The sequence below is a fragment of the Nitrosomonas sp. genome (assembly GCF_022842015.1).
Lineage (GTDB): Bacteria > Pseudomonadota > Gammaproteobacteria > Burkholderiales > Nitrosomonadaceae > Nitrosomonas.
Genome location: NZ_JALHQJ010000001.1, coordinates 57,672 through 115,342, shown reverse-complemented (window position 1 = coordinate 115,342; position 57,671 = coordinate 57,672). Strand labels below are relative to the sequence as shown.

The 57,671-nt window shown below is 44.5% G+C and carries 51 protein-coding genes and 1 pseudogene (2 of these 52 cut by a window edge); 38 read left to right on the top strand and 14 right to left on the bottom strand.

Going from position 1 to position 57,671, the window contains the following annotated elements; genetic code table 11:
• The 9 genes from rlmB to Q0C11_RS00505 form a co-directional block, all read left to right on the top strand.
• A protein-coding gene (gene rlmB / locus Q0C11_RS00545; RefSeq protein WP_293004796.1) for a 23S rRNA (guanosine(2251)-2'-O)-methyltransferase RlmB crosses the window boundary here: on the top strand, window positions 1-361 show its 3' end. The gene continues 380 nt to the left of window position 1, outside the view; the window shows 361 of its 741 coding nt (coding positions 381-741); its start codon lies off the left edge, out of view; its stop codon occupies window positions 359-361.
• Between the two features lie 105 nt (window positions 362-466).
• Entirely contained in the window at window positions 467-2,227 is a 1,761-nt protein-coding gene (gene argS / locus Q0C11_RS00540) for an arginine--tRNA ligase (protein ID WP_293004795.1), read from the top strand.
• Between the two features lie 24 nt (window positions 2,228-2,251).
• The gene (locus Q0C11_RS00535) at window positions 2,252-3,040 is read left to right on the top strand and encodes an SPOR domain-containing protein (RefSeq protein WP_293004793.1); all 789 of its coding nucleotides are present in this window, start codon (window positions 2,252-2,254) and stop codon (window positions 3,038-3,040) included.
• A gap of 96 nt (window positions 3,041-3,136) precedes the next feature.
• The gene (locus Q0C11_RS00530; RefSeq protein WP_293004792.1) at window positions 3,137-3,781 is read left to right on the top strand and encodes a thiol:disulfide interchange protein DsbA/DsbL; all 645 of its coding nucleotides are present in this window, start codon (window positions 3,137-3,139) and stop codon (window positions 3,779-3,781) included.
• Between the two features lie 10 nt (window positions 3,782-3,791).
• Entirely contained in the window at window positions 3,792-4,256 is a 465-nt protein-coding gene (gene msrA, locus Q0C11_RS00525; RefSeq protein WP_293004791.1) for a peptide-methionine (S)-S-oxide reductase MsrA, read from the top strand.
• Between the two features lie 152 nt (window positions 4,257-4,408).
• Window positions 4,409-6,031: an HDOD domain-containing protein gene (locus tag Q0C11_RS00520; protein WP_293004789.1), complete on the top strand. Its 1,623-nt coding sequence runs from the start codon at window positions 4,409-4,411 to the stop codon at window positions 6,029-6,031.
• A gap of 38 nt (window positions 6,032-6,069) precedes the next feature.
• Complete coding sequence (gene gmk, locus Q0C11_RS00515) at window positions 6,070-6,687, top strand: guanylate kinase (RefSeq protein WP_293004787.1); 618 nt, start codon at window positions 6,070-6,072, stop codon at window positions 6,685-6,687.
• Between the two features lie 83 nt (window positions 6,688-6,770).
• The gene (rpoZ, locus tag Q0C11_RS00510) at window positions 6,771-6,977 is read left to right on the top strand and encodes a DNA-directed RNA polymerase subunit omega (RefSeq protein ID WP_293004785.1); all 207 of its coding nucleotides are present in this window, start codon (window positions 6,771-6,773) and stop codon (window positions 6,975-6,977) included.
• Between the two features lie 187 nt (window positions 6,978-7,164).
• On the top strand, window positions 7,165-9,270 hold the full coding sequence (locus Q0C11_RS00505; RefSeq protein ID WP_293004783.1) for a bifunctional (p)ppGpp synthetase/guanosine-3',5'-bis(diphosphate) 3'-pyrophosphohydrolase: 2,106 nt from the start codon (window positions 7,165-7,167) through the stop codon (window positions 9,268-9,270).
• Window positions 9,271-9,376: 106 nt separating this feature from the next.
• Here the strand turns inward: Q0C11_RS00505 and Q0C11_RS00500 are convergent, their stop codons facing one another.
• The gene (locus Q0C11_RS00500) at window positions 9,377-10,876 is read right to left on the bottom strand and encodes a helicase HerA-like domain-containing protein (protein WP_293004800.1); all 1,500 of its coding nucleotides are present in this window, start codon (window positions 10,874-10,876) and stop codon (window positions 9,377-9,379) included.
• Between the two features lie 173 nt (window positions 10,877-11,049).
• Here Q0C11_RS00500 and glk point away from each other — a divergent pair, with 173 nt between their 5' ends.
• From glk to Q0C11_RS00485, 3 genes are all read left to right on the top strand, one after another.
• Window positions 11,050-12,042, top strand: coding sequence for a glucokinase (gene glk, locus Q0C11_RS00495; RefSeq protein WP_293004781.1), 993 nt, complete (start codon window positions 11,050-11,052; stop codon window positions 12,040-12,042).
• Between the two features lie 88 nt (window positions 12,043-12,130).
• Window positions 12,131-14,683: an alpha-glucan family phosphorylase gene (gene glgP, locus Q0C11_RS00490; RefSeq protein ID WP_293004779.1), complete on the top strand. Its 2,553-nt coding sequence runs from the start codon at window positions 12,131-12,133 to the stop codon at window positions 14,681-14,683.
• A 57-nt stretch (window positions 14,684-14,740) separates the two neighbouring features.
• A complete protein-coding gene (locus tag Q0C11_RS00485; RefSeq protein WP_293004777.1) occupies window positions 14,741-15,121 on the top strand; it encodes a VOC family protein in 381 nt (126 codons plus the stop codon).
• Window positions 15,122-15,256: 135 nt separating this feature from the next.
• Here the strand turns inward: Q0C11_RS00485 and Q0C11_RS00480 are convergent, their stop codons facing one another.
• Entirely contained in the window at window positions 15,257-15,787 is a 531-nt protein-coding gene (locus Q0C11_RS00480; protein WP_293004775.1) for an FxDxF family PEP-CTERM protein, read from the bottom strand.
• A 682-nt stretch (window positions 15,788-16,469) separates the two neighbouring features.
• Here Q0C11_RS00480 and Q0C11_RS00475 point away from each other — a divergent pair.
• Window positions 16,470-18,497, top strand: a complete 2,028-nt coding sequence (locus tag Q0C11_RS00475; protein ID WP_293004774.1) for a multicopper oxidase family protein — start codon at window positions 16,470-16,472, stop codon at window positions 18,495-18,497.
• A gap of 205 nt (window positions 18,498-18,702) precedes the next feature.
• Here the strand turns inward: Q0C11_RS00475 and Q0C11_RS00470 are convergent, their stop codons facing one another.
• Window positions 18,703-19,563, bottom strand: coding sequence for an HDOD domain-containing protein (locus tag Q0C11_RS00470; RefSeq protein WP_293004772.1), 861 nt, complete (start codon window positions 19,561-19,563; stop codon window positions 18,703-18,705).
• A gap of 251 nt (window positions 19,564-19,814) precedes the next feature.
• Between Q0C11_RS00470 and Q0C11_RS00465 the strand changes: the two genes are divergently transcribed.
• The 6 genes from Q0C11_RS00465 to Q0C11_RS00440 all read left to right on the top strand — a co-directional run bounded on the left by Q0C11_RS00465 (window position 19,815) and on the right by Q0C11_RS00440 (window position 26,751).
• Complete coding sequence (locus Q0C11_RS00465; protein WP_293004770.1) at window positions 19,815-21,080, top strand: glutamate-5-semialdehyde dehydrogenase; 1,266 nt, start codon at window positions 19,815-19,817, stop codon at window positions 21,078-21,080.
• A 20-nt stretch (window positions 21,081-21,100) separates the two neighbouring features.
• Entirely contained in the window at window positions 21,101-22,867 is a 1,767-nt protein-coding gene (gene lpdA / locus Q0C11_RS00460) for a dihydrolipoyl dehydrogenase (RefSeq protein ID WP_293004768.1), read from the top strand.
• 152 nt (window positions 22,868-23,019) lie between these two features.
• Entirely contained in the window at window positions 23,020-23,325 is a 306-nt protein-coding gene (locus Q0C11_RS00455; protein WP_293004766.1) for a hypothetical protein, read from the top strand.
• 324 nt (window positions 23,326-23,649) lie between these two features.
• On the top strand, window positions 23,650-24,225 hold the full coding sequence (locus Q0C11_RS00450) for a RimK/LysX family protein (protein ID WP_293004764.1): 576 nt from the start codon (window positions 23,650-23,652) through the stop codon (window positions 24,223-24,225).
• A complete protein-coding gene (locus Q0C11_RS00445) occupies window positions 24,225-25,775 on the top strand; it encodes an inactive transglutaminase family protein (RefSeq protein WP_293004762.1) in 1,551 nt (516 codons plus the stop codon). Before Q0C11_RS00450 ends, Q0C11_RS00445 begins: the two co-directional genes overlap by 1 nt.
• Before the next feature lie 28 nt (window positions 25,776-25,803).
• The gene (locus Q0C11_RS00440; RefSeq protein WP_293004760.1) at window positions 25,804-26,751 is read left to right on the top strand and encodes an alpha-L-glutamate ligase-like protein; all 948 of its coding nucleotides are present in this window, start codon (window positions 25,804-25,806) and stop codon (window positions 26,749-26,751) included.
• A gap of 45 nt (window positions 26,752-26,796) precedes the next feature.
• Here Q0C11_RS00440 and Q0C11_RS00435 read toward each other — a convergent pair whose 3' ends face one another.
• Window positions 26,797-28,461 carry a diguanylate cyclase gene (locus Q0C11_RS00435; protein WP_293004758.1) on the bottom strand — a complete coding sequence of 555 codons (1,665 nt, stop codon included), beginning with the start codon at window positions 28,459-28,461 and terminating at the stop codon, window positions 26,797-26,799.
• 492 nt (window positions 28,462-28,953) lie between these two features.
• The gene (locus tag Q0C11_RS00430; protein WP_293004756.1) at window positions 28,954-29,682 is read right to left on the bottom strand and encodes a hypothetical protein; all 729 of its coding nucleotides are present in this window, start codon (window positions 29,680-29,682) and stop codon (window positions 28,954-28,956) included.
• A gap of 194 nt (window positions 29,683-29,876) precedes the next feature.
• On the opposite strand from Q0C11_RS00430, the gene Q0C11_RS00425 reads away from it, so the two are divergent.
• Window positions 29,877-30,566, top strand: a complete 690-nt coding sequence (locus Q0C11_RS00425; protein ID WP_293004754.1) for a VIT family protein — start codon at window positions 29,877-29,879, stop codon at window positions 30,564-30,566.
• Window positions 30,567-30,603: 37 nt separating this feature from the next.
• On the opposite strand, the gene Q0C11_RS00420 is transcribed toward Q0C11_RS00425, so the two are convergent.
• From Q0C11_RS00420 to Q0C11_RS00410, 3 genes are all read right to left on the bottom strand, one after another.
• The gene (locus Q0C11_RS00420) at window positions 30,604-30,969 is read right to left on the bottom strand and encodes a hypothetical protein (RefSeq protein WP_293004753.1); all 366 of its coding nucleotides are present in this window, start codon (window positions 30,967-30,969) and stop codon (window positions 30,604-30,606) included.
• Window positions 30,970-31,022: 53 nt separating this feature from the next.
• Window positions 31,023-31,535 (bottom strand): DUF1993 family protein, encoded by a 513-nt coding sequence (locus Q0C11_RS00415; RefSeq protein WP_293004752.1) that lies wholly within the window; start codon window positions 31,533-31,535, stop codon window positions 31,023-31,025.
• A 402-nt stretch (window positions 31,536-31,937) separates the two neighbouring features.
• The gene (locus Q0C11_RS00410) at window positions 31,938-32,375 is read right to left on the bottom strand and encodes a CBS domain-containing protein (RefSeq protein WP_293004750.1); all 438 of its coding nucleotides are present in this window, start codon (window positions 32,373-32,375) and stop codon (window positions 31,938-31,940) included.
• 236 nt (window positions 32,376-32,611) lie between these two features.
• On the opposite strand from Q0C11_RS00410, the gene Q0C11_RS00405 reads away from it, so the two are divergent.
• The 13 genes and pseudogenes from Q0C11_RS00405 to Q0C11_RS00345 all read left to right on the top strand — a co-directional run bounded on the left by Q0C11_RS00405 (window position 32,612) and on the right by Q0C11_RS00345 (window position 46,567).
• Window positions 32,612-33,055: an NADH-quinone oxidoreductase subunit A gene (locus Q0C11_RS00405; protein ID WP_293004748.1), complete on the top strand. Its 444-nt coding sequence runs from the start codon at window positions 32,612-32,614 to the stop codon at window positions 33,053-33,055.
• A gap of 14 nt (window positions 33,056-33,069) precedes the next feature.
• A pseudogene (locus Q0C11_RS00400) lies at window positions 33,070-33,498 on the top strand (NADH-quinone oxidoreductase subunit B); the annotation flags it as partial.
• A gap of 24 nt (window positions 33,499-33,522) precedes the next feature.
• A complete protein-coding gene (gene nuoD / locus Q0C11_RS00395; protein WP_293004746.1) occupies window positions 33,523-35,235 on the top strand; it encodes an NADH dehydrogenase (quinone) subunit D in 1,713 nt (570 codons plus the stop codon).
• Window positions 35,236-35,248: 13 nt separating this feature from the next.
• On the top strand, window positions 35,249-35,728 hold the full coding sequence (gene nuoE, locus Q0C11_RS00390) for an NADH-quinone oxidoreductase subunit NuoE (protein ID WP_293004744.1): 480 nt from the start codon (window positions 35,249-35,251) through the stop codon (window positions 35,726-35,728).
• Between the two features lie 6 nt (window positions 35,729-35,734).
• Window positions 35,735-37,015 carry an NADH-ubiquinone oxidoreductase-F iron-sulfur binding region domain-containing protein gene (locus Q0C11_RS00385; protein WP_293004742.1) on the top strand — a complete coding sequence of 427 codons (1,281 nt, stop codon included), beginning with the start codon at window positions 35,735-35,737 and terminating at the stop codon, window positions 37,013-37,015.
• A 2-nt stretch (window positions 37,016-37,017) separates the two neighbouring features.
• Window positions 37,018-39,327, top strand: coding sequence for an NADH-quinone oxidoreductase subunit NuoG (nuoG, locus tag Q0C11_RS00380; RefSeq protein ID WP_293004740.1), 2,310 nt, complete (start codon window positions 37,018-37,020; stop codon window positions 39,325-39,327).
• A complete protein-coding gene (gene nuoH / locus Q0C11_RS00375; protein ID WP_293004738.1) occupies window positions 39,324-40,286 on the top strand; it encodes an NADH-quinone oxidoreductase subunit NuoH in 963 nt (320 codons plus the stop codon). The genes nuoG and nuoH overlap by 4 nt, the downstream gene beginning before the upstream one ends.
• Window positions 40,287-40,291: 5 nt before the next feature.
• A complete protein-coding gene (gene nuoI, locus Q0C11_RS00370; RefSeq protein WP_293004737.1) occupies window positions 40,292-40,846 on the top strand; it encodes an NADH-quinone oxidoreductase subunit NuoI in 555 nt (184 codons plus the stop codon).
• A gap of 87 nt (window positions 40,847-40,933) precedes the next feature.
• Window positions 40,934-41,416 carry an NADH-quinone oxidoreductase subunit J gene (locus Q0C11_RS00365; RefSeq protein WP_293004735.1) on the top strand — a complete coding sequence of 161 codons (483 nt, stop codon included), beginning with the start codon at window positions 40,934-40,936 and terminating at the stop codon, window positions 41,414-41,416.
• Window positions 41,413-41,736: an NADH-quinone oxidoreductase subunit NuoK gene (gene nuoK, locus Q0C11_RS00360; RefSeq protein ID WP_293004733.1), complete on the top strand. Its 324-nt coding sequence runs from the start codon at window positions 41,413-41,415 to the stop codon at window positions 41,734-41,736. The genes Q0C11_RS00365 and nuoK overlap by 4 nt, the downstream gene beginning before the upstream one ends.
• Window positions 41,733-43,670, top strand: coding sequence for an NADH-quinone oxidoreductase subunit L (gene nuoL / locus Q0C11_RS00355; RefSeq protein WP_293004731.1), 1,938 nt, complete (start codon window positions 41,733-41,735; stop codon window positions 43,668-43,670). Before nuoK ends, nuoL begins: the two co-directional genes overlap by 4 nt.
• Window positions 43,671-43,677: 7 nt before the next feature.
• On the top strand, window positions 43,678-45,186 hold the full coding sequence (locus Q0C11_RS00350; RefSeq protein ID WP_293004729.1) for a NuoM family protein: 1,509 nt from the start codon (window positions 43,678-43,680) through the stop codon (window positions 45,184-45,186).
• A complete protein-coding gene (locus tag Q0C11_RS00345; RefSeq protein WP_293004727.1) occupies window positions 45,164-46,567 on the top strand; it encodes an NADH-quinone oxidoreductase subunit N in 1,404 nt (467 codons plus the stop codon). Before Q0C11_RS00350 ends, Q0C11_RS00345 begins: the two co-directional genes overlap by 23 nt.
• Before the next feature lie 16 nt (window positions 46,568-46,583).
• On the opposite strand, the gene Q0C11_RS00340 is transcribed toward Q0C11_RS00345, so the two are convergent.
• Both Q0C11_RS00340 and Q0C11_RS00335 read right to left on the bottom strand, forming a co-directional pair.
• Window positions 46,584-46,961, bottom strand: a complete 378-nt coding sequence (locus Q0C11_RS00340; protein ID WP_293004725.1) for a hypothetical protein — start codon at window positions 46,959-46,961, stop codon at window positions 46,584-46,586.
• A gap of 99 nt (window positions 46,962-47,060) precedes the next feature.
• Entirely contained in the window at window positions 47,061-48,311 is a 1,251-nt protein-coding gene (locus tag Q0C11_RS00335; RefSeq protein WP_293004724.1) for a hypothetical protein, read from the bottom strand.
• Between the two features lie 256 nt (window positions 48,312-48,567).
• Here Q0C11_RS00335 and sucC point away from each other — a divergent pair, with 256 nt between their 5' ends.
• The 5 genes from sucC (at window position 48,568) to Q0C11_RS00310 (ending at window position 53,185) form a co-directional block, all read left to right on the top strand.
• Window positions 48,568-49,728 carry an ADP-forming succinate--CoA ligase subunit beta gene (sucC, locus tag Q0C11_RS00330; RefSeq protein ID WP_293004722.1) on the top strand — a complete coding sequence of 387 codons (1,161 nt, stop codon included), beginning with the start codon at window positions 48,568-48,570 and terminating at the stop codon, window positions 49,726-49,728.
• A gap of 50 nt (window positions 49,729-49,778) precedes the next feature.
• Window positions 49,779-50,654 (top strand): succinate--CoA ligase subunit alpha, encoded by an 876-nt coding sequence (gene sucD / locus Q0C11_RS00325; RefSeq protein WP_293004720.1) that lies wholly within the window; start codon window positions 49,779-49,781, stop codon window positions 50,652-50,654.
• Window positions 50,655-50,687: 33 nt separating this feature from the next.
• On the top strand, window positions 50,688-50,996 hold the full coding sequence (locus tag Q0C11_RS00320) for a hypothetical protein (RefSeq protein ID WP_293004718.1): 309 nt from the start codon (window positions 50,688-50,690) through the stop codon (window positions 50,994-50,996).
• A 63-nt stretch (window positions 50,997-51,059) separates the two neighbouring features.
• Window positions 51,060-52,466: a D-alanyl-D-alanine carboxypeptidase/D-alanyl-D-alanine-endopeptidase gene (dacB, locus tag Q0C11_RS00315; RefSeq protein ID WP_293004716.1), complete on the top strand. Its 1,407-nt coding sequence runs from the start codon at window positions 51,060-51,062 to the stop codon at window positions 52,464-52,466.
• Between the two features lie 128 nt (window positions 52,467-52,594).
• Window positions 52,595-53,185: a CBS domain-containing protein gene (locus Q0C11_RS00310; RefSeq protein WP_293004714.1), complete on the top strand. Its 591-nt coding sequence runs from the start codon at window positions 52,595-52,597 to the stop codon at window positions 53,183-53,185.
• Window positions 53,186-53,245: 60 nt separating this feature from the next.
• Here the strand turns inward: Q0C11_RS00310 and Q0C11_RS00305 are convergent, their stop codons facing one another.
• The 4 genes from Q0C11_RS00305 to Q0C11_RS00290 form a co-directional block, all read right to left on the bottom strand.
• Window positions 53,246-54,166 (bottom strand): sulfotransferase domain-containing protein, encoded by a 921-nt coding sequence (locus tag Q0C11_RS00305; protein WP_293004712.1) that lies wholly within the window; start codon window positions 54,164-54,166, stop codon window positions 53,246-53,248.
• 60 nt (window positions 54,167-54,226) lie between these two features.
• Window positions 54,227-55,006, bottom strand: a complete 780-nt coding sequence (locus Q0C11_RS00300; RefSeq protein ID WP_293004710.1) for a WecB/TagA/CpsF family glycosyltransferase — start codon at window positions 55,004-55,006, stop codon at window positions 54,227-54,229.
• A gap of 36 nt (window positions 55,007-55,042) precedes the next feature.
• Window positions 55,043-56,167: a glycosyltransferase gene (locus Q0C11_RS00295; protein WP_293004708.1), complete on the bottom strand. Its 1,125-nt coding sequence runs from the start codon at window positions 56,165-56,167 to the stop codon at window positions 55,043-55,045.
• Window positions 56,168-56,283: 116 nt separating this feature from the next.
• On the bottom strand, window positions 56,284-57,671 hold the 3' portion of the coding sequence (locus Q0C11_RS00290) for an oligosaccharide flippase family protein (protein WP_293004706.1). 136 nt of this gene lie beyond the right edge of the window; only the last 1,388 of its 1,524 coding nucleotides appear in the window; the start codon falls outside the window, past its right edge; its stop codon occupies window positions 56,284-56,286.

Sequence of the window (57,671 nt, the reverse complement as noted above, 5' to 3'; positions counted from 1 at the left end):
GCCGAAAGACCGGGCTGTTGGATTAACTCCCACTGTGTACAAGGTTTCTAGTGGTGCGGCTGATACCGTGCCTTTTATATCGGTCACCAATCTAGCACGCACGCTGAAACAACTGAAAGAACAAGGTATTTGGATTTTTGGTACTGCCGAAGACGCTGAACATGATTTAACCAATTTCAAAATTAGCGGTGCTGTTGCCTGGGTATTCGGTTCTGAGGAAAAAGGGATGCGGCGCTTAACACGCGAGAATTGCGATCAGTTAATTCGAATTCCAATGCAAGGCAATATCGAAAGTTTGAACGTTGCCGTCAGTGCAGGAATTTGTCTTTTTGAAACCCATCGTCAACAATCTTTGGTCTGAGTCACGCTCCTGATAAAATGTAATTCATGTAGAAACAACGCAACTGTGTATGCTATGCGCTTTAATTTAGTGCAATAAACTAATAATATCGCTTGCCCTTAAACTATGACATCATCTGATTTCCCCAACTTCAAAACTCACTTTATCGGACTTCTCCAGCAAGCAAGTAACGCTGTTACATCTCTTGAAGCTGCAGTTTCTGACATTGAATTGACCCGTACCAAGCAAGCCAGTCATGGCGATTATTCATGTAATCTGGCCATGCAATTAGCCAAACCATTACATAAAAGTCCACGAGAAATTGCACAATTATTGGTTAATGCACTACCACCTTCAACTTATTTGGAAAAAGTGGAAGTGGCCGGCGCTGGATTTATCAATCTGTTTTTAAAAAATTCTGCTAAGCAACAATTCCTGCATTACATATTGCATAGCAAAAATACATTCGGAAATGGCACCCTTGGACAAGGAAAAAGAATCCAGGTGGAATTTGTCTCGGCCAATCCAACTGGACCATTGCATGTTGGCCATGGCCGTGGCGCAGCGATTGGGGCAAGCCTATCCAATATTTTAGCTGCTGCAGGATTTGATGTGTCCCGGGAATTCTACGTCAATGACGCAGGACGGCAAATGGATATCTTGACGTTATCAACGTGGTTGCGTTATCTGGAGCTTAATCATATCCATATTCCTTTTCCGCAGAATGCTTATCAGGGAGAGTACGTTAAAACTATGGCGCAACAAATTTTTCAAGCGCATGCACAACGTTATGTACATCAACCTGAGCTGTTGCTGGATAGTTTGCCGGAAGCTGTGCTAGCGACTGAAATGAACACCGACGAACAACTAGACAAACTGATTGCCAACACAAAAAAAATACTGGGTCAGGACTATGCGTATATACACAATTTTGTGTTAACGGAGCAACTGGGCGATTGCCGCAATGATTTAATGGAGTTCGGCGTCGAATTTGATACCTGGTTTTCAGAACAGTCGTTATTTGATAACGGTCTGGTGGCACACGCGATTGAACTGCTTGCGAAAAAACAGCATTTATATCAACAAGACGGAGCGACTTGGTTTCGCTCCACAAATTTTGGAGACGAGAAAGATCGAGTCGTGCAACGAGAAAATGGCCAATTCACCTATTTTGCTTCAGATATCGCTTATCATCTGAATAAATTTGAGCGGGGCTTTGATCAGGTAATTAATATCTGGGGCGCAGACCATCATGGTTATATCCCACGGGTAAAAGGCGCGTTGCAAGCACTGGATCTGGATGCCGAAAAATTGCAAATCGCTTTGGTGCAATTTGCCGTACTTTACCGGAATGGAAAGAAAGCTCCGATGTCTACTCGTTCCGGTGAATTTGTCACCTTACGTGAATTACGCCAAGAAGTCGGCAAAGATGCCGCGCGATTTTTTTACGTGATGCGCAAAAGCGATCAGCACTTAGACTTTGACATGGATTTGGCTAAATCGCAAAGCAATGAAAATCCAGTCTATTATGTTCAATATGCTCATGCTCGTGTGTGCAGCGTGTTAGTGCAATGGGATGGTAACGTCGACGATCTGCAAGATGTCAATACAGAGGCACTGTCCAGTCCAGCAGAATTGGCTCTGCTGCAAAAATTAATTGATTTTCCTGATACGCTCGAAATGGCTGCCAAAGAGTTTTCGCCTCATCTCATTGCATTTTATCTCAGAGAACTGGCCAGCGAATTTCATAGTTACTATAATTCGACGCGTTTTCTGGTACCTGAAATTCCATTGCAACATGCCAGGCTAGCGCTAATTGCATCGATTCGTCAGACATTGAGTAACGGTTTACTATTACTTGATGTGAGTGCACCTGATAAAATGTAACCTATTAATTGTATAAGGACACTCATGAGCCGGGATTATAAAACTCGCAAGTCTTCAGCCAAATCCACAAATGAGAAAGGGGGTTCGGCATTCTTAGGTGGATTCGTCGGTTATGCATTAGGTCTTGCGAGTGCAATTGGAATATGGCTATATCTTAACTATGCACCCAGTCCATTCTTACCCACTGAGAAAAATCAAACTCAGTCTCCTATTGAGACACCCAAAAGTACTGAAAAATCCAGGCCAGAAGAACCAATAAACTTAGTCGAAGAAAAACCTCGATTTGATTTTTACAAAATACTGCCAGGTATTGATGAACCTGAAATGAACCATGAGTACCAAGTAAATATTGACCCGCCAGCACAACCGCAAGTGGCTGCCAAAACACCCGAAGTTAGCAACAAGTCGCTGGAAAGATCACCACAGGCAGCTTTGCCGAGCTCTGATATCACGCCTACAGCATCTCCTCAACAAACTGCTGCCATTCCATCTCGCATGCTTCCAATCGAACCCAAACAACCTATTCCACAATCGCAGCAGCCTGTATCACCTCAAACACAAAGCTCTCCAGCTATGAAAGAAAGAATATTTTTGCAGGCTGGCGCATTCAGAAAAAGTGATGAGGCTGAGAACCTTAAAGCACGACTCGCATTACTCGGCGTATTTGCATCCATACAATCCATTGATTTAGCCGAGAGAGGAACCTGGTATAGAGTTCGAATCGGCCCTTTTACAAACAGATCGGATAGCGATCAGACCAGCCATTCTCTAAAGGAGAATGGCATCGATACTCACTTTATCAAAATACAATAAAAGTTTTACTAAACAACGCTTAAATTTATTTTAACCGAGTTCTGTGGCATCCAGAACCCATTAATCAATGAAACACTTTTTTATCAGGAGGTTTAAATGAATCGATATCAGTCTGTTACGATTTTCTTTTTAGTTTTAGTATTGGTTTTTGCTTTTATCGCTAAAACTCACGCACAAGCTAAAATTGTTGAAGGTAAGGATTATGTTGTCCTGAGTAAACCTCAGCCTACTGATGATAATGCCAAGATTGAAGTTCTGGAATTTTTCTGGTACGGTTGCCCCTCTTGCTACAGCTTACATCCGCATCTTAAAACCTGGCTGATGAATCTACCTAGTGATGTTAGCTTCCGTTATGTGCCCGCCATTCTTCGTGCCAACTGGGCATCCGGTGCCAAAATTTTTTACGCCATTGAAGCCATGTCGCTAACCGATACGCTAAACGACAAGATTTATGATGCCATTCATCGCGACAAAATTGATTTAAATAATGAATCTGTTTTATTTGATTGGATCGAAAAACAAAACATTGATAGAAAAAAATTTGAAAATACTTACAATTCATTTACGGTCCAAAATCAAGTGGCAAAATCGACACAAATGGTTCGTCAATATCAACTTAACGGTGTTCCTGCTTTGGTCATTAATGGAAAGTATCTTACTAGCGGCGGAATGAGCGGAACGCCACAAGCTACCATTAAAACTCTGGAAGGGCTCATTGAAAAAGTACGTAAAGAACAATGAGAAAATATTAATGGCTGCTAATAAGATCATTTTTGGAGCGGGCTGTTTCTGGGGAGTAGAAGCCACTTTTCGTCGCAATAATGGCATTAAAAACGTCACTTGTGGTTATTCTGGCGGGCACACTACTAATCCAACTTACACATCAGTCTGCGCCGGCACTACCGGTCACGTTGAAGTGGTATTAGTAGAATATGATGATAATAAAATCTCTCTTGAGGCTTTGTTAAACGAATTTTGGAACTGCCATAATCCTACCACACAGGATCGACAAGACCCGGACATAGGAGAACAATACCGCTCAGTTATTTTTTATTTCACGCCAGAGCAAGAAAAATCTGCAAGAGAATCCAAGGAAAAACTAGAAATAAGCAAACGCTGGCAAGATCCGATCGTAACGCAAATTTTGCCTGCAAGCCAATTCTACAACGCAGAAGAATACCATCAGAATTATCTCGCCAAACATGGCGGCCATTAACTATATTATCAATCAATTTCGATTTGTGTCGATAACAGAAAAACTAAAAATACTATTAATGAATAGTGTATTCAGACAAAGAATCTGGCGCAAATAGTTATAGCACTATTATTTCATATATATCATCAGTGTCTTTTGGAAAGAAAATTACGATGGGGTCTATACAAAAAACTGGTTTTCCACAAGACTCATCAAATTCCTTTGTTCTTGCGACCACATTAAAAGGTGATGCCATAACTTTAAAAGATCGTCTGTTTAATGCTGTCACTAATGATCCAAATCTTCCGGCACTTGGTAGTTCCATCGCGCGAATTGTAAAACTGTCTTCATCGGATGATCAGTCGATACAACAATTGACTTATTATGTTTTATCCGATGTTTCATTAACGCAAAAAATCCTGCGCTTATCAAATTCTGCAGCTTTTAAAGCAATTACAAATAAAGAAATTTCCAGCATCAATAAGGCAATATTCTTATTAGGATTTGATTCAGTCAAGACCAGTGCTTTGGCTATATTGTTAGTCGATGGAATGCCCGCAAAACATGCAGCACATGTACGTATCGAATTAATTCATGCATTAGCAGCAAGCATGATTAGCCGCAAATTAGCTGCGCGAACTTCATTTGTTAAAGATGTCGAAGAAGTTTCTATTGCTGCTTTATTCAAAAATCTTGGATGCATTTTATTAGCTACTTATGAACCCGATCTTTATCACCGAATGATGGCGCTTATCGCTCAAGATCGGCATACGCCAGAACAAGCATCCATGCAGGTACTTGGCTTCAGGCTGAACAGTCTGACAGAAACTTTATTAAATGACTGGAATGTGCCTTTCAACGTAATTCAAGCCCTCAGCGCAAAACCATCAGGTGTCTTGATGACACCCAAGAACAAACAAGAATGGATGCAGATAGCAGCAGAGTTTTGTGAGAAAGTCGCACCGCTTATTCTAAGCGCTAATCCAACCAAGGAAGATCTCAACCTAAAAGAAGAATTACTTAATCGGTTTGGCAAAGCGCTCAACCTGACTATGTCTATACTGAATGAGTTGATCGATAAAGCCAGTTTAGAAACTCGCGAACTTCTAATCACAGCCGATTTGGCTTCCGTGGATAAGAATAATAAAATCAGCCAAGACCCAGCGCATTGCGAATTCGATATTGCTGCGGAAGAAAATTTAATCAATGATTTGACAATTAATAACGATGAAGCTCCGAATCTGCAAATTACTGAACGTTACTCCTGCAACAAACCCTATAATGCATCGATATTGCTATTAAAAGGCATTCAAAATACCACTGAAATGATGTCATCGGGTGATTATAGACTTGATAATCTTATCAACCTAGGTTTGGATTCTCTTTGTTCTGCACTTGGATTTCGTTTTATTACATTATGTCTAAGAGATTCCAAATTGAATTCATTTCGTGGACGCAGTTCGTTAGGTAAAAGAAATTTGGAATACCAAAAGAGTTTCAATTTCTCTGCCGTGCCTACTAATGATTTATTTCATCTTGCCATGCAAAGAAATATAGATCTCGTTATTTCGAATGCTTTCATACCCAGAGTCCGTAAACTTATGCCACTGTGGCACACAACTTTATTACCTGATGCACGCAGCTTCCTTCTGCTTCCCTTAGTAGCTAATAAGAAACCTCTTGGTTTAATTTATGCGGATCGCGAGACCGAATCACCTGAAGGAATAACGCACGATGAAGCGAAGCTTGTTAGAATCCTGAAAGGACTAATACTGATCGCTCTTAACTCAAAATAAGAAATCAATAACGTAAAAGTTGATTGGGTACAAGCATTATGATTAAAACTCCAGGTTGTTTGTTTGTTATCAGCGCACCATCAGGAGCCGGAAAAACCAGTCTGGTTCGAGAATTACTGCAATCGAGTTTGAATCTTAATCTGTCAGTCTCACACACCACTCGACTTCCCCGCAATGGAGAAATCGATGGCCGTGATTATCACTTTGTCACTGAAGCGAAATTCAAACAAATGCTATTTAATGGTGAATTTGTGGAAAGTGCAGAAGTTTATGGCAATCTCTACGGTACCTCGCAGCACTGGCTCAATGACGCAATGTCATCCGGACAGGATATTTTGCTTGAAATTGATTGCCAGGGCGCAAAGCAAATAAAACAAATTTTCCCTCATTCTATCGCTATCTTTATTCTTCCACCTTCAGCCGAAGCGCTGGCAACCCGGCTAAAAACTCGCGCACAGGATGATCCTGAGATCATCAAAAAACGACTTAAGGCGGCTCGAGAAGAAATCAGCCATATTGCAGAGTTCAATTACATCATTGTTAACGGCAAACTGAACGAAGCGCTCAGCGATTTAATTTGCATTGTTAAAGCTGAACGCTTGAAGACAGAACGGCAAACGATGAAACACCACCTTTTAGTTGCTCAGCTATCATAATGGAGTGTTGATTAATAAACGCCATCATTTCATGTTTTTTCCTGTAAAATTTGAACATTATTATCATTCCGGAGGCAAATGAAATGGCACGAATTACTGTTGATGATTGTTTGAAAAGGATATCCAATCGATTTGATATGACGCTAGTTGCAACGGCACGAGCAAGGCAACTAGCAATTGGTTCTGCACCTTTGGTTGAAGCTGGGCGTAATAAGCCTACGGTCGTAGCTTTACGTGAAGTAGCCCAAGGCAAGGTAGGCTTGGACATTCTCAATCCCAGAAATATGTAGAAATGACTTTAAAATTACAAAACCCGTAAACCCCAGTAATTTCTAAAATCTAATTACAGGTCGATTGGTTAGGTATCCTGACACATCGCCATAGCAAACTTTCAAATATTAATTTCTGATTTAAGCTTAAACTTGAGAACTTAAATATTCAGTAATTTAATGATGCATACTAAATTAATTAAACTCAATGGCAGAAGCAGATTTTTTATTTTCAGAGACATCGCAATATCTTAAACCTGAAGATATTATTCAGCTCAGAAATGCTTATTCATTTGGTTTAGGAGCGCATTCAGGGCAATTCCGCAAGTCCGGAGAACCCTATATCTCTCACCCTGTAGCGGTAGCAAGAATTCTAAGCAAGTTGCGTCTCGATGCCCCTACCTTGACGGCAGCCCTGTTGCATGATGTGGTCGAAGATACAGATATTTCCAAAGCTGAAATCAGTGAAAGATTCGGTGAACCCGTCGCGGAATTAGTGGATGGTGTTTCTAAGCTTGCAAAAATTGAATTCCAAACACAGGAAGAAGCGCAAGCTGAAAATTTTCGCAAGATGTTACTGGCAATGGCCCGTGATGTCCGTGTCATTCTAATAAAATTGGCAGATCGCTTGCACAATATGCAAACATTATCTGTCATGATTCCAGCCAAACAACGCAGCATCGCGCGGGAAACTCTGGAAATTTATGCACCCATTGCTCACCGGCTGGGGCTTAACAATATCTACCAGGAACTTCAAGAACTGGGCTTTCGCTATTCTTATCCCTTGCGCCATAAAGTACTGGTGAAAGCGACTAGGGCAGCGCGCGGAAATCGGCGTGAAGTGGTTGGAAAAATACTCGAAGTCATTACGTCAAAGCTCAAAGAGGCACATTTAGACGCGGAAGTGACCGGGCGCGAGAAACATCTTTACAGTATTTATAACAAGATGCTGGAGAAACATTTGTCTTTCTCTGAAGTACTTGATATTTACGGTTTTCGCGTTATCGTCAAAGATATACCTTCATGCTATGTTGCATTAGGAATGTTGCACAGCTTATACAAACCAATTCCGGGAAAATTCAAGGACTACATAGCGATTCCCAAAAATAATGATTATCAATCCTTGCATAGCACCTTATTGGGTCCCTTCGGCATACCGATCGAAATTCAAATCCGTACTGCTGAAATGCACCGAATTGCTGAAAATGGCGTAGCTTCCCACTGGCTCTATAAAAATTTAGATGGAAATTTTGATGAATTGCATTTAAAAACTAGCCAATGGCTGCATAGCTTAATGGAAACACTCAGCAGTTCAACGGATTCATCAGAATTTCTGGAACATCTTAAAATCGATTTATTCCCCAGCGACGTTTTTGTTTTCACCCCGCAAGGTAAAATATTAACGCTACCCAGGGGATCAACCGCCGTTGATTTTGCCTATGCCGTGCATTCCGATGTCGGCAATTGCTGTGTTGCTGCCAAAATTAACGGTGAAAATGCACCATTACGCATAAAATTGAAAAGCGGAGACCGCATAGAAATCGTTACCGCGCCGTATGCCAAGCCCAACCCATCCTGGCTTGGTTATGTTGCAACCGCAAGAGCGCGTTCGCATATCCGCCATTTTCTCAAGACAATTCAATACGAGGAATCAATTAAGTTAGGTGAGCGCTTGTTAAATCAAGCATTTATATCGTTTAATATTAATCCAGACTCTATTACCGTAGCCCAGTGGAATAAGTTAGCGCGCGATAGCGGCGTCAAATCCAAGCAAGAATTATTTACTGAAATGGCTTTAGGCAAACAGCTTCCAGCTGTGGTAGCAAGGCGGTTAACAGCCCCGTCAGAATCCATTTTCAAGGAACAGACTGCAACCCCTATTACCATATTGGGAACTGAAGGTTCAGCAGTGCAATTTGCCAAATGCTGCCGCCCGATACCGGACGACGCCATCGTCGGCATTATCAAAAAAGATTCTGGACTAATTATTCATGTATTGAATTGTAATAACATTTCACACAACCCCAAGAATCAGGAAAACTATCTCAATGTGGCTTGGGGGAAAGACATCACTCGAACTTTTGAAGCGGCCATTGAGATAATCACAGACAATAAACAGGGCGTTTTAGCGCGAGTTGCGGCTGAAATTGCCAAGGCTGATTCAAATATTGATGATATTGCCATGGAAAGCGAAAATGAGCGAATGCACATGCGCTTCGTCCTGCAAGTTAACAACAGACTTCATCTCTCGCAAGTCATTCGCGGCCTCAGACACCTGCGTGAAATTACTACCATTCGCCGCATAGAAGATTAGAACCGTCACTGAGGTAGCTGGAGATTTAACCGGTCATTGCCGCTGCAGTGTTAAAAACAGGTTCAAAATGATTTTTATCAAGCATTCTGAGTTATTAATCTACTTTCTATCGCCGCCTTTGACCCAATAATGATCCGAGTAGGCCTCGAGTAATTGCGCGCGCAATGGACGAACCGATTGATCGCGCTGCACTTTTTGCCATGGCATCCATCACCCCATCGTGCCGCCTTCCTCGTCCGCTTGATGATCTTGAGAATAAATCGTTCAAATCTTTTAGCCCTTCCTCTTCCATCGGTCTTTTCAAGTTTTCATTATCGGACGGGCTTTCAGTACCCGCTCGTGCCAGGAGCAGCTCAAAGGCACTTTCGCGGTCGATTTCCTGCTCATACACGCCAGCCACAATAGAAGCCTGCCGCAGCTGCTGCCGCTCTTCCTGTGTGATCGGCCCAATTTGGCTGGCCGGTGGAAGTATATACGCGCGCTCGGTAATGCCAGGAGAGCCGTCGCGTTCAAGAAATGAAATTAGCGCCTCGCCTACGGAAAGCTCAAGGATGGCTTGCTTGATATTCAGTTCCGGATTGGGTCGCATAGTATCAGCAACGGAGTTCACAGCTTTTTGATCACGTGGCGTAAATGCGCGTAAAGCATGCTGAATGCGGTTGCTTAACTGAGTCAGTACCTTCTCGGGGATATCAAACGGATTCTGCGTGACGAAATAAACGCCGACACCTTTGGAACGTATCAATCGCACAACCTGTTCGATTTTCTCCAGCAAGGCCGATGTCGCTGTGCTAAACAGCAAGTGCGCTTCATCGAAAAAGAATACCAACTGAGGTTTATCACGATCTCCGATTTCCGGCAAATTCTCGTATAACTCGGATAACAGCCACAGCAAAAAAGTGCTGTACAATCTTGGTGCGTTTAATAACTTATCAGCCACAAGAATATTAACAACACCTTTGCCATCGATAGTTTGCAATAAATCCTCGATATTCAACATGGGCTCACCAAAAAAGTGATCTCCACCCTGTTTTTCTATTTGCAGCAAACCACGTTGGATGGCGCCAATTGATGCCGACGAAACGCTGCCATACTGGGTCTTGAATTTTTCCGCGTTATCGCCCACAAATTGCAGCAATGCGCGCAGGTCTTTGAGATCGAGCAACAATAATCCATAATCATCCGCCACCTTAAAAACCAGCGTTAAGACACCTTCTTGCGTTTCATTGAGATTCAGCAGACGGGCCAGCAACAGCGGTCCCATATCAGAAATAGTCGCACGTAACGGATGTCCATTCTCTTGCAACACATCCCACAACGTGACTGGAAAACCTTGCCATTGTGGAATGTTCGCCTGCATCCTATTCAAATGAGTTTTTAATTTATCAGTCAATGAACCCGGTTGACTGATGCCGGTTAAATCACCTTTGACATCGGCCATGAATACCGGCACACCGATATTCGAAAAACTTTCGGCCAGTTTCTGCAAAGTCACCGTCTTTCCTGTCCCCGTGGCACCTGTAATACATCCGTGGCGCGTGGCCATTTCGGGCAAAAGCGCTAACTCAGATTGGTTAGATTTAGCAATAATCAACGGCTCAGACATTTTGAATGATGAGATACTAGAATTATGCATTGAAGGTCGCATTGTAAGTCAATTAAGCGGAATGGCAATGGAAACATACATATCGATGTATACTACTCATTGGTTTTGCTAAAACCTAAAATCGCTTATCAGCTTTAAATCAAGATGTTTGATTAATTTCTAAATAAAAACCCTTGAACAAGCAATTAGTCTGTGGAGATATCGGCGGTACCAAAACCATTCTGCATGCAGCAGAAATAAATAATGGTATGGTACGAGAGTTATTCACTCACCGTTATGACAATCATAAATTTGCGACCTTCTCTGAAATCTTGCAAGACTTTCTGAACCGAACCCGAAATACAAACCGCCTGCTTTCAGCATGCTTTGCGGTTGCAGGCCCTGTTGTTGCACAGCAAGCACAACTAACTAATTTGCCTTGGCAAATTAGTAGCAGCGACATTTCGGCTGAATTTTCAATTCCCTCTGTAAAGCTGATTAATGACTTTGAAGCCGCCGCTTTGGGCATTGAAAGCTTGTCACCGAGCGATATGGCAACACTACAGACTGGAAAATCACTGGCACAGTCAATGCGTGTGGTACTGGGCGCAGGTACGGGGATGGGTGTAGCCTGGCTCACTTGGCTGAAAGATCGCTATTCTCCAATACCCACCGAAGCGGGTCATATGGATTTTGCCCCGACCAGCGCACTACAAATTGAGTTGCTTGAAATGCTCCTCAATAAATTTGATCATGTATCTGTAGAGCGATTACTCTCGGGATCCGGGTTAACCAATATTTTCAAATTTCTGCAAATGAGTTCTACAACTGTTTCAAATCTTGCGCCTATCGACCTTGAAGAAGATTGCGGTGCCACAATTACAACACTTGCGTTTACTCATCAGCATCCCATTGCGATAAAATCGATCAATTTATTTGCCGAGATTTATGGCGCCTATGCTGGAAACCTGGCATTGACGGGACTCACACGAGGCGGTGTATTTATAGCTGGCGGCATCGCCCCTAAGATTCTGAGTATTCTGAAACTTGGCGGTTTCATGCAAGCATTCCACGACAAAGGGAGATTTTCTCAATTAATGCACGAATTCCCAGTGTATATCATTACAAATCCTGAGGTCGGCTTGCTGGGTGCCAGACAGGAAGCGCATCGTTTGCTCAACGGTTAAGATTGAAAATTTGACTACTTCAGGTTTAAATCTGATTTTCTTACCCTACAGATAAACATAAAGATAATTCACATTAAGGAGAACATAAATGTTTCCGCGCACCGCTTACACCATTACCGTCAATCCTAAAATACCAAACCGCCTTAAACGACTGGAAGAATTGGCCAACAATCTTTGGTATAGCTGGGATCGCGCTACGCGCACACTGTTTTCCCGTCTTGATCCACATTTATGGGAAGCAGTCGGGCATAATCCCAAAGCATTTCTAAAACGCGTGGATGAATCAGTGCTCATAAAAGCCACAGAAGATCGTGTTTTTCTTGCTTCTTACAATAGCATTCTATCCACCTATGATTCCTATCACGATGCTACTGCAGCGCCGATTAATGACGAGTTAGATCCACAAGATCAGATTGCCTATTTTTGTTTTGAGTTTGGTTTTCACGAAAGCTTGCCTATTTATTCAGGGGGCTTGGGCATCTTGGCAGGCGATCATTGCAAAGCAGCCAGTGATTTGCATCTTCCATTTGTAGCGATTGGCTTACTGTATCGACAAGGATATTTTTCTCAAACTATCGATGTTTTGGGTAATCAGCAAGTCGCCTACACTGTTTCTGACTTTGATGATCTGCCTGTCACGCCGGTAACGCGCGAGGATGGTTCGAGTTTACAAATTACAGTATCGCTCCCGCAGCGTGAGGTCACGGTAAAAGTATGGCAAGTAAAAATCGGTCATGTCACATTGTTTCTGTTGGATACCGATTTGCCGGAAAATTCTGCTGAAGATCGCTACATCACCCACAACCTCTATGGTGGCGACAAAGTCATGCGCATAGAACAAGAAATTATTCTAGGTATGGGCGGTGTGCGTACTCTGCAAGCGCTCGGCATCAAACCTACGATATGGCATATCAATGAAGGTCACGCTGCTTTTATGATTCTGGAACGAATTCACGCGCTAGTGCAGCAAGGACTGGACTTTGCCAGTGCCTTGGAAAGTGTGGCAGTCAATACGGTTTTTACAACCCATACTGCAGTTCCTGCCGGGCACGATCATTTCAATGCTGATCTCATCCAAACCTATTTTGACAACTTTTATCGCAGCCTGAATATTACTCGCGAGGAATTCCTGGCACTTGGACATGTCGCGGGAAGCCCGGATTTTAATATGACAGCATTGGCAATCCATGGCTCACGCACTCATAACGGCGTCAGCAAGATACATGGTAATGTTTCCTCGAATATTTGCCGGGATTTGTGGCCACAAATCGAGCCGGAAGAAAATCCAATTTCTTATGTCACCAATGGCGTTCATGTTCCAACCTTCCTTGCGCAGGAATGGTCCGATTTGTTTGATCGTTACCTGGGCCATGAATGGCGCAACAAGATGTGCGATACTGAGTATTGGTCAGGCATTGATGCAATACCGGATCATTTGTTCTGGAGCGTACGGCAATCATTAAAATCACAAATGTTTTATGGTATTCGCTCCCGTATTAGCGAGCAGAACGCTAGAAATCGTGGCTCCGAGGCACATCTCGACCGACTGCTAAAGTTTGTCGACCCCATCAATCCGAATATTCTGACAATAGGTTTTGCGCGTCGCTTTGCTACCTATAAACGCGCCGCATTGTTATTTGAAAACCTGGATTGGTTACGGAAAATCATTCTCGATCAAGAGCGTCCCGTACTGTTTTTGTTCGCCGGCAAGGCGCACCCAGCTGATGTGCCAGGACAGGACTTGATCCGGCGCATCAGCCAGATTGCACATTTTCCTGAATTCGAAGGGCGGCTTTTATTGGTGGAAGGTTATGATTTACGGCTAGGCCGACGCCTTGTCGCCGGGGTCGATGTCTGGCTTAACAATCCGATTTATCCATTAGAAGCAAGCGGCACTTCCGGCATGAAAGCCGGTATCAATGGTGCAATTAACCTGAGTGTACTGGATGGCTGGTGGGGAGAAGGCTATGACGGGAAAAATGGCTGGGCCATCAAACCCGGGCTTGAAAATATGGATGCAGCATTACGTGACCAAGAAGAAAGTCGGGCACTCTATGAAATTCTTCAGGATCAAGTGATTCCACTGTATTACAGCTATGGCAAGCTTGGTTATTCACCGGAGTGGGTAAGAATGGCCAAGCTCTCGATGATGTCCCTATTGCCGCGTTACAACGCAACTCGCATGGTCGATGAATATGTGACAAAATTCTATCGTCAGGCCAGCAGCAAAGGCACGCTATATGCAGCAAACGATTTTGTTAACGCAAAGAATATCGCTGCGTGGAAAACCAAAATAAAACAGGCATGGCGCGGCGTTACAATACGCCGATTGGAAACGCCTTGTGAACGTATTCATTTTAATGAAGCAGTAAATTTTAAGGTGGCCGCAAATCTGAATGGCCTGTCCCCGGAAGACGTCGTCATCGAGCTGCTGATTTGTCGCCAGTTTAAAACAACCAAGCTATGCAATTTCCAGCACTTCAAGTTTGAATTTACCGGAACTCAGGATTCGCACGAGCATTTGTTCGAACTTAAACTGATTCCTGAATTATGCGGCAAACAGGAGTATTTCATTCGTACTTATCCTTACCATTCATTGCTTTCCCATCCTTTAGAAATGGGCTTGATGGTATGGTTGTAAGGAAATTTTTCAGGTGTAATTATTGCGAATCTTTACTTTTTTTCAGGAGAAATTAGGATGAATACTAACCCTGTCGGCTGGTTTGAAATTTATGTACAAGATATGGATCGAGCTAAGCGTTTTTACGAATCGGTTTTTCAAGTTCAGTTAGAACGGTTAAACAGTCCCGTAGAAATGGAAATAGAATTATGGAGCTTTCCAATGAAAAGTGATCAGTTTGGAGCGTCTGGGGCACTGGTCAAAATGGAAAACGGCCCCGGAGGAGGAAATGGCGTTCTCATTTATTTTACCTGCACTGATTGCGCTGTTGAGGCTGGTCGTGCAGCCACTGCAGGTGGACAGATCATACGCGAGAGAATGCCCATTGGACAATATGGCTTTATTGCTTTAATCCAGGACACTGAAGGTAATATGATCGGCTTGCACTCCATGCAATAGTTTTCTTTTTGAATCTGGAATAACTAGTCATAGCTATCGTTTTCAACACTGATTTGAGTCGTAAAAAAGCCACAGGGAAAATTTTCCCCTGTAGCTTAAGATTATGAATTAGCAACTAATTATAATTATACTAATTTATACTGCTCGACGGCGTCGTACTGAAAAGCCAATCATCCCTAATCCAGCGAGTAACATGGCATAGGTTTCCGGTTCGGGTACTGGAGAAATGTAGGAATCCAGTGTGTAAGAACCACCTTTCGAGCCTAAAACAGTACCTGTAATTTCATAGTAGTAATTACCAGGCCCCAGTTTGCCAAAATCCATGCCCACCGATGAAGAATCAAATGCAAACGACCCCACGGAGGTGTCATTCGTGTAGTTACCATCAACACTGGTTTCTTCCCACAACTGCAATGCAGCCCCATTAATATTGAATTTTCCAAAATCATTGGTGACCGCGATAGACACCACATCGTTTCTATTGAGCAAGTTAAATGTAAATATGTGATCAAACGAACCGGCACTTGATCCTAGCAATACACTTGCATGCTCAACAGGATCATCGTGAACACCCCAATTGCCCATAACAGTCGGTGCAGCGTGAGAAGCACCACTTGCCATCAGAATTGCAGCTGCTAATAGTTTCAGTTTAAAACTGTTTCTCATTTGAATCTCCAATAGAGTAAATAAAGAAAATATTAAAAAACCAACCGTCTTGGACCTACTGAGGTTTTAATGCAACACAGGCGGCATTCTAGGTTTAATATTTGACTATATCTATAGGAAATTACTACTTATTTTCTACTACGCCCGTATCGGGCGGCATAGTACATTCGTACCGATTGTAAATAATTGTATTAGTATAATCAATTAGGTGCACAATATTTCTCAACCAGTACAATCAGGATTTTCTGGTCAATTTCTGATCGTAATAATGAATTTGAAACCTTGTCAAAAGCAACATTCCGACCGGTCTTTCCGTACTGCATCCAGAAGGCAGCAATTCATAATCTTGGCTATTGGAGATTCAATGAAGTAGTTTTTAATCATGACAGCTTGAAATATTCAAATAATACCTGCAAATCCACGAGGATTTACACTAATTAGCTTTATGACTTCTCCTAGTAAACAAATTAAATATCATTAAGTTACTCACACACCGAATCGAATTTTGCTCATTATTTTTTGGGACAAAATCAGGACAAATAGACTAGAAAGAAAGTTCAGCTGTCACTTACTTAACATCCTGTTTCTTATTACCATTTAAGTAGCAGTAATTGGAAATCAATAACCGCCAGCTGTCGTTGTAAAAATTAATCTGACCAAGATGAGGTGAAAGTTGTGCGTCATGAAAGATATGGTCATTACACAAAATCCAGAGGGGGAAAAGATGAAGGAAAATCAGTCAAGAAAGATCTGTTGTAACTTAATTGTTGCAGCATTTCTTTGCATAGGATTACAGGTTTCAGTGCATGGAGCATTACCGGGGGGATCACTTGATCCAACAACGATTCCGAAATATATCAAGCCACTCAAAATCCTACCTACAATGCCGAAATCAACAAACCCAAATAATTTTTCCGGAGATTATTATGAGATCGCTGTGCGGCAGTTTCAACAAGAAGTGGTGCCGGGTTTAAATACTACCGTCTGGGGTTATGGTTCGGTCAGTGATGATAGCAGTTTCAGCTACCCAGCCTACACCATTGAAGCAGTTCAAAATAAACCAGTCCGGGTCAAATGGATAAATGATCTGAAAAAGCCAAACGGCAAATACCTGCCACACCTCTTGCCGATTGATCAAACCCTGCATTGGGCTAATCCGCTTATGGCAGATATGCACGGCGATGATCCTTCTCCTTACATAGGACCTGTGCCGATGGTGCCGCACCTTCACGGCGCGCACGTAACCCAGGACAGTGATGGTTATCCTGAAGCCTGGTTTCTGCCGAATGCCACTAATATTCCGGCTAGTTATGCCAAATTTGGCACCAAGTATGAACAATTCAAAGGTGAAGCAGAAGCAACTTACGGACAAACATGGGAGCCAGGTACCGCCGTTTATCAATACCCTAACGATCAGCGGGCTGCAGCTCTCTGGTACCATGACCACTCTCTGGGTATGACCCGCACTAACGTGTATGCCGGCCCGACTGGTTTCTACTTGATTCGCGGTGGAAGCGACGATTTAACCTCTGGCCTTCCCTCCGGTGCCTACGAAATCCCCCTGATCATCCAGGATAAATCATTTAACAAGAATGGATCGCTGTTCTATCCGGACAACCGCGCCTTTTTTGAAGGACTAAAACAGAATAAGTTGAAAATACCATTTATTCCGGAGCTTACAATTGATGGTGAACAAAGCGATGTATCGCCTATCTTCAATCCGGAATTTTTTGGCAATACCATGGTAGTCAATGGCAGCACCTGGCCTTACCTTGAAGTGGAAAAACGACGCTATCGTTTCCGTGTATTGAATGCTTCAGATTCCCGCTTCTTAATCCTAAAGATGAGCAATAATCATAAATTTTGGGTCATCGGTAATGATGGCGGTTTCTTGGCGGCGCCGGTTAAGCTTAAGACGCTGTTGATCGCACCTGCCGAACGATTCGACATTATTATCAATTTTGCTAAAATTCCAGTAGGCACAACGATTACTCTGCAGAATATCGGCCCAGACGAACCTTTTGGCGGCGGAGAGCCAGACAATGATTTCGATATAGCAGATCCTGATACTACGGGTCAGGTAATGCAGTTTCGTGTTGTCGCAAGTAGCGGTTCTGATGACAGTATTCGACCGAAAAATCTACAGTTGCCTGCGATCACCTCCATTTCTGGCAATCCAGTTATCCGCCATTTGTCAATCAACGAACTGGTATCGCAAACCGTCTTCATTCCCGTTGATAGCGAAGGCGACCCCATATTGAACAATCAAGGCAAGCTTGTTGCAGTGCCAGCAAACACACCGGGCGCAGGTATGTTTGGACCGGTAAAAGCTGAATTAGGAACCATGGAGAACGGCGTTCCGGTACCGCAGTCCTGGATGGGGGCAATAAGCAATACCCCTACCGTGGGTCAAACCGAAGAATGGGTGCTTTACAACTACACTGAAGATGCTCATCCTATCCACCTGCATCAAATACAGTTCGAAGTTATAGAGCGTATCGATCAAATGGGAAAAGCAACAGGTCCAGAGCCTTGGGAAACCGGATTCAAGGATACTGTTATCGCCTATCCTGGCAATGGAGATGCAAATCCGGGCATTACCCGCCTCAGGGTCAAATTTGACCTTCCTGGTCTTTTTGTGTGGCACTGTCATATTCTCTCGCATGAGGACAACGAAATGATGCTTCCGATTAAAACCGTAGCGCCGTAGAAAATAAAAGTAATAGAGTCGACAAATGAAAGCCGCAGCTTAGTTGCGGCTTTTTTCGGCCTAGAAACTCAAGTGAATTACCTTATTCTTTCAAGAAATAGTGATGCGAGAAAATGAAAAGTTGAAAATTCAAGCCAACTATTCCATAAGGTACAAAGTAAATTGATAAGGCGAACAAAGACCCCGGATGCGTATCGAAAACCGATTACGTGCATAAAGCCTCGGTTAACAACCTTACTTCATCTTCCGAATCTTTTAAAATATCACTTAGTGTTACATCATCAGTTAACAAATCAACGTTGGCGCAAGCATCACACCCTTTTTGATCAGAGGGTAAAGCAAAAGGAGATTTGACGGGAGCCAGTTGATTGGCAATTAGCAGTGTATCGCCGAGCGAGCTTGGCGGAAATGCTAAATACCCTTGCCACAGATAAGTTATATTTTCCAATACCAAATCTGGTACTGAAAGTGCTTTTAAGATGGCAGTACCGATGGTAATTTCACAATTGAGCTCACTATCGTCTTCCAGCTCTTCGTCACTGTTCCAAGAACTCGCCATACTTTCATCGATTAATCCCGGATAATATTTTTCCCGGGCTAATAGGTAAAACCAGCTGATTTCATGGATCATTCCGGCAAACATGGCTGTTTCTGGATCTTGCCGCGTAACTCGACGTGCGATGACTTGGGCCAGTGCGGCTACATAAGCGGAATGTTTCCATAACTGGGTAACTTGTTCGCTTTTAGCTAACGATGCTACCAGTTGCTGCACCACTACAGCTGTTGCTAAATTTCGCACCGTTCGCATGCCAATCAGCGTAACCGCTGAGCGCACGTCGGTGATTTTTCTGCCTGATCGGTTAAACACAACCGAGTTGGCGATTGCAACCACCTTTGTCGATAGCAATGGTTCGGCTTGAATCAACCGTACTACAGAATCGATACTACAATCGGGATCTTCTAATTTTTCCTTGATCTTGATCGCCGCAGTAGCTGATGTCGGAAAAATCAATCGACCTTGTTCTACTTCGGCTGCCAATACACCTAATATTGCGCTTTTTTCCATAAATACCTCTGTTCACTGTACCGGGCACTGCGTGATTTATTTTCACTATTTTGTAGGTTACGCCAAGATGTTAAAAAATAAATTAACAAAAAGAGCAGTTAATAGAAGCTATTTCTGGCACATTCTGTTGTAACAAACAAAATAAAGAATAGTTTTGTAACCGACAGCACCTGTGGCAGCTTATAATGGAACCTTTATCTTGTATATAACCATAATTATTACAAATTCAGATATCGGTAAAAACTCAATCCATGGACACCACAGACATCAAAAGTTATATGCAATTCGTCGGCCAGGAGGCACGTGCGGCATCCCGCTTGGTTGCGAAAGCTGATACTGCGGCTAAAAACCAAGCATTAACCGCGATGGCCAATGCAATCCGACGCGATGAATCTTCACTATTGGCGGCCAATGCCAAAGATTTGGAAAATGCACGCGCGAAGGACCTGGATGCCTCAATGATCGACCGGTTAGCTTTGTCGGCCAAAAGCGTGGCAACAATGGCGGAAGGTTTGATGCAGATTGCTGCATTGGCTGACCCCGTGGGAGAAATCAGCGAATTAAATTACCGTCCATCTGGCATCCAGGTGGGAAAAATGCGCGTGCCTCTTGGTGTCATCGGAATTATTTATGAAGCACGCCCGAATGTGACCGCTGACGCTGCGGGTTTATGTTTGAAATCGGGTAATGCAGCTATTTTGCGTGGTGGCTCGGAAGCCATTAATAGTAATCAGGCAATTGCTGCGTGCGTAAAAGAAGGATTGCGCTTGGCCGGACTGCCGGAAACGGCGGTACAAGTGATTGAAACCATCGATCGCGCGGCAGTTGGTGAGTTGATCGCGATGAAAGATTTTGTTGACGTGATCGTACCTCGTGGTGGCAAGGGCTTGATCGAACGTATTGCAAAAGATGCACGTATTCCGGTGATTAAACACTTGGATGGTGTTTGTCATGTTTACATTGACAGTGAAGCTGACTTTGATAAAGCGGTACGGATAGTGGATAACGCAAAAACCCAACGTTACGGCACCTGCAACACGATGGAAACGCTGCTGATCCACGAGGCAATTGCACCAAGGATATTACCCGTACTGAACAAAATCTATTTAGATAAAGGCGTAGAGTTACGTGGTGATGAAACGGCTTGTAGCATTATCCCATTAATGAAAGCAGCTACTGAGCAAGATTGGTATGAAGAATACCTGGCGCCTATATTGAGCATCCGCATTGTCGATGGATTGGATCAGGCGATTGACCACATTACGAAATACGGCTCGCAACATACCGATGCGATTGTTACCGAAAACTACGCCCGTGCGCGCCGCTTTCTGCGCGAAGTCGACTCCAGCTCAGTGATGGTCAATACCACACCGCGCTTCGCAGATGGATTTGAATACGGTCTGGGTGCAGAAATTGGCATTTCTACCGACAAAATCCATGCTCGCGGCCCAGTTGGACTAGAAGGGTTGACCAGTCAAAAATTTATCGTTCTGGGTGACGGTCAAATAAGACAATAAATTCATCAATAAAAGGTGTTATGGCACAAGTTGTTGAAGTAAAAATTCCCGATATCGGTGATTTTAAGGATATCCCGGTTATTGAAGTGCTTGTTGCACCTGGCACATCGGTTAAAAAAGAAACCCCTCTTATTACGCTGGAAACTGATAAAGCTTCGCTGGAAGTGCCTTCTCCACACGCCGGAGTGATTAAGGAAATCAAGGTTAAAGTTGGCGATAAAGTATCTGAAGGCTCGGTTATTCTCACTTTGGCGATAGCCGAAGAATCAGTAGATGCGGAGAATCTTGGGGAAAAAACCGATACCGCCCAAGAAACATCGGCCGCGTCAGCCGCAACTGCAGTCCCTGCGACAACATCAACCCAATCCATACCACAAGGTGATATTCATGCTGAAGTGGTGGTGCTTGGTGCCGGTCCCGGAGGATATACCGCTGCTTTCCGTGCAGCTGACCTAGGGAAAAAAGTGGTTCTGATTGAACGTTATCCCACGCTCGGTGGCGTGTGTTTGAATGTAGGCTGCATCCCATCCAAGGCTTTGCTACATACTGCCAGGGTAATTACTGATGCGGAAGAGGTGCAAGCGCAAGGAATTGTATTTGGCAAGTCTCAAGTAGACATTAACAAGCTGCGCACCTGGAAGGAGTCAGTCATCAGCAAGCTGACCAAAGGCCTGAAAGCGCTGGCTAAACAACGAAAAGTTGCAATCATTCATGGTGCCGGAAAATTTGCCACGCCACATCTAATACAAGTTGAAACAAGCGAAGGCGCAAAAACGGTATCATTTGACAACTGTATAATTGCATCCGGCTCTAGCGTGGCCCGTATTCCCGGTTTTCCGTATGACGATCCACGATTGATGGACTCTACCGGTGCGCTTAAATTGATCGATATACCTCAACGCATGCTGGTTATCGGGGGGGGCATTATCGGTTTGGAAATGGCAACCGTCTATGACGCGCTGGGAAGCAAAATTAGTGTTGTGGAATGGATGGATCAATTGATTCCAGGCGCTGATGCCGATCTCGTAAAGCCATTGTACCGCCGCATTAAGAAACGCTACGAAGCGATTTATCTTAAAACCAAAGTAACCCGGATTGAAGCTGGAGAGAATGGACTTACTGTGACTTTTGAAGGCGAGAATGCGCCGAAACCGCAAATCTATGATCGTATTCTGATGGCGGTTGGGCGCCGCCCTAACGGACGCGCCATCGGTGCCGAGGAAATTGGCATTCAAATCAACGAGCTCGGTTTCATTCCTGTGGATCAGCAGATGCGTACCAATCTTTCGCATATCTTTGCAATCGGAGATATTGCTAGCGAACCAATGCTAGCCCATAAAGCAACCTATGAAGGCAAACTAGCCGCCGAGATAATCACCGGGCACAAAGCAATTTTTGATGCCCGCACCATTCCTTCGGTGGCATATACCGATCCCGAGATCGCCTGGATGGGCCTGACCGAGAAAGAAGCTATTCAGCAGGGAATTGATTACGAAAAAACCAACTTCCCTTGGGCGGCAAGTGGCAGGGCAATCTCGATAGCGCGTGAAGAAGGATTAACGAAACTACTCCTGGACAAGAGCACACGACGCATTCTAGGTGCCGGTATTACAGGCATCAATGCCGGTGAACTAATCGCTGAAACCGTACTGGCATTGGAAATGGGCGCAGACATGCAAGATATTAGTTTGACCATCCATCCCCATCCCACGCTTTCGGAAACAGTTCTATTTGCAGCCGAAATGGCAGAAGGAACCATTACCGATCTTTTCATACCTAAGAAATAGTCTCATCAACAACTTGCTGTTAATAAACAATATTTATAACCACTCCAATTTCCATGATAGCCCCTAAAAAAATTTGTCTTATTTCATTCATCCTCCTCTGTGTATGTAGTGGAGTAAAAAATTCATTTGCGACACATATTTCGCAACCTATCTTGATCGACCCTAAAACACACTATGCTGTTGGCGACACCATTATTCTAAGTGGATGGGTGGAATACAATACACAACCTGCGCCTGATGTTTTACTTCATTTCAAGCTCACTCGTTTTGATGGATCGCCGGTGGCGGATCAATCCTATCCTAGCAATCAAGAAGGTCATTTTGAATTTAAATTCGATACCCAGAAAGAAATTCCTGGCAAATATCAGTTTACCGTTACGTCGCATTGCCTGGAAATTCATCGATATGCTTGTACTTATAACAGTCAAACGTTGTCCATTCAATTAAGCAATCCCTAGTAATAATATATGATCCCGTAAAGCTTATTGAGTTTTGCAAAGCAAGGATATTTCAAGCTGCGTCCAATAAATGGACAGATTAACTGATATTATTCGTGCACCTATGATGCCATCGTTTAGATATTTAAAACTAAGAAAGTTATGAGAATTGTTGACCGGCCCTACGCGAAAAATTGTTGCTGTTACTTGTTGTTAACGCTTGCAATATTCATTTTATCGGCCTGTAACACGCGCGAAAGTCAACTAGTTGAACGTGAAGCCAAGATTAGTGCTAGAGAATCAGAGCTAGTTTCCTTGTTATCTGAACTGGTTGAACAAAAAAAAATGTTAGAAAAAAATGACTCCGAAAATCTTCCCGAAGCAATACAAGACTCAGCAGAGAAAACTTGTTTGTGCGATTCAAACCTTGATGAAGAAACCGTAAAGAAACCGTCGGATATGACTGAGACTAAAACATTATTAGGTGGCATAGAGAATGTTTTTCTTGATCCTCCTGGCATGGAATTTAGCGCACGTATCGATACCGGAGCGCAAACCTCATCGTTGAATGCGCTCGATATTGTTGAGTTTGAAAGAGATGGGAAGCCATTTGTAAAATTCAACTTAATCCATCCGCTCACTGGAGACAAACTGGAATTGACCCGACGATTACGGCGGCACGTACGCATTAAGGGACGTGGCGGCAGGGAATCGCATCGTCGCCCGGTGGTCAAAATTCGTGTTGTACTCGCCGACATTGACGAACAAATCAATTTTACACTGGAGGATCGCAGTCGTTTCAAACACCAAATACTGATCGGGCGCAATTTACTGCAAGATCTGGCTATTGTTGATGTCAGCAGGAGAAATGTTGCAACATCTAAAACCGAAAACTCAGATACAGCGAGCGAGATTAAATAATGCATGCAAAACTTAGGCTCTATATTCTCGTTATCCTAATCATGGGATTTGGAATTGGTCTGATTTTATACAAGCACTTTGCTTTAGGATTTCCCTTATTACCAGATGACAAGAAAGCAGTCTGGACTATTGAAGCTCGAATAGATTTTGCCGCGCGTGGCGATCCTGTAATCGTATCTTTTGCATTACCCCCGAAGACTTCAGATATTATTTTTATGAAAGAAGACTTCGCTTCCCCTGATTACGGGTTTAGTGAAGTTACTTCACCGACTGGACGCCGTGCTGAATGGAGCAAAAGAACCGCAAATGGACCGCAAACGGCTTATTACCGGCTTAGTCTATATGAGACCGAGCAAATTGTTCCGGCTCAATTAACTGATGACCTTCCCACAGAACCTGAGAAACCTGAATTTGATGAAGTTATCAAAACGGCAGCAATTACTCTGTTGGAACAGGTGCATAGCAAATCTGCCAATACTGAAATTTTTACTCGTGAATTGATCACTACATTAAACTCAAAGGCACCCAGCCAGAATCAGAGCCTGTTGCTAAATGAGAAATCTAGTGAAGATTATAAAACACATTTAATTATCAATTTGTTGGCAATGGAAGGAATCAGCGCACGTATTGTCCGCGGGCTGTACCTAGAAGATGGCCGTCGGAGACAATCACTCATCAATTTTGTGGAAGTTTATATTGGGGGGCAATGGCTCTTGTTTAATCAGAATACCGGTGTACATGGAAAACCGGAGAATTTTCTGATCTGGCAGCGTGGCGATCAATCTTTGCTCGATGTAGTGGGTGGCAAGAACTCACAAATATCATTCGCTATTATTAAGAACGTTCATTCGACCCGCAATCTGGTGGTAAGCGATGGCATGAACAAACAAGCTGGCTTGGTAGATTTCTCTATCTACAGTCTGCCCATTGAGCAGCAAAATGCATTCAAAATGATTTTATTGCTCCCTATTGGCGCCCTAATTGTTGTTATCATGCGTTTACTGATAGGCATAAGGACTTCCGGAACTTTTATGCCCATTCTGATTGCATTAGCGTTAATACAAACGACTTTGCTGACCGGAATTATCATTTTCTTAACAGTTGTCGGGATAGGACTACTGATCCGATCATACTTATCACGCCTGAATCTTCTGTTTGTAGCGCGTATTTCGGCCGTGATCATTGTAGTGATCGCAATCATCGCAAGTATCAGCATCATCAGCAACAAACTCGGGCTTGATCAGGCCATGACGGTCACTTTCTTCCCAATGATTATTCTATCTTGGACCATTGAACGTATGTCGGTGCTATGGGAAGAAGATGGTCCTCGGGAAGTACTTATTCAGGGAAGTGGCAGTCTGTTGACGGCAGTGATTGCCTATTTATTCATGACCAATCAAACCGTTGAATACCTGACTTTTAATTTCCCCGAATTGATGCTGGTTAATCTGGCCCTCATCCTGATCCTAGGACAATATACCGGTTACCGTTTATCCGAGCTGTATCGTTTTCATTCACTGGAAAGACGCAATGCTTCTGGCAAGCGCTAGGAAACTCAGAAGTTTAGGTATCATCGGGATGAATCAAAGAAACTTTGGTTTGATCTCTCGCTATAATCCGCGTCATTTGTATCCCCTTGTTGATGACAAGCTCAAGACCAAACTGTTAGCGCAAGAAGCCGGCGTTACTGTACCGAAGTTACTCGGCATCGTGCAATATCAGCATGATGTCAAATTATTGAAAGAAATACTCCGACCACATGATCAGTTTGTGATTAAACCAGTCAAAGGAAGTGGGGGCAAAGGCATTCTGGTTATTACTGAACATGATCATAGTCTCTACTTCAAACCCAGTGGTGATTCCATCCAGCTGGTGGAAATTGAAAGACACGTATCAAATATTCTAAGCGGCTTACATAGTCTCGGCGGCAAACCGGATACTGTGATGATTGAATCATTGATACAATTGGATCCAGTTTTTTCAGACTATAGTTACGAAGGTATTCCGGATATACGTATTATTGTTTTTCGAGGCTACCCTATCATGGCAATGTTACGACTGACGACGCATGTTTCGGATGGCAAAGCCAATTTACATCAAGGTGCAGTGGGTGTCGGAATCGATATAGGATCAGGCAAAGCATTGCATGCAGTGCAATACGGCAAATCTATTTCGCACCACCCTGATACACGCAAGACATTTTCAGAACTAACGGTTCCTCATTGGGATAAACTGCTGCAACTTGCCGCTGCTTGTTATGAAATGACCGGCTTGGGGTATTTAGGTGCTGATCTGGTATTGGACAGAGATCAGGGCCCCATGATTATTGAACTTAACGCGCGTCCTGGTCTAGCCATCCAAGTGGCTAATTTTTCCGGCCTAGCGCCACGTGTTGCCGCAATCGAGGCGCTTAAAACTATTGATCCCGATCCGAAACTACGCGCTGCTTTCAGCAAGACTCATTTCGCTGCCGATGTAGATATTCCATCCAATCGTCAGCTCCGCACACGTAGTGATGACCCTTGACCTTGAAACTATTTTGCAAAATCAGACTTATCGCCTGTAAGCATTTTAATCATTTTTGTTAACAATCACTTTGTTTCGCCCTCTTTGTTTCGCTTGATAAAGTGCAGCATCAGCTGCTTCACTCAAGCTTGCAGCATCGGGGAAATGCGCAAGATCTGCTATACCGCAACTAAAATTCACAAAAAATTCCTCATCGTGACTCAAATGCAATAGCCGCGAGAAAACATTACGTATCTCGTCAATCACTTTCGCTGCCGAGGTTGCATCCGTATCATTCATAATAATTGCAAATTCTTCGCCGCCATATCGTCCGACAATATCCGTTTCTCTCAAGCGTTGCTTGAGCAACCGCGCTAAGCTTTTGATAACGCGGTCACCTGCAGCATGTCCATAGGTATCATTGATATTCTTAAAAAAATCAATATCCACCATAGCAAATGATAATGAAGTATTCAATCGGCTGGAACGTATTACTTCACGCGCCAGCTCTTCTTTGATGGCAGTATGGTTGAGTAAGCCGGTTAACCCATCATGAATCATTAAAGATCGTAAGAATCGTGCCCGAGTCGCACGTGTTGTTACTGCTGAAATCAAATAGACCGGATCAATGGGCTTAACCAGAAAGTCATCACCGCTCAGGCTCATAGCTTCCGGTTGCGTATTGAAATCATTTTCAGAAGAAAGATAAACGATAGGTGTGCTCAAAAAACCATCCATCTGTCGGATGATTTTTGCCAATTCAACACCATTACACCCCGGCATGTATAGATCTATCAAAATGAGGTCAGGATTAAAATCATTCAATTTATCTAATAGTTGCATTGGCTCGGAAACTGTTTTTACATGCATTTCTGCCTGCTCTAATATGGCTGCATGATAAGCAAGCAGCGTTGGACTATCATCCACAATCAATACACGAAACGGTTCCTGAATTTGCGATGCTGTGATTAAGTCCAGCTGATCAATCAATTCATTGGAGTTAATGGGTTTTGTAAAATACGCGACACTGCCGGCTCGTACTGCACCTAACCGGTACGCCATATCATCATGCGCTGAAATAAATATTACTCGAACTGGCTGAGCCTGCTCTTTCTGAATTTGTTCCATGATTTGAATTCCGCCCATTTCATCATCAGGAAACTCAATATCCATTAGGATAATCGCATGGGGACACTGCTCAACAGCGACACGGAATTTATCGAGATGATTGTAAACCTCAACTTCATAGCCATAATAACGTAACTGCAAGGCGAGCTCCTGTGCTGCCTCGTAATCATCTTCCACTACAAAAATCAGATTGGACGCGGGAATGTTTGGAAGAAGCGCATGCTCATCAGTAGCTTTTGAAATAACCTCGATAGTTAATATGGATTCTTTTTCAATCGAAATTTTCTTTAATTCAAGAATCTGTTGCAGAATCCGGGACGCTTGCAATGCGTCCGCTGTTATATCTTTCTGCATCAGATTTTTAAGAATTTGCTCCAATGCTCGCGCCTCTATGCTCAGTTCGGGATAACCAAATGTTTTCCCATTGCTGACTAAATTATGTACAGAACGATGCAGCTCTTGAAGCACTTTGATATTCCATTCAATTTGCAGCTTAGCCCAGAGAGCTTCAATTTCATCCATTCTATCTGGAAGCTCGTGCGCAAATAGTGCCAATAACAAGCGCATCCTTTCCCGAAATTCTTTGTGTTCTGTCATGTTCATAGTTTTTCTACCTAATGATGTGAGATTTCAGCTATCAGTTACATTGAAGGAATCTTCTCAATCTTGCTTGATGTTTTCAAAGTAGAGTCCAATAAAACACCCTGTTCCAAGGAGCAAGGGATTAATTCTGCAAGAGATTAAATCCGCACTCCCATTCACTCACTTTATTTTAAATAATAAGAATTTAATTTTTGAATCTAACCTATAAAAATCAATTACTAAATCAAATTACTTCTAAACTTACTTATCATCATATACAAGATTGTAAACTCAATAAATAAAATTACGAACGAATTGACTCTATTGAAAGATAAAAATCTATTGCCAATCTATTGCCAATATTAAGTAACTCATTGACTAAAAGCAGAAAAACAAAGATCTCCTGAAGACTGGAATTTTAATCAAGCTATGCAATATGACTCATGCTGCCAGCATTATAGCAGACCATATAGACTTCCCTATAAAACAAAGTGTTGTACGTTAACTTGAAATCTAATCAACAACTTCTACTTCTGAAACAATGGATCGAGACCCAAATCCATAAAAAGTAGTGAAAAAAGCAAGCCGGTCACTATAATGCACTTTGACGATAGCCGCATTTTTTAAGGCTGCGACTGCAAAATCATATAAATCATGATCGTCGATGAAAAAATGTCGAAATTTGCTGCCGGCAGTACCAACCTGTATGGTCATAAAATAGTTTCTATTTGTACTCCTATTTTTAATCAAATTTGTGATTCTTCCGAATTCAACACCATGAGCTATTTCCCGATCCATAGTATAAATACTGCCAATAAGATGTTTTTGTTCCATTGGTTGATTCTGAATAACCGGATAAACTTCCACCAATTCGTTTACAGATGAACAAGAAAGCAATGAATTATTTTTTGGTGTTTTAAATTCCAACACGACATCGCTACCAATGAGATTTTCAAGTTCTTCGTAGCGATCTTTCTCAAAACAAAACTGCCATGGATTAGAAACCAGATTAGGCGGCTGATTTCCAAGACTGATAAATGTCATACTTTCATGACCCAGCGATATTTCCCCGACATAAGCTCTGGTTACATTAATATCACGGCTTACCCTACTTAATTGACCAGAGGCGTAACCTTCCGTGGAGAGAAGTAGCGGTCCAGCAATAGCCCATTTAGAAGAATAAATCAGCATAAGCAATAAAAACATCACAGTGATGCCAAAATACTTGAGTGATTTAGCCATAATTTTTATGTCCTTGTGTTTAAGTTGAGTTTGCATTACAAAAATAAAATATATCTTTAAAAGAGCTTCCAATGCGCCTTCCGATAGTTAGTCGATATGAATTTTTCCTATTGATGCTAATCTACACGATTAAAGTTAAATAAATACTGAATGGAGCAAAAATCCATCACTAAACAACCACCTTGGGGAATGCTATGAGTCGCTACAAGATACATCGATCACACCGCATTGGATGGTTACGTGCTGCTGTTCTCGGCGCCAATGATGGCATCGTTTCAACAGCGAGTCTTATTATCGGTGTGGCATCGGCCCGGGCAATGCATGCGGATATTCTTGTTGCTGGTGTTGCTGGCTTGGTTGCGGGCGCTATGTCTATGGCTGCCGGTGAATACGTATCAGTTAGCTCTCAATCCGACACTGAAAAAGCAGATCTTGAAATTGAAAAGGATTCGCTAAAAAATGACTTTGAATTTGAGCTGAAGGAACTTGCCAATATTTATGAAAAAAGGGGATTGGATTCAAATCTAGCCCGACAAGTAGCAGAGCAGCTAATGGCATATGATGCATTAGGAGCGCATGCAAGGGATGAATTAGGCTTAGCTGAAAATGCTAGAGCTCGCCCTATTCAAGCCGCATTGTTCTCAGCGAGCACATTCACTATTGGCGCTGCACTGCCATTATTGGTGGCATGGAATATGGCAGGTTCTCAACTGATACCCGCAGTTGCGGTATCGTCACTGGTATTTCTGGCAACCTTAGGCGCCATGGCTGCACGCGCAGGCGGTGCAGCCATGTCTATCGGCGCAATCAGGGTTACATTCTGGGGTACACTTGCAATGAGCCTGACGGCGGCAGTCGGTAGGCTATTTGATGTAGCTGTATGATTACCAGGCAATAATAGATCATTGCCAAGACAAACCATCAATGCACACTTTGAGGTCGAAGCTGGTTTCCGACGATTTCGGCAGCGATGACCTGCAATCCCTGCTCAGGCATCAGCTTTGAACCATCCACTTGCCAGCTCTTTCTATTAAGTGGATGTCCGGGATGCATAAGCTTACTCATAAAGTCCAACAAAAACCCGCTGATTATCCGCTGCGCTGATTGGCTGGTATCACCAAAGCTACTTGCGCCATGAATTGCCATCTGCTGCAAAAACAGAATGGCTTCATCTTTCGCGTAAAAATCATCTTTCGTCATGACTCCAGGTGCATTAAGCCACGAGTTTGTTTTGAGAAGCTCTAAGATTAATTCTGCAGCATGTTCCGCGGTGATGGTTTTCATCAAAGTCAGATCATCAGCATTGTTTGATCAGTATCGATAATCATTTGCGAATAAACTTAAAATTTACCCATAAAATCACCTTTGCCTACTGCCAGTCCATTGTGTCGCAGAATCGCATAGGCGGTTGTTACATGGAAGAAAAATTGTGGCAATCCATAGTTATTCAAGTAGTTGTGTCCAACTAGCTTTTTCTCTTTTGGTGTGCCCGAGCGTAACACGATTTCACGCATTTCACTGCCTTCGAATTGGGTGGGCGTCAGGCTTTCAATAAACGACAGAGTTTTACTAATTCGCCCCTGCAAATCAGCAAAGGTCTGTTCATTATCTTCATACGCCGGCACTTCAACCCCTGCCAATCGCGCTGATACGCTCTTGGCAAAATCGGCGGCGACTTGAACTTGACGAAGCAAGGGAAACATATCAGGATATAACCGAGCATTCAATAACACTGCTGGTTCAAATTTTTTTTCGGCTGCGTAAGTTTCGGCCTTACTTAAAATAGCGCTCAAACTGGTTAATAGTTGTTTGAAAACGGGTATGGATGTTTTGTACATATAAGAACTGGTCATACGATTTTCCCGGTTAATTGATGAAAGGTATTATTGAATATTGCAATGAAGTATCTCATGAACGAATGTGAATTAGCACGAATAGCGCATGAAATATGATTAACTGATGAAATTAATCGACCCTAAAACAGTATTCATCATAGTCATTTTGACAATTCATCAGAAAAATGAGTATGCGTTTCTGCAAAAATGTACTCACGATACAGGCTGGAGATTATTGAACTGCTGGCAATTACGTCTCAACTGCAAAGAAAAGAGCGAACTGGAGTGTGATTAAGAGCTATGCCAAGAATCAATCAAGGCAAGCCAAAGAAGAACTGCGTCAGCATGAGCTTTTCTAATACCCCGCAGCCTTACCATGCACGGGGTGTTTACAAAAAATAACGCGGCTGCGCTACCGTATCATTCCGGCGTGCTGTATATATAACGCTCAAGCTGATGTATTATAAACTGATGTTCTGAAATCGTATCCTTAACCAAATCGCCAATCGATATCAAACCTATCACACGGTCACCCTCCAGAACAGGCAAATGACGAACCCGCATTTCTGTAACCAATGCCATACAATCCGTATTGGTATAGTCCGGACTAACATATGCCACCTGACGAGTCATAAGTTCCTTGACATGCACATCCCTCAATGGCTTGTTCAAGAGATACGATTTCCGGGAAAAATCTCTTTCTGTCAGGATGCCTACCAATTTGCCATCGTCCATTACCAGTAATGCACCAATGTTGTTGGCGGACATTTGCTGCATAGCATCAATGAGCGAATCTTCAGGAGATACAATTTTAACTTCATGTCCTTTTTCATCCAATAACTGTCTTACGGTTTTCATGGCAACACCTCCTTTTTCCTGCAAAATAAATCTGGCTTTTATTCATATCAAAACAATAATTCTAGCATAGCATCTAGGTTCAGCGAACGCATAACCTATGAGAAATGACAACAATTCTTTCACTTGACAAGCGATTAAACTTACCGTAGTTTTTCAGTGAAGCAGTTCTTTCCTGAACGTGGTCGTATGTTTTCAACTGCTCCGATGCTTCTGACTGCAGAAATTAACCGGCATGAATGAAGCTATTACAGACAATTCCGAAAACCGTTCATAAAGTCATAGGGGATGCTGCAATGCAAAACCTGTCACCCGCTACTGTTATTGGTCTTTTTGCGCTACTTGTATTGTTCGCGCTGTCAGGTCTGTTATGGCTTTCGCGTTGGCTGGGGGGATACCGCTCACAGTGGGACAAGGAACAGCCCTATGAGTGCGGCATTCCTCCAACAGGTGATGCACGCGCCCATGTGCCCGTACGTTTCTATGTAGTTGCAGTCTCTTTTCTGATATTCGATATTGAAGCAGCCTTCCTGTTTATCTGGGCTGCAACTTACTGGGAGTTGGGTGCACAGGGCGTGATTGGCGCCTGTGTGTTTATCATCATTCTGCTATTCGGCTTAATTTATGAATGGCGAAAAGGAGGTTTGGCATGGACTCCGGACAAAACAACCAGGGGCCTTTAACAGCCATTTTCGGCAAACTAGAAGAAGCCGTTTCTTGGGGACGAAAATATTCACTATGGCCGTTCAATTTTGGCCTTTCATGCTGTTTCGTCGAGATGATGGCAACATTCACACCGCGCCACGACATAGCCCGTTTCGGCGCCGAAGTAATGCGCGGCTCACCACGGCAGGCCGACCTGTTAATTATTTCGGGAACGGTGTTCATCAAAATGACACCCATGATCCTACGACTCTATCATCAGATGCTCGAACCTAAATGGGTTATCTCCATGGGCTCATGCGCCAATTCCGGGGGCATGTACGATATCTACAGCGTTGTTCAGGGAATAGACAAGATTTTGCCGGTGGATGTTTATGTGCCGGGCTGTCCTCCACGACCGGAAGCATTATTACAAGGATTAGTCTTATTACAGGAATCAATTGGCAACGAACGCCGACCGCTTGGCCTGAGAATCGAGGAATAATTGATGACTGATGGAGAAATGGTGCTTATCTCGCAATTAGAGTCGCGTTTTAACGCGGTTTCCAGCAAACTGCCCTGTGACGGAGTCAACACCTTATCTGTACTGCCGGAACGTATTACCGAGACGCTTAAATTTCTCAAGCATGAGGCAACGCCCCATTTTGAGATGCTTTTTGATTTGTCTGCAATAGACGAAACAAAAAGAAATGGCGGATTGACCGTGTTCTATCAACTTCTATCCCTATCCGGAAACACTGATTTACGCATAAAAGTCAATTTGCCAGCAGAAGACCCTGTATTGCCCAGCATTTGTACTATCTGGAATGCCGCCAATTGGTATGAACGTGAACTCTATGACATGTTCGGGATCCACGTAGACGACCACCCCAATCTGCAACGTATTCTAATGCCCGAATATTGGGAAGGCCATCCCTTACGCAAAGAACATCCTAATCGTGCGACAGAAATGCCGCCCTATCAGCTGCCTGAGGCACGTTATCGTGAGATTATGGAAAGTTACCGCGCCGAGGATTATCACGAACCAGCAAATATCGCTGAGGAAATGACCCTCAATATTGGGCCCACACATCCCGGCACGCATGGTTTGCTACGTCTGATCGTGCGGCTGGAAGGCGAAGAGATCTGTGATGTACGTCCTGATATTGGGTTTCATCACCGTGGCGCAGAAAAAATGGCCGAGCGCCAAACCTTTCACAGCTACATTCCTTATACTGACCGCATAGACTATCTATCCGGCGTACAAAATGAACTGCCCTACCTACTGGCGGTAGAACAACTTGCGGGAATTACGGTTCCGGAGCGTGCGCAGGTAATCCGTGTGATGCTTTGTGAATTGTTCCGCATTTCCAGCCATCTGGTCTGGTTGGCCAGCTACGCTCATGATTTGGGCGCTTTGGCGCCTCCCTTTTATGCATTCCGAGATCGTGAATATCTGTTCGATGTAATTGAATTGATTACGGGCGGACGTATGCACCCAGCTTTTTTTCGCATCGGCGGCATAGCAATGGATTTGCCCGAAGGTTGGCACAAAGCATTACAAGAATTTCTGAAACGCATGCCTGCTGCGATAGATGAGTATCAGGCACTGCTCACAAGCAACCCCATCATGCGCCTGCGTACTCGCGGCATTGGCGTCCTCACCACCGCACAAGCGATCGACTGGGGATTCAGCGGACCTAATCTCCGAGCCTGCGGATTCGCATGGGATTTACGCAAACGCCGTCCCTACAGTGGTTATGAGCAGTATGATTTCGAAGTGCCTACCGCTAACGAAGGCGATTCTCTGGCCCGCGCCGAAGTGCGTCTGGAAGAAATCCGTCAAAGCCTTCATATCGTTGAACAAGCCATGCAAAACATGCCTAGCGGCCCGATTCTTTCCGACCAAGCACGCTATGCCTTTGCGCGCAAGGAAGCAACATTGAAGGATATTGAAACACTAATCCACCATTTCATTACCGTAGGGCGAGGGATGGCCTTTCCATCCGGAGAAAGCCTGTTTATCACCGAAGCCCCCAAGGGGATGAACGGCTATTTTGTCGTCAGCAACGGCACGGAACATCCATACCGCCTGCGCATTCGTACGCCTTCTTTCCCGCACATGCAGGCCCTTGCATCACTTGCAACAGGACATCTTCTGGCAGACTTGATCGCTATACTTGGATCAATCGACTATGTCCTGGCCGACATCGATCGCTAAAGGGATTACGGACATGAATAATATATTGAAAGGATTGCAAAAAGATCTGCTCCACCTGCCACGTACCCACCCCAAGCGCCGGGCAACGGCAATACCGGCAATGCAGGCACTGCAAGCCGAATTGGGCTATCTTGACGATGCGGCAATTAAGAAAATTACACAGATTACCGGCCTATCTACAGCCGAAGTAGAAGAACTGGCCACATTTTACAGCCTCATTTATCGCCGACCTACAGGCCGTCACATTGTTCGAATCTGTGACAGCGTTTGCTGCAGCATGCGCGGTGCAGATCAGTTATTGACAGCAGCCGAAGAATATATCCGTACGTCTTTAGGCACGGTTACTCCGGATGGCGCTCTTACCGTTTTACCCGGCATTTGTCTGGGTCTGTGCGACAAGGCGCCCGCAGCACTTGTCGACGGAGAAGCGTTGGGGCCATTGAACGATGCATCTCTGAAAGCACTGCTGCAACGCTTGCAGAAAGAGGATTAGCGCGCCATGGAAGCTTTACTGACTCGCCATCTTGAACCAGCCGCTCCACTGAACCTGGCCGCTTACCAAGCAACCGGCGGCTACCGCAGTTTAACTGCAGCTTTTGATCTCAAGCCTGAAAAGATTATTGGCATAGTTGAAGCCGCTAATCTGCGCGGCCGCGGTGGCGCAGGTTTTCCATGCGGCCTGAAGTGGCGTTTGCGAGGTGCTGATGCACCATCGCCACGCTACCTGATCTGTAATTTGGATGAGTCTGAGCCTGGCACTTTCAAGGATCGTTACTTGCTTTATGGCGGCCCTCATCAGATCATTGAATCAGTCATTGTTTCCGCCTTCGCACTTCAGGCCGAACGTGCTCTCATATTTGTCCGGGGCGAGTACGCCAAAGGCGGAAATGCTTTGAATCAAGCTATTCAGGAAGCAGAAACAGCCGGGTTGTTGGGAACTAACATCAGGGGTAGCGGCTTTAATCTACAGATCGAAGCGCATCTGAGTGGCGGACGCTATATCTGTGGTGAAGAAACCGCACAGATTAACGCCATCGAAGGCAGGCGGCCCAACCCCCGCCCCAAGATACCTCGACCCAGCACACATGGTTTATGGGGGCAGCCCACCACCACAAATAACGTCGAAACACTGATCAATGTGCCGCATATTCTGCTCAATGGTGCGGACTGGTTTCGTAAGCTTGGTGTCAATGGTGGTTGCGGTTCCAAATTATTTTGTGTCAGCGGAAAAGTAAAGCATTCAAGCCTGTTTGAACTGCCATGCGGCACGCCGGCGCGGGAATTGATCTTCGAACATGCTGGCGGCCTTGATGAAGACAGAACACTACTCGGTTTTTTGCCAGGTGGCGCATCGACAGCCTTTTTGTTACCCGAACACCTTGATGTGGCAATGGATTTTGATCCTATCGCAGTAGCAGGATCAAGGCTTGGCACAGGCAGTATCATTGTTTTGGATAACGCCACCTGCCCGGTTGAAGTTACGTTGAACCTGATGCGTTTCTTTGCGCGTGAATCCTGTGGTTTTTGCACGCCCTGCCGAGACGGATTGCCCTATCTGACACAGATTCTGACTATCATCAGTTCCGGTGCAGGTCGAGCTGATGACTTGGCGCTCCTGGATGAACTGTGCGCCACAATTGCCTCACAATCTTTTTGCGCCTTTGCGCCAGGTGCGGTGATGCCACTCGTCAGCAGCCTGAAATGCTTTCACGATCATTACGAGCACCATGTCATAACAGGTCATTGTCCGTTTAACGAAACTAATAAGAAAAGGGCATAATCATGGGTACAATTCTGATTGACGGTCATATCATCCCCTTTAAACCAGGAGACAACATCCTCCAGGCTGCGCTGGAAGCAAATCTAGAAATCCCTCATTTCTGTTACCATGCTGCGCTTGGTAGCCTTGGTGCCTGTCGTCTCTGTGCAGTGGAAATCACCCCCAAAGATTCCAGCAAAGCTCCACGGATTGCAATGGCCTGCCTAGAGCCCTTAGAAGACGGGCTTGAAGTCTCCATTTCTGCCATTGCAGCACAGCAGGTAAGGCAGCACGTAATCGAATTCTTGATGATCAACCATCCTCATGACTGCCCAATCTGTGATGAAGGTGGAGAATGTCATTTGCAGGATATGACCGTCGCTTGTGGCCCTCCCTATCGCCGCTACCGCGGCCGCAAACGCACCTTCTCGAATCAGAATTTAGGCCCCTTGATTCACCATGAAATGAACCGCTGCATTACCTGTTATCGCTGCACCCGATTTTACCAGGACTATGCGCTAGGCAACGATCTCGGCGCAATGCGCCTGCGCAATGAAGTTTATTTTGGCCGCTTTCAGGACGGTCCATTGGAGAATCCTTTCGCCGGCAATTTAGTGGAAATTTGCCCGACTGGGGTCTTTACCGATGCCATATTTCGGCAGCACTTTGCCAGGGTTTGGGACTTGAAAACCGCACCTTCCATCTGCCCCCATTGCAGCGTTGGCTGCAATACTTTGCCTGGCGCAAGAGATGGCACCCTGCGCCGCGTGCGCAATCGTGCTCATCCTGAACTCAACCGGTGGTTTATCTGTGACCGTGGCCGTTATGGCCATCAGTACAGCGAACACAGTGCCCGGCCGTTAGCACCGCGTGCTTCAGGTGCAGATACGAGTTATCATGATGCGCTTACCGCCGCTGCATCACAGATCAAATCAGCTCAAGATTGCATCGGAGGACTCGGATCGGCACGGGAGGATCTGGAAGGTAACGCAATGCTGCAGGCCTTATTGAACACCTTAGGCGGTATCTATACTGCATTCAGCGATCCCGAACTAGAAACAGCAACAATCGCAGCCGTCAGTTCACTTCAAAATACAGGTAACGCACCATCCCTTGCGGAAATAGAACTAATAGATGCAGCATTAATTATTGGCGATCTAACCGCCTATGCGCCTATGATCGATCTGGCCTTGCGCCAGGCTTACCGTAAAGGCGCCAAACTAGCATTACTGCACAGCAGCCCCACGCCATTGGCACAATTCGCAACTACTGCAATGACCGTATCGCCACAAGAGATGCGCACAACACTATCGCGTTTGTATCAACTGATAAATGCTCAATCTGCAACCGAAGACATGACTGAGACGCCAATGACAGATATCGTAGCGTCTCTGATGGGAGCCCGGAAATTACTGCTGATTGGTGCCATCGAAACTCTGACTGCCCAAGAGGTGCCTATACTTGCGAAACTGGCCACTGCACTTGGATCAGACACCAGACTCGCATACGCATTTTCTGGAGCAAATGCTTACGGAGCTGCTCTACTATCACCTGCAGGCAGTGCTATGGTTATGCTTGAAGCAGTTGAAGCCGGTCAGATCCGGATCCTGATTGTTGCTGGCAATGATCCACTCGGTGACTCACGTTTTGGTCCGCGCTGGCGTGCCGCCTGCCGCAACCTTAGCGCTCTTATCGTTCTCGATTGCATTTTGACCGCTACTGCAAAGGCAGCAGATATTCTGTTTCCAGTAGCCGCCTGGACAGAGCGTGGCGGCACTTTCATCAATTATGAAGGGCGTGCTCAAGGCTTCGCGCCCGTCTTTCATCGTCCAGAATACCTTCCCAGCGTAGCTGAAGTAATTACAGATCTGGGTCAGTATCTTGGTCACTCCTTACAAGCTGCTCCATCTGTGCTAGGTGATATCTTTTCCGACTTTGAAATACCCAAACCCGGCACAACGGGATCACTGATAATCGCCCCCTCCTTGCCCATGCCTACCACTCCACCCGTACATTCAGCTCAAGAATCCTGCAGTAGTATGTGGCAAGCTGCTTTAACAAGCTGGTATGGCGATGAAGCACTTGCCAGCTTTGCACCAGGCCTGATGGTACTTATACCTGAAACTGTCGCGATGATCGAACCGACCTCAGCCATTGATGCAGGCATTAAGAATGGTTCGCAAATAAAGTTGCGTGGTTCTTCCGGCTCAATGGTTCTACCTGTGCAGCTTAATCAGGGTGTGGCAACCGGTACAATTGCCATTGCACGCAACGTGCTTGCCCAATTAGGTGTCGGTCACGGCGATTTACTCGAACTGGAGCAGGTTTTATGAATTTCGCCCAATGGCTGCTCGCGCTTTCCAGCCTGGGACTAGCGCTGCTGGGACTGTTGTTTATCGCTGCACTTATGGTATATGGCGAGCGCAAGATACTCGCCCTGCTGCAGGATCGTCTTGGTCCTAATCGCGCCGGTCCTTTTGGCTTGTTGCAACCCATTGCTGACTTTCTCAAACTGTTAACCAAAGAACATTTCGTGCCACCTTTTGCCGATCGGAACATTTATATCATTGCTCCCATTATCGTGCCTTTCACCGCACTGCTTAGCTTTGTTGTCGTACCAGTGAGCGATGATTGGTGGTTGGCGGATCTCAATATTGCATTGTTATTTATACTGGCGCTTTCCTCGCTGCGGGTTTACGGCATCATGCTCGGCGGATGGGCATCCAACAGCAAGTATCCACTGTTCGGCGGCTTACGCTCCGCCGCACAGATGATCAGCTACGAATTGCCTATGGGACTTGCGCTCATGGGTGTCATTATATTAAGCGGTTCTTTCAGCCTAGTGGATATTGTCGCGGCCCAGGAATTACCGTTTATTATTTTACAACCCATTGGATTTATAATCTTTCTCGTGTGCGGCATTGCCGAGACTAATCGCTTACCATTCGATCTTCCCGAAGCAGAAAACGAGTTGGCCTCCGGCTACAATACTGAATACGGTGACATCAAATTTGCTTTCTACTATCTAGGTGAGTATATCGGCGTACTGCTCATCGCGGTGTTGATAACGGTACTGTTTCTGGGTGGCTGGCATGGTCCTTGGATACCCGGTGTCTTCTGGTTTATGCTAAAGACACTGACATTAATTTTCCTATTTTTCTGGTTGCGTACCAGCCTGCCCCGACTGCGTTATGATCAACTTATGAACTGTGGCTGGAAATTCCTATTACCGGCAGCCTTGATCAATCTTTTGGTTACAGCTTTTCTAGGACTGTTCTGGATGGAAGGTTAATAATCATGAATAAAAAACAGACAAACGATTACACATTAGCGCTGATCAAAGGATTAGGCCATTCACTATGGGCGGTTCTGCGTCATGCTTTTGTGAAACGTGAAACAGTATCGTATCCAGACATCAAGCGATCGTTACCTTTACGCTGGCGTGGACGCATTGTGCTGACACGTGACCCTGACGGCGAAGAGCGTTGTGTCGCCTGTTACTTATGCTCGGCTGTCTGTCCGGTAGACTGTATTCATCTGCAGGCCCATCAAAATAACGATGGCCGCCGCTACCCAGAAACCTTTTCTATCGATTTCAGCCGCTGTATTTTTTGCGGTTTTTGTGAAGAAGCCTGTCCAACACTAGCTATTCAGCTTACACCGGACTTCGAAATGTGTGAGCGGCATCATGAAAGCCTGGTATACGAGAAGAACCAATTGCTGATTGATGGGCAGGGAAAGCATCCGGACTATAATTTTTATCGGCACGCCGGTGTGGCAATACCCGGCAAAGCCATCGGCGAAGCTAAGGGTGACACGTCGCCTGTGGATCGTGATAATAATTTGCCCTGACAAAAGAATAATTGACCACGAACTGAACGAAGCGAGTAGAAATCATGACAGCAACCAGTAATCCAATAAAGACAGCTTATGTATGAAGTGATTTTCTACCTCACTGCCGCCATCGCGGTGCTTGCTGCCGGTGCGATATTGAAAGTAAGCCACCCGGTGCATGCTGCGCTTTATCTCGTTATCTCATTATTGGCATTGGCACTGATATTCTTTCTCCTCGGTGCACCGCTACTGGCGGCACTGCAAGTCATGATTTACGCAGGTGCAATCATGGTGTTGTTTCTTTTTCTGATTATGGTGATGAACCTGCGATCCGAGCGAAATCAGTCGTTGTCTCTACCCTCTGGATGGAAAGGGCCTGCAATCCTGGCGCTCATTCTGTGGCTGGAACTCATGCTATTACTCAACAGATATCCAGCAGAAGAAACAAATGAAATGACGGCAATCGAACCTAAAGCAGTAGGGCATGCACTGTTCGGACCATATCTTGTGCTAGTAGAAGCCGCTGCAGTTCTACTACTGGCAGCACTTGTTGCCGCTCTTTATCTTAGCCGCAAAGGGCGTTCATGATTCCTCTAACTCATAGTCTTATTATTGCAGCGCTGTTGTTTAGCCTAGGGCTCTTGATCATACTGCTGCGACGCGAACTGCTCTTCATATTGATGGGATTGGAAGTCATGTTCAACGGAGCGGCTTTGACAGCCGTAGCGGCTGGCCAATACTGGAATAATGCTGATGGTCAGGTACTGACCATCTTCCTGATGGTAGTAACTGCTGCTGAGTTGGCCGTAGCGCTGATTCTGGTATGGCTGGCCTATGAACACTTCAAAGTAACACAAATAGATATGCTCACCCAGCTCAAGGATGATACTCGAGGTGAGCCGCCATGAGTCAGTTTCTGTGGTTGATTCCTGGCACACCCATGTTGGGCGCACTGATAATTGCCTTGTTGGGAGGGCTACTGCAACGTAGACATCTCGCTATCATGGCTACTTGCGCTGCAGCCATTGCTTTTCTAGTCGTGCTGCTGACATGGCTGGCCGGTGCCGCTACCAGCCAGCCATTACAACAAACGCTTTACACCTGGATAGCGGTGGGGGACTGGAATCCAACGATAGGATTTATCCTGGATCGCCTTGCTCTGATAATGGTGAGCGTGGTAAGCGGTGTCGGCCTACTAATTCATATCTACTCGATAAGTTTCATGGCCGAAGACAGTGATCAACGCCGCTACTATTTTTTCCTCAACTTGTTTCTCGCAGGTATGCTCATTCTGGTACTTGCTGATAATCTGCTGCTTCTCTATCTGGGATGGGAACTGGTCGGACTCTGCTCTTTTGCCCTAATCGGCTTTTGGTATCATGAACCAATGCGGGCCAGCGCAGGACGCAAAGCATTCATCACCACTCGTATCGGCGATATGTCACTAGCACTCGGTATCTTTCTTTTGTACAGCCAGTTTAACGATCTGTCGCTGTCATATCTGCTTGCAAATGCCGCTGCACAGTGGGAAGCGGGTTCACAACTGGCAATACTAACAGCACTACTGATACTTGGCGGAGCTATCGGCAAATCGGCGCAGTTACCACTTCAGGTCTGGTTGCCGGACGCCATGGCTGGTCCTAGCCCGGTCTCTGCGTTGATTCACGCCGCCACCATGGTCACAGCCGGAGTCTATTTAATCGCCCGTACTTATCCTTTGTTCGAGCTGGCGCCTCATGTTCAGTGGTCAGTGGCAGCCATTGGCGCGATAACAATTATCTATGGAGCCAGTGCTGCTCTGGCGCAAAATGATTTTAAACGGATATTGGCATACTCCACTATCAGTCAGGTCGGATATATGTTTTTAGCATTGGGGTGTGGCGCCTATGCACTGGCACTGTTCCACCTGGTTACGCATGCCTTTTTTAAATCCTTGTTGTTCCTGGCAGCAGGAACAGTGATCCACTCTAGCGGAAATGAACACAATATTCATAATCTGGGTAGACTTGGCAATCACTCACCTCTGGTTCGCTGGTCCTTTCTGATCGGCGCTGCTTCGTTAGCAGGATTTCCCTTAATTACCGCCGGATTTTATAGCAAAGAAGCCATTCTTACCGCCACATGGTCGGCGCCTGCAGGTCCTTTATTATGGGTTTTTGCAGCTTTCGGTGTACTGTTGACCGCAGTTTATATCTTTCGTGTTTATTTTCTTGTTTTTCAGGGCTCTCAATCCAGCGCTTCAATGCCATCAGTTTCCGGCTCAATGACATGGCCATTGCTTATCTTAGCCCTCTTCAGCCTTATTGGCGGATTTGTTGAGTTTCCAGAAGGTTGGCCAGCTCCCCACCTGTGGAGCACGTGGTTAGAAGATGAATTCAAGTCAGTAGTTCTTCCTCCGCTTGCGATTGCTTACAGCCTGCAATTCATCACCAGCCTGCTGCCATTAATCGGTATCGTATTAGCTTTTGTTCTAGTTCGCCGTAAACAGATTGGCCATTCCTTGCCCATAATAGTATTTTTACGTAGAGGCTGGGGTTTCGATGCTCTATACCAAACCATGTTGATACAACCTTATTTCAGCCTAGCACGCTTTCTAAAAAACACTGACACTCTTTTAGTTGAGGGAACACTGCAAAAGTTGACACATGCTTGCCTGATCTTTGCCACTGCCTGTCGCAGTGGCGTAGAGCACGGTGTACTGGATAAAAGCATTAATGGCCTGTTAGCAGGACTCCGTTTCGGATATGCACGGCTCAGCGCCACACAAAATGGCTTGTTAACTCGCTATGCCTTGATGATCAGTGCTGGAGCCGTCTTCTTGTTGAGCTATTGGTTATGGTGAGAATACTATGTATTGGTTAAGCGTTTTAATATTTCTGCCTTTGTCAGGAGCGCTCGTAGTTGGGCTGACAGGCCGATTTTCTGCAGCCTCTGTTCGCTGGATTGCACTGGCCATTACCGTTGCCGAGCTATTGATTGCACTGGGTCTTTGGTGGAGCGCAAGCCCTGATTCAAATGGCTACCTGTATATAGTCCAAGCTCCCTGGATTCCGATAATGGGTATTCAGTTTCTGCTGGGCATGGATGGCCTCAGCCTGTTGCTGGTACTACTGACTGCACTACTTGTCCCGATAGCGATACTGGTGTCATGGAACTCAATTCGCCATAACTGGCCTACTTTTGCCGCACTAGTACTCACAACCCAAGCCGGCATCATGGGCGTCTTTCTAGCATTGGACCTAATATTGTTCTACGTATTCTGGGAGCTCATGCTGGTGCCGATGTATTTTCTGATCGCATTATGGGGCCATGAACGACGGCTCTACGCCGCCTACAAATTCTTTCTTTTTACGGTTACCGGCTCTTTATTGATGCTGGTGGCTATTCTGGGATTATATTTTATTCATGGCGAACAAACCGGCATTTACACATTCAATTACTTTGAGCTACTGCACACCAATCTACCTGGCAATACCGGAATGTGGTTAATGCTCGGATTTTTCGTAGCATTCGCTGTAAAAATTCCACTCTTCCCCATCCACAGTTGGTTACCTGACGCCCATACAGAAGCTCCAACAGCAGGCAGTATCATTCTCGCTGGCCTGTTACTGAAAACAGGTGCCTATGGCCTGTTACGTTTTTGCTTGCCGCTTTTCCCCGAAGCTTCTGTAGATTTTGCGCCATTTGCTATGGTTTTGGGTGTTATCGGAATTCTCTACGGCGCCTTACTGGCTCTGGTGCAAGAAGACATGAAACGCCTGATCGCCTATTCTTCTATCAGTCATCTCGGTTTTGTCGTATTTGGCATCTATGCCTGGAATCAGGAAGGCTTGCACGGCGCTATGCTTCTGATGCTTGCTCACGGCGTGACAACAAGCGCAATGTTTGCCATTATTGGTATGCTGGAAGAACGAGTCGACACCCGCCTGCTGCCCTGTATGGGCGGTCTGCTGGCACCCATGCCACGCATGGGTGCTATGCTGCTGCTTTTCACACTCTCAGCCATGGGCATGCCGGGTTTAGCCAATTTTGTCGGTGAATTTCTGGTTCTTGCCGGTGTATACCAAGTTTCAGCCGGACTTGCCATAGCAGGCGCCATGGGCGTTGTTGCAAGCGCTATTTATTTGCTATGGATGTACCAACGCGCCATGTTGGGTGAATTAAGTAGCGAACACGCATGGAGCGATCTTGATCACCGCGAAATGCTGATACTTGGGTTACTGGCAATCACTGTGCTTTGGCTCGGGCTGTACCCGGCTCCTTTCTTGAATTATTTGCAAGTTCCTGCAAGCGTTATTATCGAATTAAATACTGCAACATTGGTAGGAATAGAAGATGCACTCCGCAGATCTGATTAGCCTGGCACCTTTCATTGTACTCATATTGGGCGGGCTGACGGTACTGGCGCTAGGTATTTGGCCGCAGCATGTCTCTACGCGAACCTTAGCGACGGTTTCGGCGATGTTTCTATTGCTTGGGGCTGCAACCACTGTGCTCTGGGAAACACCGCAAACGGTGAACAACATGCTGATCATTGACAATTTAGGACGACTGTTTGCTCAGTTTTTTATGTTTGGTGCTGTAGCCATCATAATTCTCTCTTTTAACTATGCACCCACCAAGAATGAAGTGCGAGAAGAATATTTGAGCCTGATCCTATTTGCAACTTTGGGAATGACTTTGCTCGTGACCTCGCATAACCTTGTTACGGCATTTGTTGGACTAGAAATCCTGGCTGTGCCACTTTTTGCATTAGTCGCTTGGAAGCCTACGAGAAGTGGTGCAATTGAAGGTGGCGTGAAATATGCCATACTTGCTGGTTTTGCAGCTGCTTTTTTTCTATATGGAATCACTATAGCTTATGCCAGTACTGGCACACTGAATCTGGCAGCGCTGGGTTCGATAACTACCGACAATTATTTACTGATAGTCGCTGCAACCCTGATCCTGGTTGGCGTTGGATTCAAACTCGCGCTGGTGCCTTTTCATATGTGGGCGCCTGACATTTACCAGGCCGCGCCCGCTCCGATAACGGCACTATTCGCTAGCATTGCAAAGGTGGCAGTATTGGTGTTTCTGATCCGGTTATTGTGCTTACAACTACAAAATATATGGGAAGCTTTACTGCCATTATTAGGGATTCTTGCCGTAGTCACTATGATAGTTGGTAATTTACTAGCACTGTATCAGCAGAATTTGAAAAGATTACTAGCCTATTCGTCCATCGCCCATCTCGGCTATATTCTGGTTGCGCTGTCAGCAGGGAATTCCCTGGGCCGTGACGCTGCTATTTACTATGCTTTAACCTATGCACTGATGAATCTGTGTATTTTTGCTGTTGTAGCTGCATTTTCTCGCCCCGACCAGGATCGCCAAAATTTGGAAGAATATCGTGGACTGGGACGACGTCACCCTACACTGGGTATAGCCATAGGGATATGTTTGCTGGCTCTCGCAGGCCTTCCTCCAACAGCAGGATTTATTGCCAAACTACTCGCCTTTGGCGCCGCGATCAAGGCTGGTTACCTTATACTTGCAGTCATAGCGGTGATCAATACGGCACTCTCTTTTTATTATTACTTACGTATCCTAATTGTATTTTATGGAGAAAAATCTACAAAACAGGATGTCATTCATCTTTCCCAAGGAACATTATCCATCGTGATTATTAGCAGTCTACTTATCATCGGATTGGGTATTTTTCCCGGATGGATACTGGATCTCATTGAAACTCTTTGAGTGGGTTGTGCTTCGATTATTTTTGCCACAGTAGATTAATAGACAAAACAATAACCATAAAACAAATAATCCAAAAAACAATAGGAGCCGCGCCTCCCTTAAATTTAAGGCCACCTATTTCAAATTCCATTGGTCCTGTCGATATTCGCAAAATCAGTGTGACAAAAAGCGAGCCGAGACCAGCCATAGGTAATCCAATTAATACCGGGAACTGCTCTTTAACCATATTTTTCCAGTAATCACCTGGTGTATTATGAAAATTGGTCAGCTTATACAGCATGAATGCTCCAAAACAGGTCAAGATAACTACCACAACCCAACTTATAAAGATTCGCAAGCGTGCACTTTGTGATTCATCCGTCGTAACTTCTAAGTTTTTTTGCTCTTCACTCATATATTTTTCTCGCTTTATCACTCTTAAACAAAATGTTATTTTAAGTCAATATGGTGAAGCCCATGATCTAATTTTATCGGATACAAGTTTTCAATAATATCAGGATGGTTGCGGAGGCACTTTTATCCATTCACCGGAGCATTGCTTAACATACGGATAATATCCTTCCGGATTACGACAATAGTACCAATAATTATTTCTTTGCACAGTGGCTGGCCGAGGCGCAGTATTTTGCTGAACATATATTGGTCTTTGCATTACTGGCGCAGTGACAACGCCTACTGGATAACCACCTAATGGGTAATAACTTTCAAATCGCCGATGAGGGCCAAACGCATAATTATTATAGAAGCGGCTGCTTCCCCAAGTATTGTAGAAACCAAAGCTATTAAAGGGTGCAAAACCAGCATAACCAATCCCCCAACCAGGACCCCAACCCCAGCCTGGCCCCCAGCCCCAACTTGGGCCGAATCCCCAGCCTAATCCCAATCCTAGACCAAATCCCAAACCAAATCCATCGAAATGGTGATGATGTCCATGGTGGTGATCAGAATTATGATGGTTTGCAGTATTTTGATCTGTCTGTACGTTGTTTTGTATATTCACATTCTGAGTGTTGGAGCTATCCTGATTTGTTCCGTCAACTTGAGCCGATGGGTCGGTTCCCGTTGAATCATTATTCTCAGTGGTTTGATTATCTGGAGCCTCGGTATTTTGTGAAACAGCGCTGTCTTGAGCAACTTCGTTGCCAGAGTCAGAATTATTGTCATTAATTGCGTTCTGGGCAGTAGGGTCAGCTTGATTAACATCATCGCCTTGAGCAGATGTTCCAATTTCGCTCGATTCATCGGGAGTCGCCAAGTTATCTTGGAAAGATCCTGGTGCAATCTCATTACCTTGCGCGGCGTCAATATTTATGTCAGCATCATTACTCACACCAAAATCATCCGTTTGATTAAAGTCGTTTTCTGAGTTTAAATCATCGGCAAAATCGATACTTTCTTGTTGATCCAACGCATTATCTGGATAAAATGCATCGTCTTGCCCAAAATCACCTTGATCATAACTCTCTTCGAAACCACTACTCTGATCATAGTAATCTCCAGAATCAAAACCACCATCATCAAAATTGTCATAGCCTCCACTATCGTAGCCTCCGTCATAACCCCCTCCGTCGAAGTCTCCACCATCGTAGCCACTATCGAAACCTCCTCCATCATAACCACCGTCGAAGCCACCTCCATCACCCCCCCCCCCGTCAAAGCCTCCGCCATCTTCAGCTCCTACAGGGCTTATTAAAAAGACGCTGCATAGCGCAATTGCTATACATGTGATTTTAAATTTTTTCATATATCCCCCGCCTTTTGATTTCCCATTTATAGCTATATTAGCTGTGTTAGTCTGAACAAATACTGAATAAAGCTTTGGGTTTTTTATTATGGTGATTCACTACCTTAGTAGTTAGCGGGACAGTCAGTAAGCTCGTCAAAAGTGACATAAATAAATGCGTATTATTATTCGTGAGATAGTGAAATCGAATCATTATTGATGATTAGGTTATACTTCGAATCTTGATATTCTAAATCATTCCGATGAGGACATGCCCATGAAGATTCACGAGTACCAAGCCAAAGAAATTTTACGCAAATATAATGTGATCACACCAAAGGGTGTCGCCTGTTTCAGTGTTAACGAGGCGGTACAAGCTGCGCAGCAATTAGGTGGTAATGTGTGGGCAGTAAAGGCACAGATTTATGCCGGTGGGCGCGGGAAGGGTGGTGGAGTAAAAGTAGCCAAGTCATTGGATGAGGTACGTCAGCATGCGAGCGAAATTCTGAATATGCGCCTAATAACTCACCAGACTGGCCCGGAAGGACAAATAGTCCATCGACTTTTTATCGAGCAGGGTATACAAATAGAAAAAGAATTCTATGTCGGCATGGTGGTGGATCGCGGCCAACAACGCGTTTGTTTGATGGCAAGTTCGGAAGGTGGCATGGAAATTGAAAAAGTTGCAGTTGAAGCACCCGAGAAAATTCATAAAGTGTTTATTGATCCAATCACGGGTTTAAGTCAACAGCAGGCTGAAGAAGTTGCGCAAAAAATTGGTATCCCTAAGCAAAGTTTGCCAGGTGCTGTTACCTTATTGCAAGGCTTATATCAAGCATTTGATGAGACTGATGCATCATTGTTGGAAATCAATCCATTGGCACTGGCTTCAGAGCAGCAGGTAATGGCACTCGATGCCAAAATGAATTTTGATGAAAACGCACTGTTTCGTCATCCCGAGATCGTCGCATTGCGTGATTTGGATGAAGAAGACCCAGTGGAGATTGAAGCATCGAAACACGAATTATCCTATATTCCTTTGGACGGTAATATTGGCTGCCTGGTAAATGGTGCAGGCTTGGCAATGGCGACAATGGATATCATCAAACTATATGGTGGCAATCCCGCCAATTTTCTCGATGTTGGCGGTGGGGCAACGGCGGAAAAGGTAACTGAAGCGTTTAAGCTGATGCTGCGCAATTCTAAGCTACAAGGAATTCTGGTTAATATTTTTGGCGGCATTATGAAATGTGATGTAATTGCGCAAGGTATAGTAGCAGCCGCTCGTGATGTGCAGCTCAAGGTGCCATTGGTGGTACGGTTGGAAGGTACCAATGTTGATCTTGGAAAGAAAATTCTGGCGGATTCCGGGCTGAAAATCATTTCTGCAGATAACATGGCTGATGCGGCGCAAAAAGCGGTTAATGCAGCCAAGTAAGCTAACTTATCAATGTCAATGCTAGTCATCATATAAGGAATCCTTTTGCTATGTCCATTCTGATCAATCACAACAGTCGTGTAATGACACAAGGTATTACCGGTAAAACCGGCCAATTTCATACGCGCATGTGCCGCGACTATGCCAACGGCAAAGCATGCTTCGTCGCAGGCGTGAATCCTCGCAAGCCTGGCGAGAATTTCGAAGGTATACCGGTTTATGCAACCGTCAAAGAAGCCAAGCAACAAACCGGTGCCAATGTTTCAGTGATTTATGTGCCCCCCCCTTTCGCTGCGGCAGCGATAGATGAAGCAGTTGAAGCTGAATTGGATCTCGTGATTTGCATTACCGAAGGCATTCCGGTGCGCGATATGATCCTTACTCGCTACAAAATGCAAGGCAAGAAAACTCGATTGATTGGCCCAAATTGTCCGGGAATTATTACACCGGATGAGGTAAAAATAGGGATTATGCCGGGATATATTCATAAAAAAGGCCGGATTGGTGTGGTTTCACGTTCGGGTACATTGACATATGAGGCAGTAGCACAATTGATGTCGCTGGGACTTGGGCAATCCACCTGCATCGGTATTGGTGGTGATCCGGTGAATGGCTTAAAACACCTGGATATACTGCAAATGTTCAATGATGATGACGAAACAGATGCCGTACTGATGGTGGGTGAGATCGGCGGCACGGATGAAGAGGACTGCGCACGTTGGGTGAAAGATCATATGCATAAACCCGTAGTCGGATTTATTGCTGGTGTGACAGCACCGCCCGGCAAACGCATGGGGCATGCCGGCGCTATTATTTCCGGTGGCAAGGGAACAGCTCAAGAGAAGCTTGAAGTAATGGAATCGTGCGGAATCAGAGTCACACGCAATCCAGCCGAGATGGGAAAATTATTGAAATCAGTTTTGTAACTTGCTACTTAGAAATTATTGAAGGTATTTACTATGCGTTATCGTTTACCACTTTTTATCATTCTAACTGTGCTCATTATTTCTGCCTGCAGCGGAATTTCCACCAAACAACCGTTTCCCGCAAAAAAACCTGAGCGGCCAGCAGGTCCTTTACCCGACAGTACTAAGCCCAAATATAACCTGACAGGTTATCCGGTGAGCACTCAGCAAGGTTATATCGATGGTTGTGAAACCGCTAAAAGAACAAGCTGGGCCTTTAAAGACCTGAATCGATATGACACGGAGGAGCAATATCGCATGGGATGGGATGATGGATTTTCCCTGTGCAAAGACACAAAGTAATCGTTCTGAAAGCGAAGTATTAAAATGACCAGGATTTGCTTATATCTTGGTTTTTTAATTGGAATGACTGCTACATTAGCGGCTCCAATATTTGCCAATGAATTACCTTTTGTAGTTAAACAAAAACTACAACAGCTAACCATCCCGGAAACGATGGTAGGCGTATATGTCCATGAAATTGGCGCAAGCCAGCCAGTGCTCACAATCAATGCGGATTCAGGCATGAATCCGGCTTCGGTAATGAAGTTGTTGACCACGTATGCCGGACTGGAATTGTTGGGCCCGGCGTATGCCTGGCAAACTAAGCTTTATGCCAATGGGAAAATTACCGATGGCATTCTATATGGCGACCTAATCATAAAAGGTTATGGTGATCCCAAACTGAACCTGGAAAATTTCTGGCTGCTGATCTACCGCTTGCGTCAAACCGGATTGTTTGAAATTAAAGGCAACCTGATTCTGGATCATTCGTATTATGAGATTCCTCATGAGGATCCAGGTGAGTTTGACGGACAACCCCATCGTACCTACAACGTGCTGCCAGAAGCATTTCTGGTCAATTACCGTGCATCTACGCTCCACTTGTTTCCGCAACCTGAAAAGAATTCTGTACGTGTCGTGATTGACCCTGTCCCAGAATCTTTGCAAATACAAAATAATCTAAAGCTCACCCAAGACAAATGCGGCATTTGGCAAAATTCTCTTACGATTGAAGCAATTGCGGATAAAAGAAACAAAAATAATTTTACGATTGTTCTGAATGGTAGTTTTTCCCGGCATTGTGGAAAACAATCGTATATGTTGAGTCTGCATGACAGTACTATTTATACCCGTGATTTGTTCAAACACTTGTGGACACAGCAAGGTGGCATATTTGATGGTAATGCCATCCGGGGTCAAACACCGCAATACCTATTACCGCTCAAAATTTATCATTCACCACCGTTGTCAGATATTGTCCGTGGTATCAATAAATTCAGTAATAATATTGCAGCACGTCAATTGTATTTAGCGTTGGGCACAGGTAATTCGGTATTTGATAGCTCACCAGCCACTTTGGCTAAATCGGACGCAGCAGTCAGAAGATGGTTAGCCAGCAAGCAATTGAATTTTCCGGAACTAATGATTGAGAATGGTTCAGGGTTATCGCGCACGGAACGAATCAGCGCCCGGCATATGGGGCAACTATTGCTTGCCGCTTTCAATAGTCCGGTGATGCCGGAATTCATCGCCTCCTTGCCGATTGCTGCGGTAGATGGAACTCTGAAAAATCGTTTTACTGATACTCCGATTAAGGGATTAGCACATATGAAAACCGGCACATTGAATAACGTGCGTGCGTTGGCAGGGTATTTGATTGACGAGATGGGACGACGCGTTGTCATAGTCTTTTTTATTAATCATGATCAAGCCGAACAATCCCATGCCATCATGGATACGTTGGTGCAATGGGTTTATCGCCGAAAGTAGGTATATCCCTGATAGAATTATTACTATTGATTGAAAATTATTTTCGGCGTAAAGTGCGTTTTCAAGATCGATGATCTATTTTGAAATCAGGTGATTCCCTTCCAACCCAAGATTGAGGAGTGCACAAAATGATGAATGAATATAAGCCTCTCGCGGTACAGTATCTTATAGGCACAGTGCAAGTTTCCCAACCCGTATCCCCTAATCCAGTAACGTTTAAATCTCCCGCAATTGAAGTGATGACTGATTTGCGCACAATACAAGCAGCCGTCATATCTCCTTATATTACAATGCAAATAGCCAACACTTACATGATGCAACGTGGTGTGCGCACGCTTTTGGTGATAGATGACAGCGATTCTCTGGCAGGAATTATCACGGCAACCGATATTCTGGGTGAGAAACCTATGCGTTTTATCCAAGAAAGGGGCGTAAAACACAGCGAAATTATAGTGATGGATATGATGACGCCGTTGAATAAGTTGGAAGCCATTCCATTGGAAGAAGTGATGCATGCCAGAGTTGGCAATATAGTCGCAAGTTTGCGCGAGAGCGATCGCTTGCATGCGTTAGTAATCGACGACCCCACCATCGGGCCACCTAGGATATGCGGTATTTTCTCCTGGACTCAAATTGAGAAACAGCTTGGTACAGTTATTCCACAGAATAATGTAGCGAGGAGTTTTGCGGAAATTGAATCATCATTAATTGCACACTAGATAGAAGAAAACAAGCCAGCCAGTAAGTTTCGTTTCTGCTGGTTTGTTTTACTAAGTGGATCAAATATTCCAAGGTATATTTTTTGTTTTAATAAGCGTCTGAAGTGCCACAATACTGGGCAAGTAATATTGTTTTAAACGATCACGGCTTTCATCGGAAATTTCATCATATCCTTCTCTTGCTTGGTTAATTTTTTTATATAAATTTACCATAAACTGCTTTAATTCAGGTCGCTGCCGCAGAAATCGTTCAGACTTTGTATTAAAGTAGACCGCGATCTTATGCAACCATTTCAACTTACTTTCGTAAGTAACATTAATTCGTCTAAAATTATATCCATTGAAAAAGTCTGGGGAAATCTCTAAGAACTGACACAGTTCCCGCATGAAACCGTCAATATCCTGAGCCATATCTTCAAAAAACATAATCTTGATCTGATTTTCCGGAAATAGCTGATAATAATATTCCAAGTAGTCAACATACCGACCAAAACTGATGATCTTTAAATACCATTCTTTAATGCCCAATTCAGCGGGTTTTTCTTGACCGGAGTCATACGCAATACACTTATCAATATACTCCTCAAAGCTTATATTAGGATCAAGATTCAGTTTCCCAACATGAAAATTGAATGAGGAGTATATCCGATCAATGGGGTTTCGTAATATGAACAGAAGCTTGGTTTCCGGCACCAATGCATGGATACGAGCTGCTACTTCTGCACCACTACCTAGATATCCCGGTGAAGCTTCCATCAAAATCTGAATTTCAGGAGAGCAACGCTCAAAATAACTGGCGTAATTAGCAGTATCTTTTTTGGGATCACCTGTATATAAATTACGAAAAAAATCTGTTTCCTTGACTGCTGAACCGCAAACCGATGGATGCGTGCTTAGATACGTAAATATCGACGTTGTACCAGCCTTCTCTGTACCCGCGATAATAAAGCTAGCCAAATTAATAGTAGAAATCGCTTTCATAAATTTAAAACAACCTTATTTTTTCAAGAATATTCTTAATCACATCGAATTCCATTCCTCCTACTTCTTACCATCAAGCAGAGCAGCTTCTTGTAGGTTTTTCTGACCCTTTAAACACCGCCATAATGTTCGAATGATAAATACCGGATTGCCTACGACATATCGCACAAACATCCTTCTTGGTTCCATCATATACCGGAATAACCATTCGAGACCAAGACGACGCATCCACTGCGGCGCACGTGGCATCGCACCTGAATAAAAATCAAATAAGGCGCCCACACCAAGGACTACAGCCACATTAAGTTTGTTTACATGGCGTGCGATCCACAATTCCTGCATGGGCACCCCCATCGCCACAAACAGAATTTCCGCTCCGCTACGATTGATAGCATCGATAATATCGTCTTCAGTATCTTGCTTAAAGTAGCCATCATGAATCCAAGCAACATCTAATTTAGGAGATTGAATTTTCATTTTCTCTGCGCAACGTTCTGCGACTCCTGGGCGAGCACCCAATAAAGCTAGTTTGACACCAGCTGCCGCAGCATCATGGCAGATTACCGGAAATAAATCGGTGCCATTGACATTGTCTTTTAGGGAGAAACCAGCTAATCTGGCAGCTAAACGCATACCACTGCCGTCCGCAAATAGCGTTGCCCCATCTTGCAATACAGAGAGGTAGTCAATATCTACCGCAGCAATATTAATGCAGTGTGCATTGACGAAATATATTATTTTACGCTGCACACCTGAACGAGCATCATTAACTATGTTTGCGCTGGCGTCAGCTAATGTCGTATCTTCTATTTTCAGTCCGAACAAAGGAATTTGATTCATGTGCTATCTCATGCCTTATGAATTGCACCCAATGATTTAATGGTGTGCAGGATCCAGGATCACATCATAAACACGTGCTACACCTTTAGCCATGCTGTAATCAGAAAAATTGGCTGTCTGTAACTGGTAAGCATCTTCTCGCATGGCACGCCAGTCATATTTATTATCAATTAACTCAGCTATAACATCGGCCAGCTGCTTTACATCACCAGCTGGCACCACCAAGCCGGATTTACCATGTCCTAATACTTCAGGAATACCTTCCACATCAGATGCTACTACCGGCACCCCTGTTGCCATTGCTTCTAGAATTACCATGGGCATACCTTCCCCAAAAAGACTCGGCAAAACAAGAATATCCATTTTAGTAAATTCGGCATTGACATTCTGAGCAAATCCAACCCAATCGATCATATCCCCTACTCCGAGCCTATCAGCCATCGCTTTAATAGTTTTCTCATATTCCACAGTCTCAAATGGACCTACTGCACGCAATCTTACAGGACGACCTGACTGGCGTAAGCTTGCTAACGCCTGTATCAGAACTTCCATACCTTTGCGCGGCCGAAACAATGCCACGCTACCAATTACCCATTCTGGTCCAGGTGCGTCTCGCACAGGCAGCGCATCAGGTGTGACGACTCCATTAGCGACCATCGCAATTCGTTTCTCTGACCAACCATGTTTTTTCAAATAAAATTCCAGGCTTTTTGATACTGGAATTAATCGCGAGACTCCCACCAAACTCAGTTGCTCGATCAATGAATTCATGCGATTACGCCATACACTTTCGGTATCTCGTGTCGTGGGGCTATGTACATGATGCACCAATGGCACGCCAGATAACCACGCTGCTACGCGGCCAATCAGTGCGGCGCGAGGAGTGTGTGTATGCAACAAGGAATAATTACCTTGCTTTACGATCCTTGCAATCTCCCACGCCGGCACCAAGTCAAATTTCGATTTCATGAATGTCTCAAAGATTGGTACAGTGGAATTCCGGCAAGCAGAAAATTTTCCCGGCTTTATGCAAGCAAATCCCATCTCATAACCAAAATCTGGTAGACGCATTGCCAATATATCCTGCACTCGTTCAGCACCAGAGAAAAACTCGCCGTTGATAACATGCATAATCTTTGTGTTCTCGTAGTTTTTAGACATATCCGAAACAATTAAAAGGATTAGAGAAAACGATCAAATAGAACATTTTTGGCCCATACACTATCGCTAAATTGACTTGTCATAATATGAATATAAATGCTGATATCGATCAATTCTTATATGTTTTTCGAAGTAAAATGCGAAAATAACCGAGCACGGCGACGTAATCCTCGGCTAAGTAATGCCATATCTAATTGGTTTAATGGTTTTACCAACATTAAACCAGGTACATAAGCTACTAAAACAAATGTAAGCGTCCACCACACTCCCAATTTATCTTCAATTACCCAACCAATAGCAGCCAGAAATATAGCAATGCCAAGACCACGCATAGTACCAAACCAGTCTAATTGGATGCGACCAGCCTGATAATTTAACCAAAGTAAAGTCAGACTATTCATTAACCACGCACCTAGCACGATTCCACATACCACGCCCATCAGTCCCCAGCTTGAGCCAATTATTACCGCCACTGGTGTTATTGCAGACAATATGCTGAGATTCTTTAATTGGCGCGTATACGGAAAAATCTGCATAATCATGACAACCAACTGACCTTGACTTGTTGCTCCCAAACCAAGCAACATAATCACCATAACCATGCCAGCATCCATGAAACGCCCGCTACTTGCCAAATCAATTAGTTCATCACCTGCAACACTTAATGCTGCCATACAAATAGCAATTATTAAAAAATTACTTTTCCACAATAAGGCCATTCCTTGTTTAACCACATCAACCTCTCCCGCCACATAGCGAGATATCAGCATAGGTCGAATAATGTTTGCCAACAACTTGGCAGGAAGATAGCGCCCGGCAATTAGCAACAATTGCTGCAAAAAAGCAAACATTCCAGCGATCTCAAGCCCTAAGGTTCTGGCTACAAGAATACGTAGCGCACCAGGGTTAGCAACAGCTCGAAGAAGATTAGCGCTCGCCATGTGCCATGCAAAATTAAATATCTCACGCGCGCTTACATGGAAATCCCCAGCACTTTGTATGTTGCGTAATTTTCGTACTAAGAGAAATTCGGCCAATATTAAACAAACCAGTGAAACGATTAAATCCATCCACAGCAACTGTTCGAGCGACAAACTCTCATTAAATACTAGGATTGCAACACCGGCCAAACGACCAATTGACATTAATGAATGAATCAATTGAGCCCATCTTTGCTCTAAAAGCGATTCCAACATTTCAGTGGCATAGCGAAAACCAATGACAGTAATGATCAATCCCACCGCAACTAAAGTTGCATCTTGCTGAGGCACACTGAAACCTAGCCATGCAGAAATATCTGGCCAGAAAGCAGTTATTAGCGCAGCCCAAATTATCATGATGGCAAAACGAATTAAGGTCATCCAACGCACAAACCATTTTAAAGCACTGGGCGCTCCACGAAACGCTAATTCTGGCAAAAATCGTCGCACTGCTTCAAGCATGCCTAAAGAGCTCAGCGGCGCCATCATTTCCACCATGCCCCACAGAACCATGTAAGCTCCGT

What these genes read in the sequence shown, in the direction of transcription:
- Q0C11_RS00295 (WP_293004708.1), bottom strand. Translation starts at nt 56,167, where the DNA reads ATGTCTAAAAACTACGAGAACACAAAGATTATGCATGTTATCAACGGC.
- nuoI (WP_293004737.1), top strand. Translation starts at nt 40,292, where the DNA reads ATGAATAAAAAACAGACAAACGATTACACATTAGCGCTGATCAAAGGA.
- Q0C11_RS00535 (WP_293004793.1), top strand. Translation starts at nt 2,252, where the DNA reads ATGAGCCGGGATTATAAAACTCGCAAGTCTTCAGCCAAATCCACAAAT.
- Q0C11_RS00425 (WP_293004754.1), top strand. Translation starts at nt 29,877, where the DNA reads ATGAGTCGCTACAAGATACATCGATCACACCGCATTGGATGGTTACGT.
- argS (WP_293004795.1), top strand. Translation starts at nt 467, where the DNA reads ATGACATCATCTGATTTCCCCAACTTCAAAACTCACTTTATCGGACTT.
- Q0C11_RS00305 (WP_293004712.1), bottom strand. Translation starts at nt 54,166, where the DNA reads ATGAAAGCGATTTCTACTATTAATTTGGCTAGCTTTATTATCGCGGGT.
- dacB (WP_293004716.1), top strand. Translation starts at nt 51,060, where the DNA reads ATGACTGCTACATTAGCGGCTCCAATATTTGCCAATGAATTACCTTTT.
- glgP (WP_293004779.1), top strand. Translation starts at nt 12,131, where the DNA reads ATGTTTCCGCGCACCGCTTACACCATTACCGTCAATCCTAAAATACCA.
- nuoH (WP_293004738.1), top strand. Translation starts at nt 39,324, where the DNA reads ATGAATTTCGCCCAATGGCTGCTCGCGCTTTCCAGCCTGGGACTAGCG.
- Q0C11_RS00405 (WP_293004748.1), top strand. Translation starts at nt 32,612, where the DNA reads ATGAAGCTATTACAGACAATTCCGAAAACCGTTCATAAAGTCATAGGG.
- Q0C11_RS00530 (WP_293004792.1), top strand. Translation starts at nt 3,137, where the DNA reads ATGAATCGATATCAGTCTGTTACGATTTTCTTTTTAGTTTTAGTATTG.
- msrA (WP_293004791.1), top strand. Translation starts at nt 3,792, where the DNA reads ATGGCTGCTAATAAGATCATTTTTGGAGCGGGCTGTTTCTGGGGAGTA.
- Q0C11_RS00345 (WP_293004727.1), top strand. Translation starts at nt 45,164, where the DNA reads ATGCACTCCGCAGATCTGATTAGCCTGGCACCTTTCATTGTACTCATA.
- nuoK (WP_293004733.1), top strand. Translation starts at nt 41,413, where the DNA reads ATGATTCCTCTAACTCATAGTCTTATTATTGCAGCGCTGTTGTTTAGC.
- Q0C11_RS00440 (WP_293004760.1), top strand. Translation starts at nt 25,804, where the DNA reads ATGAATCAAAGAAACTTTGGTTTGATCTCTCGCTATAATCCGCGTCAT.
- nuoE (WP_293004744.1), top strand. Translation starts at nt 35,249, where the DNA reads ATGAATAATATATTGAAAGGATTGCAAAAAGATCTGCTCCACCTGCCA.
- Q0C11_RS00310 (WP_293004714.1), top strand. Translation starts at nt 52,595, where the DNA reads ATGATGAATGAATATAAGCCTCTCGCGGTACAGTATCTTATAGGCACA.
- Q0C11_RS00450 (WP_293004764.1), top strand. Translation starts at nt 23,650, where the DNA reads ATGTTAGAAAAAAATGACTCCGAAAATCTTCCCGAAGCAATACAAGAC.
- Q0C11_RS00520 (WP_293004789.1), top strand. Translation starts at nt 4,409, where the DNA reads ATGGGGTCTATACAAAAAACTGGTTTTCCACAAGACTCATCAAATTCC.
- Q0C11_RS00385 (WP_293004742.1), top strand. Translation starts at nt 35,735, where the DNA reads ATGGAAGCTTTACTGACTCGCCATCTTGAACCAGCCGCTCCACTGAAC.
- Q0C11_RS00320 (WP_293004718.1), top strand. Translation starts at nt 50,688, where the DNA reads ATGCGTTATCGTTTACCACTTTTTATCATTCTAACTGTGCTCATTATT.
- Q0C11_RS00410 (WP_293004750.1), bottom strand. Translation starts at nt 32,375, where the DNA reads ATGAAAACCGTAAGACAGTTATTGGATGAAAAAGGACATGAAGTTAAA.
- nuoG (WP_293004740.1), top strand. Translation starts at nt 37,018, where the DNA reads ATGGGTACAATTCTGATTGACGGTCATATCATCCCCTTTAAACCAGGA.
- Q0C11_RS00465 (WP_293004770.1), top strand. Translation starts at nt 19,815, where the DNA reads ATGGACACCACAGACATCAAAAGTTATATGCAATTCGTCGGCCAGGAG.
- nuoL (WP_293004731.1), top strand. Translation starts at nt 41,733, where the DNA reads ATGAGTCAGTTTCTGTGGTTGATTCCTGGCACACCCATGTTGGGCGCA.
- sucD (WP_293004720.1), top strand. Translation starts at nt 49,779, where the DNA reads ATGTCCATTCTGATCAATCACAACAGTCGTGTAATGACACAAGGTATT.
- sucC (WP_293004722.1), top strand. Translation starts at nt 48,568, where the DNA reads ATGAAGATTCACGAGTACCAAGCCAAAGAAATTTTACGCAAATATAAT.
- Q0C11_RS00435 (WP_293004758.1), bottom strand. Translation starts at nt 28,461, where the DNA reads ATGAACATGACAGAACACAAAGAATTTCGGGAAAGGATGCGCTTGTTA.
- lpdA (WP_293004768.1), top strand. Translation starts at nt 21,101, where the DNA reads ATGGCACAAGTTGTTGAAGTAAAAATTCCCGATATCGGTGATTTTAAG.
- Q0C11_RS00480 (WP_293004775.1), bottom strand. Translation starts at nt 15,787, where the DNA reads ATGAGAAACAGTTTTAAACTGAAACTATTAGCAGCTGCAATTCTGATG.
- Q0C11_RS00300 (WP_293004710.1), bottom strand. Translation starts at nt 55,006, where the DNA reads ATGAATCAAATTCCTTTGTTCGGACTGAAAATAGAAGATACGACATTA.
- Q0C11_RS00445 (WP_293004762.1), top strand. Translation starts at nt 24,225, where the DNA reads ATGCATGCAAAACTTAGGCTCTATATTCTCGTTATCCTAATCATGGGA.
- Q0C11_RS00335 (WP_293004724.1), bottom strand. Translation starts at nt 48,311, where the DNA reads ATGAAAAAATTTAAAATCACATGTATAGCAATTGCGCTATGCAGCGTC.
- Q0C11_RS00350 (WP_293004729.1), top strand. Translation starts at nt 43,678, where the DNA reads ATGTATTGGTTAAGCGTTTTAATATTTCTGCCTTTGTCAGGAGCGCTC.
- rpoZ (WP_293004785.1), top strand. Translation starts at nt 6,771, where the DNA reads ATGGCACGAATTACTGTTGATGATTGTTTGAAAAGGATATCCAATCGA.
- Q0C11_RS00485 (WP_293004777.1), top strand. Translation starts at nt 14,741, where the DNA reads ATGAATACTAACCCTGTCGGCTGGTTTGAAATTTATGTACAAGATATG.
- Q0C11_RS00500 (WP_293004800.1), bottom strand. Translation starts at nt 10,876, where the DNA reads ATGTCTGAGCCGTTGATTATTGCTAAATCTAACCAATCTGAGTTAGCG.
- Q0C11_RS00430 (WP_293004756.1), bottom strand. Translation starts at nt 29,682, where the DNA reads ATGGCTAAATCACTCAAGTATTTTGGCATCACTGTGATGTTTTTATTG.
- Q0C11_RS00475 (WP_293004774.1), top strand. Translation starts at nt 16,470, where the DNA reads ATGAAAGATATGGTCATTACACAAAATCCAGAGGGGGAAAAGATGAAG.
- Q0C11_RS00415 (WP_293004752.1), bottom strand. Translation starts at nt 31,535, where the DNA reads ATGACCAGTTCTTATATGTACAAAACATCCATACCCGTTTTCAAACAA.
- nuoD (WP_293004746.1), top strand. Translation starts at nt 33,523, where the DNA reads ATGACTGATGGAGAAATGGTGCTTATCTCGCAATTAGAGTCGCGTTTT.
- Q0C11_RS00505 (WP_293004783.1), top strand. Translation starts at nt 7,165, where the DNA reads ATGGCAGAAGCAGATTTTTTATTTTCAGAGACATCGCAATATCTTAAA.
- Q0C11_RS00470 (WP_293004772.1), bottom strand. Translation starts at nt 19,563, where the DNA reads ATGGAAAAAAGCGCAATATTAGGTGTATTGGCAGCCGAAGTAGAACAA.
- Q0C11_RS00340 (WP_293004725.1), bottom strand. Translation starts at nt 46,961, where the DNA reads ATGAGTGAAGAGCAAAAAAACTTAGAAGTTACGACGGATGAATCACAA.
- gmk (WP_293004787.1), top strand. Translation starts at nt 6,070, where the DNA reads ATGATTAAAACTCCAGGTTGTTTGTTTGTTATCAGCGCACCATCAGGA.